Consider the following 46,794-nt stretch of genomic DNA (forward strand, 5'->3'; position numbering starts at 1 on the left):
CCGTCAGTGCCCTGCGCACGTTAGATGAAGTGCTTCTTCATCTTGGCACAGAGGGACGGGTCCATCCCATTTCCCACAAGAGTCTCCCAGCCACAAGAGTCTCCCAGCCACAAGAGTCTCCCAGCCACAAGAAGCTCCCAGCCACAAGAGGCTTCCACCCACAGCAGGACTTCTTGACCTGTGGGAGGCCAATTCATGGAGTGATGGCTTGGGTAGGCTCAATCTTCGCTTTTCACCAGGTAGGCTTCGTGTATGCTACGCGCCTCTTCATTGGAGTTCGCGGCATGCGGTCGTTTAACGTCTCTCATTTCTTATCTCCGTTTTCCAAGTCAGCGCGTGGTATGCCGCTTTGTGTAAGCCTTTTCGCCTTATTGCTGAGTGCCGGTGGTGCCCATGCGTCTGTGGCACGTTTGGAGGCAGACCTGCAAACCCTTTGGGGGAGCGGCGAACAGCTCATCGAGATTGGAGAGCTTCGCGAACAGGGCCAGCGCGTGATGGCCGAACACATCGTGATTCGCTTGGCGCAAGGCGATGTGGTGACCATTGAGGCTTACCACGTGCAGGGCGATTACGACCAACCCGACAGCGTCTCCTTTTACGGCATACGTATCATTGAGCCTGACGTCCGTGACCCGGTCTTGAGCCTGTCTGAAATGACGCTGGCTCGCCCGGGGGCTGCCGTGCCCCTGTTGTCCAGCGTGCTTGCCCATGACGCTCCGCTTCACGGTTTACAGCTGCGTGAGCTGTCTGTCTGGCTGGACGGCACCCTGGCCAAGCAGTGGACGGAAGAGTGGGGCAACGACGCGGCGCTGACGGGCTACCTCACCTTGCAAGCGTTGGTGCTGGAAGAGATGAGCGACGCCGCCCTTGGGCGCTTTGAGCTTCACGGGTTGAAGGCCGAATTCAATGATCTGGCGTCCGGCTTTAGCGCTTCGCTGGGGCTGGATGAGCTAAGTATGCGTGGGCTGGCAGGGCTCGACCGCCCAGGAGAGGAGCAGCTGGCGTGGGCCGAAGTGAACGGCTTCAGTCTGACCGGTGACCGCTGGAGCGTGCTGCTGGAGCGTGCCTGGGCCAGCGGCAACCTCTATGTCAGCGATATGGGCTTTCAGGGGGCCGCGCTGGATATCGGGCAACTGATTCGCTTGGCGCCTGCGCAAGAGCGCCAAGACCTTCAGGTAATGAACAATGTATTGACCGGTGGCAGCGGGCAGATGAATGCCGCAGGTCGCAGTGTCTCTGAGTGGGATGACGAGACCCAACCAGCGCAGCTGACGTCGGAAGGCTTCTTGCAGCTCAGCGAGGCGGGTGACGTGCGCTATCAGATGGAGCTTCCCGTGACCTTGCCAGCGCACGTTACCATCGAACAGGCCATGCAACACCCAGCCCTGTTCGAAACGGCCAGGCTTCACGGCGGTAATGTCACCCTGGCCTACAAGGATGCTGGCCTGCTGCCGCGCCTCGCCTCTGAACTCGCTGCCCAAGAGGGGATCAGTACCTCGCAAATGGTGGCGCAAGGCTGGGCACAGGCTCGCCAGTTCGAAAGGCTGGCAGGCCCGCAGGTCGCCAAGCTGATGGTAGCTCTGGTCGATATCATGGGGGGGTACGCCCAATCCTTGACCACGCACATCGCGCTGCCGGACCCCTTTACCCTCGAACAATTCATGATGGACCCGCTGGGCAGCAGTCAGCGCCTACGCGTCACTTTCGAATTGAAATAGCGCGGTTGTCCAGTTGGTCAGCCTGTAAAGGCTACCGCCAACATGAAACATGCTCATGTAACACCTGATACGGATGCGATGAAAGTCGCGTCCGAGTGGGTTATCATGGCTCCCTCGCTTCTCCATGATGACCGTTTCGTTACGAGGTTCCCGCCGATGTTCAGCCGCGACATGACAATTGCCGGATTCGATGATGTGCTGTTTGATGCCATGCAGAAGGAAGTGGCACGCCAGGAAGCCCACATCGAACTGATTGCTTCCGAAAACTACGCCAGCCCGCGTGTCCTGGAAGCACAAGGCAGCCAGCTGACCAATAAATACGCTGAAGGCTACCCCGGCAAGCGCTACTACGGCGGCTGTGAGTTTGTCGATATCGCCGAGAACCTGGCCATCGATTACGCCAAGGAGCTGTTTGGCGCCACCTACGTCAACGTGCAGCCGCACTCCGGCTCTCAGGCAAACAGTGCCGTATTCCAGGCGCTGGTCAGCCCCGGCGATACCATCCTCGGCATGAGCCTGGACGCGGGCGGTCACCTGACCCACGGTGCCAAGCCCAACTTCTCTGGCAAGCACTACAATGCTATCCAGTACGGTCTCGATGAGCAGGGCCTGATCGATTACGCTCAAGTGGCCCAACTGGCCCGTGAGCACCAGCCGAAAATGATCATTGCGGGCTTCTCGGCCTACTCCCAGATTGTCGATTGGGCCAAATTCCGCGAAATCGCCGATGAAGTAGGGGCTTACCTGCTGGTCGATATGGCCCACGTCTCGGGTCTGGTGGCGGCCGGTGTCTACCCCAGCCCGCTGCCCCACGCCCACGTGGTCACCTCCACCACCCACAAGACCCTGCGTGGCCCCCGTAGCGGCGTCATCCTCTCGGCGGAAAACAACCCCGAGATCGAGAAAAAGCTCCAGTCTGCCGTCTTCCCCGGCGGCCAGGGCGGCCCGCTGATGCACGTCATCGCGGCCAAGGCGATCTGCTTCAAGGAAGCCATGGCGCCCGAGTTCAAGACCTACCAGCAGCAGGTCGTCAAGAACGCACAGGCCATGGCAACCGTGTTCATCGAGCGTGGCTACGACATCGTCTCGGGCGGTACCGAAGACCACCTGTTCCTGCTTTCTCTGATCAAGCAGGGCGTGACCGGCAAGGATGCGGATGCTGCCCTGGGCCGTGCCCACATCACCGTCAACAAGAACGCCGTGCCCAACGACCCGCAAAGCCCATTCGTCACCTCCGGCCTGCGTATCGGCACCCCGGCAGTGACCACCCGCGGTTTCGGTGAGCAAGAGTGTACCCAACTGGCAGGCTGGATCTGCGATATCCTCGATGTGCTGGCCAAGGGTGAAGACACCAGCGGCATCGAAGCCCAGGTGTTGGATAAAGTGGCAGAGGTGTGTGGCCGCTTCCCGGTTTACAAGTAAGCGCTATAGCTATACTCAATAAACCTCCTGGTCAGGGAAGGCCCAAGAAGCGGGTGCCTCATAAGAGGCACCCGCTTCTTGTTGTTACCTACTGATACACAAAGGAAGAGGAGGGCTTAGTTCGTTAATTTGCGTAAAGCACTCAAGCACTGCTGCACCAGCATGGCCGCTTTTTCAGGCGAACCTGATTCGCAGTAACAGCGTAGCTCAGGCGCATTGCCAGAAGGGCGTAGATGAACGATATCTCCACTGGAAAGCGTTGCACGTAATCCATCCAGAGTATTCACACTATCTACTGGGGAGTGTAGCCCAAGTGCCTGCTCCATCAATTCCGGTGAAAGCTGCCACTTGGTCAATAAGGCCTGACTGCTTTCGGTTGGAAACGCTTTCAAGCGATCACTGGCAGTAAAGCGATCAGGCAGCTCATCGAACAGGTGAGATAAGGGGATGGCACGCTTGGCAGCAGCCACCATTAGCGTAAGTGCTGGCAGCAACGCATCACGAGTAGGTAAGGCGGCAAGTGAGCGTTGGTCGTTTTGGAGAGAGCTGCCGAGCAAAAAACCACCGTTTGCCTCGAACCCCGCCACCTTGGCGTAGCTGGCACGCAACTCCTCCATACCAGCCAGCACATAGGGTGATCCGATGCGCGTACGGACGACCTTGGTGAAAGCACCACATTGTTCGATCACTGTATTACAGCTTACTGGAACCACCAGCGCCTCGATATCCAGAGCCTGAGCGCAAAGCAGTCCGACAATGTCGCCACGCTGCCAAGTGCCGGTCTCATCACCTACCAAAGGTCTGTCACCGTCACCATCCGTGGACAACAGGGCATGCAAATTATGTTGCTTCGCCCATGAGCGCCCTTTGGCCTGATCTTCCTCGCTGACCGCCTCAGTATCGACAGGAACGAAGGCATCGCTGCGGCCCAGTACCACCACCTCGGCACCCAGCTCATCCAGAATATGAGCATTCAAGTCACGGCCCGCCGCTGAGTGTTGATAAAGACCCACTCGCCAACCCTTCAACGGTTCACCAGGGAACCACTCGGTGAACCGTGCGGCGTAGGTATTGTTAGCGACATCTGAAACGGGTTCACGCGCTACCGCATCGAGGGCTGGCATGGGAGTATTGGCTTTCAGGATGGCCTGTTCATCGGCTTTACTGATCTCACCATCCGGGCGATAAAACTTGATCCCGTTGCGATCAAAAGGAATATGGCTGCCGGTAATCATGATGCACGGAACACCATCGGCCATCGCCTTCAAGGCCAATGCTGGGGTGGGTAAAACGCCATAGTCATCCACGGCCACTCCCATGGCCTTGGCCGCGCTAGTGCACGCGGCAGCCATGGCCGGACTGCTAGGGCGTCTATCCAAGCCAATGGCAATACGCTCAAAATCAAAAGCGTCTTTCATGGCGGTAATGAAGGCAACCGTGAAAGCACCACAGACCTCATCGGTAAACTGTTCGACCAGGCCGCGAGCACCGCTGGTGCCAAAGGTGATGCCGCTTGTGTCGATAATGTCAGACGTCGAACGGGAAATACTCAATCCTAACTCCTTGGCTAACCCAGCAGTGAAAAGGGGAGGTGACGGTAAACGACGAGTCTAGCACCTCCTGAATTCTGCGTGATATGCATAACGCTTCCTTCATGTCAGGCAATGGTCAGCATCATAAAGTTCAGACCTGTTCGCGCGGAGTATTAAAAGCGTCACGCAGTTGTCACCGTTTGCTGAGTAATCTCCCCTGTGCCGACAACAGCTACCACTAAAAGGGGAACCATCATGAGTAACTTTCAGCTACAACTACTGCATGCAGCCGACATGGAAGGGGGCGGTGGCGACCTGCTCAATGCCCCGCGTTTCATTTCGCTGGTTGACTACCTGGAAGACCAGTATGCCAATACACTGTTCATCAGCTCTGGTGACCTGATTCTGCCTGGGCCTTATCTCAGTGCCGCGGCAGAGTCCAGCTTGCAGGCCGCTTTTCAGGCGGCAGTCGAAAAAATCTACGGGCTGGAAGCGGGCTCCATGAGTGGCATCATGGCGGCGTCTGGTCGTATCGAAACGCTGTTGATGGACCTGATCGACGCCGCAGCCGTCACTTTGGGTAATCACGAGTTCGATCTGGGCACCGCTCTGCTCGCCGGCATGATCTCAGCCGATGTCAACGGCGGTACCGCCGCTGATGTTGCCTGGCTGGGAGCCCAGTTCCCGTATATTTCAGCCAACCTCGACTTCTCGGGGGATTCCGCACTCAGTGGCTTGGCCACCAGCGAGATTTTCACTCAAGACGCGTTTCAATCCACCCTGGAAGAGCTGCTGGCAGGGGCCAACACGCCCAAGCTTGCGCCAGCGGTAATCGCAGAGCGCGGTGGCGAGCAAATCGGGATCATTGGTTTGACGACCCAGATTCTCGAAAGCATCTCCTCGCCCGGCGGCGTGGAAGTACTGGGGGGTGGCAGCAACGACATGCAGGCGCTGGCAGCGATCATTCAACCCGTGATCGATGACCTGGAATCCCGTGGCGTCAACAAGATCATTCTCAGCTCTCACCTGCAGCAAATTCAATTTGAAGAAGAGCTGGCCACGTTGCTGAATGGTGTAGACATCATTATTGCAGGAGGCTCCAATGCCCTGCTGGCCGACCAGGAAGACCAGGAACGGGGCCTGTTCCCTGGTGCCGGAGAGCCCTACGACACCTACCCGATTCTGACCCAGGATGCCGGTGGCAACGACGTCGTGATCGTCAACACAGATGGTGGCTGGCGCTACGTGGCCCAGCTCGTCATCGAGTTCGATGCCGAAGGCCGCATCATCGCCGACTCCATTGACGACATGATCTCCGGTATTTTCGCCTCGACCGACGAACAGGTAGCAGCACTGTGGGGAGACCTGGAAAGCGCCTTTGCGGAAGGCACCAAGGGGCAGATTGCCAATGACCTGGTCGGCGCAGTTGCCGAGTTCGTCGCCGAGCAGGATGGCAATATTCTCGGCCTGACCGATGTTTACCTGGTCGGAGAGCGCGAAGCCGTGCGTACCGAAGAGACCAATCTGGGTAACCTCACCGCCGATGCCAACCTCTGGTATGCCCGCCAGCTCGACCAGGAAGTACTGGTTTCCTTCAAAAACGGCGGCGGTATTCGCGAGCCGATTGGCGATGTCGTTGTTCAGGGGGGCGACAGTGCCCCCAGCTTCCAGGCACCCGGAGCCAATCCGGCCATTGGTAAGCCCGAAGGGGCGATATCACAGCTGGATGCGGCCTCATCGCTGCGCTTCAACAACGACCTGACGATCATTAGCGTGACGCGGAGCACACTGCTGGACATCCTCGAGCACGCCGTCGCGGCCGCAGCGCCCGGTGTCACCTCCGGCCAGTTCGCCCAGGTAGGCGGCATCCAGTACAGCTTCGACTGGAACCAGCCCGCAGGGGCGCGTATTCAGAATGCCGTGATCCTGAACGAAGACGGCACGGTCAATGACGTATTGGTGGCCAACGGCCGTCTCGTGGGCAGCGCAGAAGAAACGCTCAAGGTGGTTACACTGGGCTTTTTGGCCGACGGGGGCGATGGTTATCCATTGGGTGAAGGCTGCTATACCAGTCGAGTAGACCTGATGGATGCCTTCACCGACGACGGCGTGTTCACGTTCGCTGCCAATGGTACCGAGCAGGATGCCTTCGCCGAATACATGGCGGCCATGTTCAGTGAAACGCCGTTCAGCCAGGCTGAAACCCCTGCCAGTGAAGACCTACGCATTCAAAATCTGAGCGTTCGTCAGGATGCCGTGTTCAATGAACCGGTCGAGCCACTGCTGCGTCTTTACGACGCTGCCTTCAAGCGTGACGCAGACGGTGCTGGTGCAGGTTACTGGCTCAACCTGAGCGAGCAGCTAGGGGCTGTGGGGATTGCCAACAACCTGATTGGCTCTCAAGAGTTCGTAGAGCAGTATGGTGAGCTTGATCAGAGCACTTTCGTAGATCTCATGTACAGCAATGTACTGGATCGCGCTGCGGATGCTGCGGGCAAAGCCTATTGGTTAAGTCAGCTAGAAGAAGGTGCAGACCAAGGCATGATCATGGTTGGTATTGCCGAATCACAAGAAAGCCTGGCCCTGATTGACTAAATAAGGCGGGTCTAGGGCGCGGTACCAGGCCGCGCCACCTCTATTGTTGCCCCTACCCCTGGTAGGGGCACTTCTGTTATGCTGCTGCGACTTTTTTAGCGCTTGACGCCTCTTCGATTCAACGGTGAACCTTCCATGGCTAAGCAACAGGAAGCAACGGATCTGCAGCGTGCCCTAAAGGCCTGCAAAGGTTCGTTCATGTCCGTAGGTTTTTTCAGTATGTTCGTCAACCTGCTGATGCTTGTTCCCCCTATGTACATGCTGCAAGTGTACGATCGCGTCATCACGACTCAAAGTGCAGACACTCTCTTGATGCTGACCCTGGTCGTCATTTTTTTATTCATGATCATGGGCGGGCTGGAACTGGTACGTTCACGCATTCTGGTCAGGGTAGGGAATCGGCTCGATACCACGATTAACGAGCGCCTTTATAGCGCCATGTTCCGCCGTAGCCTGGTGGCTCAAGGTGGCTCAAGTGCCCAGCCGCTCAGCGACCTCACTAGCCTCAGGCAATTCCTGACAGGCAACAGCCTATTCGCTTTCTTCGACGCCCCTTGGGTGCCCATTTATATCGGTGTCATGTTCCTTTTTCACCCTTGGCTAGGTGTGTTCGCCATTGCGGCAGGTATTATTCTGGTGGCTCTGGCCATCGCCAATGAAAAAGCAACCAAAGGGCTTCTGGCCGAAGCCAACAGCGAACATATCCAGGCGCAAAATTTGGCCAACTCCAACCTGCGCAATGCTGAAGTCCTGCATGCCATGGGCATGTTGCCAGGTATCATGGGGCGCTGGTCAGCCCGCCACCACGAATTCCTGTCCAAGCAGTCTCAGGCAAGTGACCGCGCGGGGGCACTGACAAACACATCCAAAGTGCTTCGGTTGCTGTTTCAGTCACTGATACTTGGGTTGGGTGCACTGCTCGTATTACAAGGTGAAATGTCTCCTGGCATGATGATTGCCGGGTCAATTTTGATGGGGCGCGCCCTAGCCCCCATCGACCAGATGATTGGTGGTTGGAAAGGCTTTGTGGGGGCAAGGGGTGCCTATGGGCGACTCAACGAGCTACTGTCCCAAATACCGGAAGAGCAGCGCAAGATGTCGCTGCCAGCCCCCCAGGGCCATGTCTCCCTTGAAGGGGTAGCGGCTGCGCCCCCCGGCGCCCGAATGGCGACCATACGCGGCATCAATTTCAACGTAGCAAAAGGCGAGCATATCGGCATCATTGGCCCAAGCGCGGCAGGCAAATCCACCCTTGCGCGAGTGCTATTGGGGATCTGGCCCTCCCAAGTAGGGGATGTTCGCCTGGATGGTGGAGTCATCACTCAGTATAACCGAGACGAGATAGGCCCCTATATTGGCTACCTGCCCCAGGATATTGAACTGTTCGATGGCACCGTCAGTGAAAACATTGCCCGTTTTCGCGACATCGATCCCAGAAAAGTAGTGGCTGCTGCCAAAAAGGCAGGGGTGCACGAAATGATACTGGAGCTACCCAACGGCTACGACACCGTGATCTCCTCCACCAGTGGCGCACTATCCGGTGGCCAGCGCCAGCGCGTAGGGCTGGCGCGAGCGCTTTATGGAAACCCGGTACTGGTTGTACTCGACGAACCCAATGCCAACCTTGATGAGGCAGGTGAAAAAGCCCTTGCCCATGCGATAGCGCAGCTCAAGCAGGAAGGCTCCACACTGTTCGTCATCAGCCATCGTACCAGCGTGCTGAAAAGCATGGACAAGCTACTGGTCATGAAAGAAGGGCAGGTCAGCATGTTTGGCCCCCGCGATCAGGTGCTTGCACAATTTGCCAAAAAACCGCCACAGCAAGTAACTCAGCAAGGTGCTGGAAAGCTGTCTGCCATCTCTGGCAGGCGCGGTAGTGAGGAGTCCTGACATGAGCGATGAAAAACACAACCTCACACGGGCCAATGAAATAGATGTCACCCCAGAAGGCCCTGTAACGCTTGACGGTGAAGCGACCGAAAAACTGCCTACTGGCGACAAGGGGTATCGCAGGCTGGGTTACGGCATTTTACTCTTCGCTCTCGGAGGGTTTACGCTCTGGTCGGTGACCGCCTCCCTGGCCGTGGCCGTGGTGGCTCCCGGCAGCGTATCTATCGAATCGTTCAAACGCACGGTACAACATTTGGAAGGGGGGATTGTCCGAGAGCTGCTGGTAGAGGATGGCGACAAAGTAGAAGCAGGGGACACGCTTGTCGTATTGAGCGACACACAATCTCGTTCCCAACTGGAAATAGCACGCTCTCAATACCTGATCAATCGCGCCATGGAAGCACGCCTGCTGGCTGAGCAGGAAGGTGCCGACATGATGGAGATTCCTGAAGATATTCAGGATATCGACAATCCCCGCCTGCAACAGATTGTTGCTGTTCAGCAAAGCCTGTTCACGGCTCGGCGGCAGTCGTTGATCAGCACGCTGGAATCGCTGGATGAGCAGATCATTCAAATGCAAGAGCAGATCGAAGGCCTGGAGCAGCGTGTTGCCGTCAACACCCAGCGCATTTCATCGTTGCGAGCCGAAGCCAACGATTTCCGCTCCCTTTACCGTGAAGGCCTGGGGGACAATCAACGTCTGCGCGAGCTCGAACGCCAAGTGCTGCAATACGAAGGTGACAACGCAGAGTTTCGTGCCAATGTCGCCCAACTGCGTTCACAGATCAGTGAAAACCGCATGCAGCGAGAAATACAGCAGCAGGAATTCCAGAAAGAAGTAGGCGAGCAGTTGCGCAATGCCCAGTCGCAGATTGCCGAAGCGTCGGAACAAATCGTCTCGTTGAGTGATCAAGTGTCGCGCACGGTGATCACGGCACCCGTGGCAGGTACCGTCGTTGGACGCCAGATACATACCGTAGGGGCTGTCATAAGAGGAGGCGATGTCATCATGGATATCGTACCTTCCAATGATGGTTTCGTCGTTGAAGCGAGGATTCCCACCCGGGACATCGATAACATTTTTATCGGACAGTTCGCCGAAATACGCTTCAGTGCCTTCAACCAACGCCTGACAGACGTCATCGACGGTGAGGTAATTCACGTCAGCGCCGACAGCTTCGAAGACGAGGCCACAGGGCAGCAGTACTATCGGGCACGCGTACGCGTGACCGAAGAGGGCTATAGCCAGATGAACGAACACATGCAACTACTCTCCGGTATGCCGGCAGAGGTGATGCTCAGAACGGGTGAACGTACGTTTGCCAGCTACATCGCCAAACCCATCAACGACATGCTGGCCCGTGCCATTAGGGAGGACTGATGAGACGTTCTTCAGTCAATCTGGTTGTGGCCTGCTCATGGAGTGCTCTTATGTCACTCGGCATGAGCAGCACGCTCATGGCACAGGATAACCCCCCAGCCGGAGAGGCGGCCATGGCCGAGTTAGCCGCCCTGGAACAAGGCAATGCCAGCCTGCCTCGTGAGCTTCCGTCGCTGCCTGAGCTGTTTGCTCGTGCCTTGGAGTACGATGCAGAACTGTCGCGCCAGCGTTACGAATACGAAGCCACCCAAGAAGAAATTCCCATGGCGCGCTCGCGGCTACGTCCGCAAGTATCGGCTTCTGGGTCTTATCTCTGGCAAGACTCCACCAATATTCAGACCTCACCCGACGACTTCGGCCTGGACCAGCCCGCCCAGCGCCCCGGCGAGATCGACGAAACCGTCTGGCAAGTACAGTTGCAGCAGCCATTGTTCAGCCTGGAGCGTTGGCGTGGCGTCAATGTGGCCACCGCACAGGTTAGTGCGGCTGAGCTGCAAGTGGCCGTCGTGGAGCGTGATTTGGCCTTGCAGGTCAGCGAAGCCTACGTCGAAGCCTATCTGGCCGCCCAGCGGTTGGGGCTTCTTGAAACCCAGCAAGACGCACTCGAGCTGCAGTCGCGTCAAGCCCAGCGAGCCTTTGACCTGGGGATTGGTGACCGCATCAACCTGTTGGAGGCTCAATCGCGGCTGGACCGTGCCATTTCGGATGCCGTGCTGGCAGAAAACGAACTCGACAACGCCATCAGCACGCTGGAGCGGCTCACGGGCATGACCCCCGAGTTTCGTGGGCTGGCGGTGGGCGAGCTGACCGATGTTGCCCTTGAGCGCGACTGGGGGGCTCCTGAGCAGTGGTTGGCGCAAACAGACCAGAATCTCAACGTATTGCTGGCACTGTCACAGCAGGAAATTTCCGTCGCTGATGCAGGCACTCGGCAAGCGGGATATTTCCCTGAAGTCAATCTCAATCTCAGCTATTCGGACCGCAAAAGCGACGATCAGCTGCGTGAAAGTGAAGACTACCGAGCCAGCGTCGAAGTCACCATGCCCATCTACCGTGGCGGCTATACCACCGCCAACGTACGGCAAGGCCAGCGGCGTATCGAGGCCGGTCGTGCCGCCGTGGACAACGAGCGTAACCTGGCGGTACAGGAAGTACGCCAGCGCTTGCGTTCGCTCAATGGCAGTGTGCGCCAGCTAGATGCACTGCGCCAATCCATTCAATCCAGTGAGCTTTTTCTGGAAGCCGCCGAGCGCGGCGAACAATTGGGTCTGCGTGACCTGGTCGATGTACTGGACGCCCGAGCCAGCCTTTACGACCAGCGCATTCAGTACGTCGATACCATCGGCAACTACGCGCTGGACCTGCTCGCATTACAATCAGCGGTAGGGGGGCTGGGCACCAACGACTTGGCTACCATCATGGCCCTGCTGGCCTCGATGACCGACCTGTCTACCCTTACTTCCGCTTCATCAGGATAAGTACCGTGCATGGTAGCGATGAAAAGACCGCAAAGTAATGATTGGCTAAGGAGAGCCATGCGCTGTTTCGATGCAGCCATTGCCATGCTGGTGGCGCTGATCACACTTGGTCTGATGCCTCAGATCTCCGAAATCAGCGACGATTACTTCTTTCTTATCGTCATAGGTAGCCTGCTGCTGCCAGCGGTAGGCGAATTGATAGGCCTCTACCAACCCTGGCGTGGGCGTAGCCTGTACACCATGCTCGGCACCTACGCCCTGAGTTGGATCGCGGCCATTGGGCTCATCAGCCTGCTGCTGGTGGCCACCCAGACCACTCAAAGCTTCTCGCGGCTATGGATGGGCATTGCCGCCCTGACCGTACTGGTGACCGGCAGCCTGGTACGTACCGCCCTTTACAGTTATCTGCGCCGCGTTCGCTCCTCTGGCAGGAACCTCAAGCGCGTCCTGATCATTGGCCTTGAAAACAACATGGCGCTGTTGGAAAAACGCGTTATCGAGCAGCCCCAGGCAGGTTATCTGATCGTTGGGCACCACATCGACAGTGGAGACGATGCGTTTCTCGACACAATGGAAGCGTTCGCCAACGCGAACATCTTCGAACGGCAATTCGACGAAATATGGCTGGGCTACCCCTTGGTGGATGGAGACCGAGTGCGTCACCTCATGTCCCTATTGGCGGGCATACCGACCACGATTCGCTTTTTCCCAGACCTGCCGGACATCCGCCTGCTCAATCACCGAATTGCCCAAGTAGCAGGGCTGTACTCACTCGAGCTTAATTACACGCCGCTAAACGGCCCCATGAGGATGGTCAAGGCTCTCGAAGACAGGCTGTTGGGACTCATCCTGTTCATCCTGTTTCTACCTCTCATGCTGGCCGTAGCCGCCGCCATCAAGTGGAAGATGGGCGGCCCCGTACTGTTCAAGCAAGAGCGTCACGGGCTGGATGGAAAATGCTTCAAGATCTACAAATTTCGCACCATGAAGCCTCACAAGAGCGACACCACCCAGCAAGCCACCCATGCCGACCAGCGCATCACCCGCCTGGGCAGCCTGTTACGGCGCACGAGCCTCGATGAACTGCCGCAACTTTACAACGTCCTTCAGGGTCGTATGTCTCTGGTAGGTCCGCGACCACATGCCATGGATCATAACGACCACTATAAAGACCGTATCGACATCTACATGCAGCGCCACCGTGTCAAGCCCGGCATGACCGGCTGGGCCCAGGTCAATGGTCTGCGTGGCATCACCAACGATGTGGAAATGATGCAGAAGCGAGTCGAATACGACCTCTACTACATCGAGCGCTGGTCGCTGGGGTTCGATTTGAAGATCCTCGCCATGACGCTGACCCGAGGCTTCATCAATACCCAGCCTTAACTTCATAACGAAAGTCCGTGACGGCTTGTCAAAGATTATAAGTGTTCAAGGAGGAAGTATGATTTTTCCCATTATCCTATCCGGCGGTTCTGGCTCAAGGCTTTGGCCTGTCTCACGGGAGCATTATCCCAAGCAGTTTCTCAACCTGCACAAAGACGACCGTAGCCTGCTGCAAGAAGCCGCAGAGCGGCTCAAAAACGTAGACGATACCAGCGCACCACTTGTGGTATGCAATGAAGAGCACCGTTTCCTGGTGGCCGAGCAAATGCACCAGATCGGCCACCAGCAAGCCCAGATCGTGCTCGAACCAGTAGGCCGTAACACCGCCCCTGCACTGGCCCTGGCGGCGTTGGTGGCTCGCCACGCAGATGCCGAAGCAGAAATGCTCGTCATGCCCGCCGACCACGTCATCAAAGACGAGCAAGTCTTTGCGGATGCCGTCGCCAAAGGGCGCTCGCTGCTGCAAGAGGGCAAGCTGGTCACCTTTGGGATTACCCCCAGCTCACCCCAAACAGGCTATGGCTACATCAAACGAGGCCAGCCGCTGCAAGACGGCTACGCCGTCGAAGCCTTCGTCGAAAAGCCCGACCTTGCCCGAGCGGAGCAATACCTGGCCAGCGGTGAGTACCTGTGGAACAGCGGCATCTTCCTGTTCAAGGCCACCGACTACCTCGCTGCGCTGGCCCAATACGCCCCGGATATCCTCGACGTCTGTGAGCGAGCCTTCGAAGCGCGCAGCGAAGACCTCGACTTCGTACGCGTCGACTCAGCCATTTTCGAACAGTGCCGCAGTGAATCCATCGACTACGCCGTGATGGAACACACCCAGCAGGCAGCCGTAGTGCCCATGGACCCCACCTGGAGCGACATCGGCGCCTGGGATGCGCTGCACACATTGAAAGCGGACGCCGACAAGCAAAATGGCAACGCCACACACGGCGATGTCATGTTGCACAATACCCACAACAGTCTGATTCACAGCGAATCCAGGCTCGTAGCCGCGGTGGGCGTCAAGGACCTGGTGATCGTTGAAACCGACGACGCCGTCCTGGTAGCCGACCGTCACCACGCCCAGGACACCAAGCTCATCGTCAATGCGCTGAACGCAGCAGGGCGTAAAGAATCCCAGTCGCACCAGCGCGTCTACCGCCCCTGGGGTAACTACCGCACCATGGTGCTGACCGACAGCTTCCAGGTGAAGGAAATCGTCGTCAATCCGGGCGCCAAGCTGTCATTGCAAATGCACCACCACCGGGCGGAACACTGGGTCGTGGTCAAGGGCACCGCCAAAGTGACACAGGGCGAAGGGCACGGCGACTTGAGCAAGCTCAAAAGTTTCCTGCTGTCGGAAGATCAGTCTACCTATATCCCGCTGGGTACTGTGCACCGGCTCGAAAACCCCGGTGTCATCCCCCTGCACCTGATCGAAGTGCAAACCGGCTCCTACCTCGGGGAAGACGATATCGTCCGTTACAATGACGAATACGGCCGCGAATAGGAGAACCCCTGTTACATGAAAGTCGCCATCGTTCACGACTGGCTGACCACCTGGGCCGGTGCTGAAAAAGCACTGGCCGAGTTGCTTGCCTGTTTCCCCCAGGCCGAGATCTTCACCATGGTCAATTTTCTCGACGTGGAAAAGATCCCTTGTCTGGCGGGACGAAAAATTCATACCAGCTTCATTCAGCGCCTGCCTGCTGCGCGCAAGCACTATCGGCGCTACCTGCCACTCATGCCCCTGGCCGTTGAACAGTTCGATCTCAAAGGATTCGACCTGATTCTCAGCAGCAGCCATGCGGTGGCCAAGGGCATCATTTCAGACCCAGGAGCCCTGCACCTGTGCTATTGCTACAGCCCCATGCGCTACGCCTGGGACATGCAGCACCAATACCTGCGTCAGTCCGGTAACCACAAAGGCCTGATGAGTGGCATCATGCGCTGGCAGCTCCATCGTTTGCGCCAGTGGGACTACGTCAGCGCCCAGCGTGTCGACCACTTCATCGCCATTTCCCACTACATCAAGCGGCGTATAGAAACCTTCTATCGGCGTGAATCCAGCGTCATCTACCCCCCGGTAGAAGTCGAAAAATTCCGTGCTGACCGGCCGCGAGAAGCGTTCTACCTCACCGCCTCGCGGATGGTGCCTTACAAACGCATTGACCTGGTCATCGACGCCTTCAACCGCACCCCGCAACGCCAGCTCATCGTGATTGGCGACGGACCCGACTTTGCCAAGCTGAAAGCCAAGGCAGGCCCCAACGTCACGCTACTGGGCTACCAGCCAGACAGCGTGCTGATCGACCACCTGGAACGTGCCCGCGCCTTCGTGTTCATGGCAGAAGAAGACTTCGGTATTTTGCCAGTGGAAGCCCAGGCCGCAGGAGCGCCCGTCATTGGGTATGGGGTAGGGGGCATGCGAGAAACCATCATCGATCAAGTCACCGGGCTCTGGGTGCCCGAGCAAAGTGTCTCAGCGTTGCTCACCGCCCTGACACGCTTTGAAGAAGCGCGCCCGGAAGCGTCCGGCGAACGGCAGACTTCCCCGGAGCCGCCGTTCTCGCCCGCACTGTGCCGCAATAGTGCCCAGCGCTTCGCCAGTGCTCACTTTTGTCAGGCCATCGAGCACACCGTTCAGCAGCTCATGGCTGCTCGGCAAGCTCAGGGCGAGGCCTCGCACGAGCCCTGAGGGGGCTCATGTCAGCTCGGCCAGGGTATCGTGCAGTACCTGCGCCGAGTCTGCCCAGCAATACTTTGCCGCCATGGCAGGCCCCTCCAGGGTAAACCGCTCGCGTGCAGAAACATCATGGAGTGCCGACTCGAGCGCTGCATGAATGCTCTCCACGCTGAGCGGGTCGGCATAGAAAGCGCACTGTTCGGCCACCTCCTCCATGACCGTCCCCTGGCTGGTCAATACCGGCGTGCCACAGGCCATGGCCTCCACCACCGGCATGCCGAACCCCTCATAAATCGACAGATACGCCATCAACCCAGCAGCGGCGGTCAAGCAAGGCAAATCCTGCTGTGGGACATAGCCCAGCCGGATCAATTCTCCCCGCGCAGAAAGTCGCTCGATGTCCGCCGAAAGGGCGGCATCATTCCACCCCTTGGCACCCACACACACCAACGGCCAGTCCGCGCGCAGCGCATCGGGCAAGCGCTCATAGGCGCTCAGCAAGCGTGAAAGATTCTTGCGCGGCTCAAGGGTGCCCACCGAAAGAATGAACCGAGCCGGCAACTCATAGCGCTCGCGCAGCGCAGCCTGCTCGTGTTCCGAATAGGGGTGAAAGTCCGCTCCCGCCGCTGGAGGCACCAGTCGGACCTTCTCGCTGGCTACCCCCAGATGAGTCTCCAGTGCCTGCGCCGTAAACCGGGAAATGGTCACCACGCGGTCAGCCCGTGCCACCGAGGAAATGAGCGACTGCTTCAGCAACGCAATGCGCGAAGCGGGGTGCAGCTCGGGCAGCGCCAGCGGAGAAAGGTCATAAATGGTCACTGCCGCCGGGCAGGCTGCTGGTTTCAGGATGAAATTGGGTTCCCAGTAGACATCGGGCTGCCACTGACGGCTCACCGCAGCAAAGCGCTGTGCCTTCACGCGCTGCCAAGCCCAGCGAGCCATGGGAAGTTCACGCACCAGTGGTTTCAGACGCGTCAATAAACCAGCCGATGCCGCTGCTCCTGGCATCAACGCATGGTTCAGCAACGTTTCCACTCCCGCAGTGTCTACAAAGCGGCCATGAAACATCGCACGGACCTCGTGCACCGAATGCGCATGCATCAACCGTTGGGTCAATTCGCGAGTGTAATGGCCAATGCCCGTCAGCGGGGGGGCAAGACAATCCAGGTCGGTCAAAAGCTTCATCGAAGGCTCGATCATCAAAACGTAATAATCCGCCAGACTACCACACCCAGCCCCTGGGTGGTGCCCACACAGGTGTTCGCGTATCATTCGGCGGTCGTGTGCTGAGCGCCAAGGCACCGCAACACGTTCTTAAGGAAAAGGAGCGCCGATGCTCGGCTTACTGCGAGGAATCTGGTCTTATCGCCAGTTCATCATTGACTCGATACGCAACGACTTTGCCAACCGCTTCGCCAGAAGCCGCTTTGGTTTCATCTGGATGGTCGCCCAACCGTTGGCCATGGTGCTCGTCTACGCACTCATCCTTTCAGAAATACTGGCCGCTCGGCTACCCGGAATCGACAACCAGTACGCCTACGCCATCTATCTCTCGGCAGGGTTTCTGGCCTGGACCCTGTTTTTCGAGTTGCTCAATCGAACGCTCACGCTGTTCATCGACAACGCCAACCTCATCAAGAAAATGCGCTTTCCGCGCATAGCACTTCCCATCATCGTCATGGGGACCGGATTGATCAACAATGTCATCCTGTTCATTGCCATTCTGGGCGTCTTCGCGGTGCTGGGCCACCTAGGCGGCAGCGAGCTGCTCTGGATCGTCCCCATGATGCTGCTGACAGCCGCGCTGGCGCTTGGCTTCGGGCTGATTCTGGGCGTGCTCAACGTCTTCATTCGGGACGTGGGCCAGTTCGTCACCATCGTGCTGCAGTTCTGGTTCTGGCTCACACCCATCGTTTACCCACTGGTCATCGTGCCGGAAGAGTATCGGCACCTGTTCCACTACAACCCGCTGTTCCCGATCGTCAATGCCTACCAGAACATACTGGTCTACGGGCACTCCCCCAGCGTGGCCTCGTTACTGCCCACGGCGATACTCGCCCTCTGCCTGCTCATCGTTGGCCTGCTGCTGTTCCGCAAGGCCTCGCCGGAAATGTCAGATGCCCTCTAAGGTAGCGGCTCGTTAAGCCAAAGGTGAAAAAATGGACTCAAGTTACCTGATGGAAGTCAGCGACGTCGGCAAGGCCTACAGCCGCTATCGCTCGGAATGGCACCGCGTTGCCAGTTGGTTTCTCCCGGTGCAGGCCAGCCAGCAAACCTGGATTCTGCGCCACATCAACTTCACCGTGCGCCCCGGAGAAGCGCTCGGCATCGTAGGCCAGAACGGCGCGGGCAAAAGCACCCTGCTCAAAATGATCACCGGCACCCTGGCCCCCACCCAGGGCCACATCAACGTGCGCGGGCGCATTGCCGCCATTCTCGAACTGGGCATGGGCTTCAACCCCGAATTTTCCGGTCGGCACAACGCCCGCTACACCGCCAGCCTCATGGGGTTCGATGCCGAACAGATCGATGCCATGATGCCCCGGGTCGAAGCCTTTGCCGAAATAGGCGACTACTTCGACAAGCCCGTGCGTACCTACTCCAGCGGCATGCAAATGCGCGTCGCGTTCGCCGTCGCCACTGCCGAGCGCCCCGACATCCTCATTGTCGATGAAGCCCTGTCAGTGGGCGACAGCTACTTTCAGCACAAAAGCTACGACCGTATCCGCGAGTTTCAGGCCCAGGGAACCTCGCTACTGCTGGTCTCCCACGACCCCAGTCTGGTGCAAGGGCTCTGTGATCGCGCCGTACTGCTCGAAAAAGGGGCCATCATCAAAGATGGCCCCCCCGGCGATGTCATGGACTACTACAACGCCCTGATTGCAGAAAAAGAAAACAGCATGGTCGAAGTGCGCACCACCGAAGAAGGCAAGTCACAAACCATCTCCGGTACCGGCGAAGCGCGCATCACCGAAGTGGGCCTCTACAATCGTCAAGACCAACCCATCGAATACGTTCGCGTCGATGAAGAAGTAGAACTGCGTGTTCGCGTCGCTCTCAACAGTGACCTGCCCAGCCTCGTGTTTGGCTACCTCATCAAAGACCGGCTAGGCCAGCACGTCTACGGCACCAATACCTGGCACCAACACCAGATCATTCACGATGCCAAGCAAGGCGACGTCATCGAGTACTGCGTCAACTTCCCCGCGAAGCTGGGGCCAGGCAGCTACTCCATCTCGCTTTCGGTACACGCTGACGACAGCCATGTCAGCGCCAACTACCACTGGTGGGACCACGCGGTGGTATTCGACGTGGTCAACGAAGGCCACCCCTACTTTATCGGGGTCTGCCACTTGCCCACCACGATGACGGCCCAACGACACACCCCCTAAAGACCGGCCCGGCTGGCCGCCGCGTCAAGCGTTAAGGATACTGCCATGCAAGACGACTTTTACCTGAGATTCGAAGAGCGCTTTCGGGGAGCCCCGGAAGAGATTAAACAGCGCCTGCATGCCTACTTGCCCACCACTGCTCAGGTGCAAGCTTTCTACCCCGGCGGCTTGGCCATTGACGTAGGCTGTGGCCGAGGCGAATGGCTGGAGCTGATGCAAGAGCAGGGCTTCGAAGTGCTGGGCATCGACACCAATGTCGACATGATCGCCAGCTGCCACGCCAAAGGCCTGAACGCCGAATGCGCCGACGCCTTCGAAAAGCTCGCCACCTTCGAAACCGACAGCGTCGCATTGGTGTCCGGATTCCACATTGCCGAGCACCTGCCGTTCGATACCCTCATGGGCCTCATGCAGGAAGCCCATCGCGTGCTCAAGCCCGGTGGTTTACTGATCCTGGAAACCCCCAACCCCGAAAACCTCAATGTCGGCCTGTGGACCTTCTACATGGACCCCACCCACCGGCATCCCATCCCGCCACTGCTCATGCAGTTTCTGGGAGAAGAAGCCGGCTTTGCCGACAACCAGATTCTCAAGCTCAACGGCCCCGCAGCCCCCGAAGAGCACAGCTCGCCGCTGGCCCGAGTCGCCTGGTCGCTCAGCGCCCACCCCGACTACGGCCTCGTGGCCCAGAAACAGCGCACCGAACAGCAAGCCGCGCTGATTCACCACCTCACCCGTAACGACCTGGAGCGCCCGCTACAGCAGATCAATATCGAACTGGAACAGCTCCAGCGCGAATGGGAGCAGCTTCACGACGAAAATGGCCGCCTCAAGGCACAGCTCAAGCAAGACGTAGAGGCCGCCAAGGCACGCACCGCCGCCGTGGAAGAGCACTACCATGCCGCCCGTCGCGAGCTGCACGACACCCAGTCCAGACTGCACACCCTGGAAGACAAGGCCGACAAGGTCTACCAGCAGCTGCTGTCCACCCATGCCAGCCTCTCCTGGCGCATCACAGCACCGCTGCGTTTCACCAGCCGCGTGATTCGCAAAGGGCCGGGCAAGGCCAAGGCGGCCGTGCTCAAAGCCCTGCGGCTGATGTTGCGCCTCATCATACGCATTCCCGGCGTACAGCCCGCAGGCCAACGGCTGCTGGACCGAGCCCCCGGCCTGCGTCGCTTCAAACAGCGTTTGGAAGGCCAGCCAGTCGTCGCCCACGGCGGCCACGCCAGTGCCACCTACCAAAACGAACAGCGTCGGCGCATTACCAGCGACCTTGAACAGCGGCTGGGGCAGCACCCGGAAAAGCACCAGGAAGGAGATCAATGATGCGTTTGGTTCTGGAGCTGGGAAGCCACCACGCACGCTACCGTGAGCACGCCGCCGTGCTCATTGAAAGCCTGCAACGGCAGCACCCACACGCCACCCTGTACGTACACCTCCTCGACACCGAAAAAGGGCAGGGCAGTGACGCACTGGCCACCCGACAGCGGCTGGCCCAGCAGCTCGAACACGCGCACATTCGCGTCACGCCGCTGCCCCTGGCTGCCCCCGTGAGTGAAGATGCCCACACGCTCAACCAGCAGGTCAAGCGCCGGTTGCAGGCACGCATCAGTGAATTCGCCATCGAGCCCCTGCGACCCGACGCCATCCTGGTGCTGGCCCCTGACGTTGCCGCGCAGCACGACACCTTCACCGACGGCGCAACCCCCTGGAGCCGCTACCCGCATCTGGCCCTCGACCCGGAACAGCACGACCAGGATGCCACCCAGGCCACCCTGCATGCATGGCTCGAACGCCTGCCCCAGGCCAGCCCACAGCCCCCGCTCATGGCAGCCAGTGCCGCCCCACGGCTCGCGCTGGTGTCACCGCTGCCCCCGCTGCAAACCGGCATTGCCGACTACAGCGCCGAGCTACTGGAAGCCCTGGCCGCCCATTACACCCTCACCCTGATCGTCGAACAGGAGAGCGTCGAGCCCGCCGAGCTGGCCCAGCGGTTTGCCATCCGCGACAGCCAATGGTTCATGGAACACGGCCACACCTTCGACCGAGTGCTTTACCACTGGGGCAACTCCCAGCACCACACCCACATGCTGGCCATGCTCGACAAGCACCCCGGCTGCGTAGTGCTGCACGACTTCTTCAGCGGCGATGCCATCAAGCACATTGCCGACCAACAGCTCGATTTTGGCCGCGTGCTTTACAACGCCCACGGCTACGGCGCGGTAGCTCAATGGGCTCAGGACCTCACCCAGGCCGGTGTAGAACGCACGCTGCGTCACTGCCCCCTGAACCACCCCGTCGTATCGCGAGCCACCGGCGTACTCGTGCACTCCCAATATGCCATTGGGCTGGCCCGCCAATGGTACCCGCCGCAGCAACTGAACGACTGGCACTACGTGCCCTTCCTGCGGCTCATGAACGGCACCGATACTCCCCGCCAAGCGCGACAGCAAGCCGCCAGGGAGCAGCTTGGCATCGCCCCCGATGCCTTCGTGATCTGCACCTTCGGGCTGATCACCCCCAACAAGTGCACCCAGCAACTGTTCGATGCCTTCACCAGCAGCAGTCTGGTCAAGCAGCCCCACGTCCACCTCATTGCCGTAGGAGGCTACGGCCACGCCGCCTACCAGCGGCAAATGGAAACCTGGCTGAAAAACTACACCCAAGCCGCCACCGTCCACGTCACCGACTACGCCAGCGCCGCCACCTACCAGCACTACCTGCAGGCCGCCGACGTAGGCGTCCAGCTGCGAGCGCACTCACGGGGCGAAACCTCGGCCGCCGTTTTCGACTGCCTGGCCGCTGGCCTGCCACTGATCGCCAACGCCCATGGCTCGGTGGCCGAACTGCCCGCCGACGTAGCCCACCTGACCCCAGACGAGGTAGAAGAAAGCGCACTCACCCAAGCGCTGGAAACGCTCTACCACGACGCCGACTATCGTCACGCGCTCAGTGCCGCCGGGCAGCGCTACGTCAGTGAACGCCACGGCCCCGACGCCGTCGGCAGCGCCTATGCCAGCGCCATGGAAACACTGCACCACCAAAGCCGTCTGGGACGCTACCAAAGCCTGCTGGAAGACATCACCCGGCTGGGCCAGCAGGAAGGACTAAGGCTCGACACGCCCGACCTGGCAGCCCTGGCCGAAGCCATCGACATCGCCCAGCCCCCCATACACGGGCCGCGCCTGCTGATCGACGTATCGAACATTGCCAACCACGACCTGCGCACCGGCATCGAACGCGTCACCCGCAACCTCTGCGAGATACTGCTGCACACCCCGCCAGAAGGCTACCGAGTCGAGCTGATCCGCAGCCTGGGCGGCGAGTGGCACTACGCCCGCGCCTACGCTGCCGAACGCCTCGGGCTAGACCCCATCTTCGGTGACGACGAACCCTGTACCCCACGCCCTGGCGACATCTACCTCTCGCTGGAGTGGTCCCCGCCGGTGCTGGCCAACACCTACCCCCGCTTTCAAGCCATGCGAGCCCTGGGGGTCAAGCTCTACTTCACCGTCTTCGACGCGCTGCCCATGCAGTTTCCCCAGCACTTCCCCGACTTCGTCGAAGGCACCTACGAAGACTGGCTCTCGCGGGTACTCCGGCTGGCGGACGGGCTCTGCTGCATCTCCGCCGCCGTGGCCGACGACATCCGCGCCTGCGCCTACCAGCTCCCCGAACCGCTGCGTCCCCAAGGCGAGCTACCGCATCTCGGCCACTTCCACCTGGGGGCCGACTTCACCGCCCGCGCCGCCAGCCAAGGGTTGCGTCCCGAAGACACCGCCACGCTGCAGCAGCTCAGCGGCGACGCCCCCATCCTGCTCATGGTCGGCACCCTGGAACCGCGCAAGGGACACGCCCAGGTCATCAGCGCCATGGAAGCGCTATGGCAGCAAGGCCACCCCGCACGGCTGGTCATCGTCGGCAAACTGGGCTGGAAAATGGACGCCATGGCCAAGCGCCTCAACGAACACCCCGAACAGGGCAAACGGCTATTCTGGGTAGAAGGCGCCAGCGACGACATGCTCTCCGAGCTATACCGCACCAGCAGCGCGCTGGTGGCCGCCTCGGAAGGCGAAGGCTTTGGCCTGCCGCTGATCGAAGCCGCCCAGCGGGGCATTCCCATCATCGCGCGGGATATACCGGTATTCCGTGAAGTCGCCGGCCGTCACGCCAGCTTCTTCAGCGCCACCGACGGGGAAGGGCTCGCCAAGGAACTGGACGCCTGGTTCACCGCCTATCAGGCAGGCCAGACCCCCAGCGTGGCCGACATGCCCTGGCTCAGTTGGGAACAAAGCGCCCAGCAACTGCTCGCCCAGGTGCTGCCAGCGCCGCAACGCTGAGCAGCCGCCACTGCACGGCGCACGCCAAGCGTGCGCCGCCTACAGGGGGCTAGGCAATTTCCACCATGCTCCAGGGCGTGTAAGCAATTCCCTCGCTGATCACATCGGCCACGTTGGCACGGTTTTCAGCACTCTCGCTGAAGTTCACCAGCATGCGCCATGGCCTCCCGTGCCAAACGTTGCAGCACCGCATCCATGGGCTCAAAGCCCGGATAATCCTCCGGGCGATAGTTCACCTCATCGGCGGTGGGTGCGCGCTCCATGAAACGGTAGGAAATTTCCACCGGCGTGCCTGCATGGAGGCCCGCCGACAAAAACGACGCCGGGTACAGCAACGCATCGATACGAATATCGCCAGTGGTTCTATCGTTCACGGCAAACATGGCAGGTTCCTCAAGAGCAGTAGCGAACAGCAGTCACGGAAGCATGGGCGGGGAGTACCGCAGGCACGCGCCACCAACATGCAAAGACCCAGGTTTTTGGTGACAACAGGTTACCAGAAACGCCAAAACGGTATGAAATTCCTCCCCAAAAACAGCAGCGCTCGCAAATCGGGTTGACACCGCAAGCCATCCCGCCACAATACCCCCCTTTATCCACTGCTCACACAGAGCAGCTCGTTACCATGCAAACTGAAAGGAAAAGCGTCATGAACGCGATCGTGACAGGTATTACTGGCCAGGACGGCGCCTATCTCGCCGAGCTACTGCTGGAAAAGGGCTACACCGTTTACGGCACCTATCGCCGCACCAGCTCCGTCAACTTCTGGCGTATCGAAGAGCTGGGCATCGAGAACCACCCCAACCTGCACCTGGTGGAGTACGACCTGACCGATCTCTCTGCCAGCATTCGCCTGGTGCAGCAGTGCAAACCGCGTGAAATCTACAACCTCGCCGCGCAAAGCTTCGTGGGCGTCTCCTTCGACCAGCCGCTGACCACCGCCGAGATCACCGGCCTGGGCGCGGTCAACCTGCTGGAAGCCATTCGCATCGTCGACAGCTCCATCCGCTTCTATCAGGCCTCCACCTCCGAAATGTTCGGCAAGGTGCAGGAAGTACCGCAAACCGAAGCCACCCCGTTCTACCCGCGCAGCCCCTATGGCGTCGCCAAGCTCTACGCCCACTGGATGACCATCAACTACCGCGAGTCCTACGACATCTTCGCCACCAGCGGCATCCTGTTCAATCACGAATCGCCGCTGCGTGGCCGCGAGTTCGTGACCCGCAAGATCACCGATGGCGTCGCCCGCATCAAACTGGGCAAGCAAGAGCGCCTGGAGCTTGGCAACCTCGACGCCAAGCGCGACTGGGGCTTTGCCAAAGAGTACGTCGAAGGCATGTGGCGCATGCTGCAAGCCGACACCCCCGACACCTACGTGCTGGCCACCAACCGGACCGAAACCGTGCGTGACTTCGTCACCCTGGCGTTCAAGGCCGCCGACATCGAACTGCGCTGGGAAGGGCAGGGCGAAGACGAATTCGCCGTCGACACCGCTACGGGCAACAAGGTCGTGGTCATCAACCCGCGCTTCTACCGCCCGGCAGAAGTCGAGCTGCTCATCGGCAGCCCCGACAAAGCCACCCAGGAACTGGGCTGGAAGCCCACCACCAGCCTGGAAGAGCTGTGCCGCATGATGGTCGAAGCCGACCTCAAGCGTGTTGCCGCCGGCACCAGCGCATAACGTCACTGAAAAGGAACTTCCATGACCTCGTCATCGCCCAGTATTGCCGTACTCCTGCCGTGTCGTAACGAAGCCGCCGCCATCACCCAGGTGGTTCAGCAGTTTCAGGCGGCGCTGCCCAGCGCCACCATTCACGTGTTCGATAACGCCTCCACCGACGACACCGTCGCGTTGGCCACCCAGGCAGGCGCACGCGTGCACCACGTCGACAAGCCCGGCAAAGGCAATGTGGTACGCCGCATGTTTGCCGATATCGACGCCGACATCTACGTACTGGCCGATGGCGATGCCACCTACCATGCACCCAGCGCCCCCAAGCTGATCGAACAGCTCTGCGAAGGCGGCTACGACATGGTCGTAGGCACCCGCGTCCACGAAGACCAGAGTGCCTACCGCAGCGGCCACCAGTTCGGCAACAAAATGCTGACCGGAGTGGCCCAACGTATTTTCGGCGGCAGCTTCTCCGACATGCTCTCCGGCTATCGGATTTTCTCCCGCCGGTTCGTCAAATCCTTCCCCGCCCTGGCACAAGGGTTTGAAATCGAAACCGAACTCACCGTTCACGCCCTGGAACTGCGCATGCCCTGCGCCGAACAGTCCACCCCCTACGGCGCACGCCCCGAAGGCAGCGAAAGCAAGCTCAGCACCTACCGCGACGGTTTCCGCATTCTGCGAACCCTGGCCAAGCTCTACGCCAGCGAACGCCCGCTATGGTGCTACGCCGGGCTGGCGCTGGTACTCGCGCTGCTCTCCGCGATCCTCATCGTCCCCGTGCTGGCCACCTACCTGGACACCGGGCTAGTGCCGCGCTTTCCCTCCCTGATTGCCGGCATGGGGCTGGGCCTGCTGGCCGGACTGTCGCTCACCACCGGCGCCGTGCTGGACACCGTGACCCGTGGCCGCCATGAGCTGAAGCGCCTGCACTACCTGGCCGTACCGCCGCCCCCGCGCCACCCCTGGGGCAGCACACAAGGCACGGGCCAGCCCGCCAGCCCCCAGGCCGCCACGCCCGAAGCCCCCGGCCACAGCGCCCCCCTGCACAGCGCCCCCCAGGGGCAGCCCAATGCGGCAGGGGAAACCTCCGCATGAGCATCTGGCGTGAAAGCGCCGGGTTTGCGGTAGTAGGCACCATCGGGTTCGTGGTAGATGCAGGCGTGGTGACCGTATTGGCCGCCGCGGGCGCAGGCCCGTGGCTGGCCCGGCTGGTCTCGTTTGCCGCCGCCGTGGCCACCACCTGGCAGCTCAACCGGCGCTACACCTTCAAGCACCGCGAACTGCGCCACACCGAAAAACGCAGCCTCGGCAGCTACGTGGCCGCCTGCCTGGTCGGCGGTGGGCTCAATCTGGGCACCTACGCCCTGCTGGTCGCCCAGATCCCGCTGTTCGAACGCTTCCTGTTTCTCGCCGTGGCCGCAGGCTCCCTCGCCGGGATGGGCGCCAACTTCCTGCTGGCCCGCTACTGGGTATTCGGAGGCAAGTCATGACCTCACCGGCGACCCCCACCGCCCGGCAACGGCTGAACGCCCCCCTGCAAGCGCTGTTTCACCACCCCCTCAAGGGCTACCACCACCTGATGCTGCTGGCGCTGCTCATGGCCGTGGCCGCCGCGGGCAGCCTGGCAATGGGGGCCGATGCCAACTGGGATTTGCGCAACTACCACCTCTACAACCCCTGGGCGCTGCTCAACGCCCGCTGGCAGGCCGACATGGGCTGGAACGTCCAGTGGTTCCTCAACCCACTGCCCCAGCTACCGTACTACGCCCTGGTCAGCCTCTGGCCCGACGACCTGCGGCCGGTCACCGCGCTGATGGGCATTCCCGGCGCACTGGTCGCCTGGGCCATGCTGCTGCTCTACCGCGAACTGGGCCGCCAACTGCCGCTGCCCGCCGCGCTGCTGGCGCTGGGCTGGCTGGTCTCCTGCACGGGCGCCGTCACGCTGGGCCAGTTGGGCACCACCTTCAACGACCTGGCGGTCACGTTTCTGGTCCTGCTGGGCTGCCTCTGCCTGCTGCGTGGCCTGCGCCTCACCGACGACCAGCGCTGGCCCGCCCTCGGCTTCTTCGCCCTGGGCGCCGCCATGGGCCTGAAAATCACCTTTGGCCTGTTCGTGCTCGGCCCGGCGCTGGCCTGGTTCTTCACCCGGCCACGCGTTCACGCCCTGTGGCCCGGCGCCCTGGCCGCCACGCTCGGGCTGCTGGTGGCCGGGGGCTGGTGGTTCGGCCTGCTGCAACTGCGCTACGAAAGCCCGCTCTACCCATTCTTCAACAGCCTCTTCCAATCCCCCTGGTGGGCACCCATTACCGAACGCGACCCCCGCTTAGACCCCCAGGGGCTGGCCCAGTGGCTGTTCTACCCCTTCTACTGGTGGCAGGCCAACGTACTGGTCAGTGAAGTCCCGTTTGCCGATGGCCGCCTCTCGCTGGGGCTGCTGGCGGCACTGGGGGCGCTATGGCCCTGGCGCGGCCTCTCGCTCACCCAGCGCCGCTCGCTGCGCTTCATGGCGCTGCTGATGCTGTTCACCTACGCCATCTGGCTCAAGCAGTTCGCCATATACCGCTACATGCTGCCGCTGGAGCTGCTCGCCCCCTGGCTACTGCTGGCGCTGGTGGGCGTGGCCTGCCAACGGCGGGCAGGGCAGGGCGCCCCGCGCGGGCTGGCCCTGGCCAGCCTGGCGGTCGCCGCCTTGCTGATGGCCACCACCCAACTGCCCAACTGGGGCCGCGTGCCCGCCAGCCAGCCCTCGCTGATGGCGCTGAACAGCCCGGTAGACACCCGTGATGCGCTGGTGGCCGTGGCCCAGGGCGACCCCCCGCTCAACTACCTGGCCGTCGCGCTGCCCGGGCCGCGCCACTTCGTCAGCGTCAACGCCACCCTGCACGCCGACACCCTGACCGGCCAGCACGCCCGGGCGCTGCTGGCCAACAGCGAAACGCGCTACTGGGTCACCCCCGCCCCGGCAGAGGCCAACGGCCCCCACGGCCTGGCCGCCTGCTTCGGGCTACAGCTACAAGTAGACCAGTGCCAGCCGCTGGCCACCCACGACCCCGGCGTGCCGCAGCCCGTCATCTGCCCGCTGGTCGACCACCCCCAACCACCGCCCCAGGCCGAGGTATGCCCATGACCACCACACTGGTAACCGGCGCGGCAGGCTTTACTGGCCGCTGGATGATCGACACCCTGCAACGTCGAGGCCACCGCGTGGTGGCCGCCGTACGCAGCCCGCACACCGCCACCGCCGCCGAACACACCCTGGCCGCCGAACTGGACGACCCCCAGGCCGTACAGGCACTGGTGGCCCAGGCCCGGCCCGACTACGTGGTACACCTGGCCGCGCTGGCGTTCGTCGGCCACGACGACCCCGCCGCCTTCTACCGAGTGAACGTACTGGGCACCGAGCACCTGCTGGCCGCCCTGGCCGCCTTGCCCACCCCGCCCAGGCGCGTGCTGGTGGCCAGCAGCGCCAACGTCTACGGCGACACCGACCAGCCCGTGCTCAGCGAACAGCAGCCCCCCGCGCCGGTCAACCACTACGCCTGCTCCAAGCTGGCCATGGAACACATGGCCCGCACCTTTCGCCAGCGCCTGCCGCTGGTCATCGCCCGGCCCTTCAACTACACCGGCCCGGGGCAGGACACCCGCTTTCTGATCCCCAAGATCGTCGACCACTTCGCCCGCGGCTGCCGCGACATCGAGCTGGGCAACACCCACGTCAGCCGCGACTTTTCCGATGTGCGCGACGTGGTCAGCGCCTACCTGGGCCTGCTCGAAGCCCCGTTTGCCGCCGAACACAGCGGTCAAGTGGTCAACGTCTGCTCCGGCACGGCCACCCCGCTCGATGAATTGATTGCCCACATGAACCGGCTGGCGGGCTACGAGATCACCGTCAAGGTCAACCCCGCCTTCGTGCGCGCCAACGAAATCAACAGCCTGCGCGGCAGCGCCGAGCGGCTGGCGCAGCGTCTGGGGCAGCCGCATCACACGACCCCCCTGGCCACCACCCTGGCCGACATGCTCGCCGCTGCCCAGGCCAGCCCGCCCCCGGCATGATTTAACGTGCAGCCACGGGCCAGCTTGGCTACACTGAGAGCTGGCACGGCGGGCAGGCTCGGGCCACCCCGGCGGGGTGAAAAGCCACTAACCTTGCACAATGGGTAGTTGACAAACGCTGTTCGAAAATCAATGATGCAAGGCAAGCGTTGATCGTTAGTGGCCAGGGTGGCTCGGCAGCAGGCGGGCAACCGCTGCAGTAAATGTTGAAAGTTGAGCTAAATAGTGGGTTTTAAAGGTGCTTTTCACGGCTTTTAAAACATGCGGCAAACATTGACTTTTACAGCACCGCCGCCATAAAGTGTCACCTGTTTTTGTTTGGGATTCATGGAGCGTGGCTCAGCCAAAAAGCTGAGCAGCATTGGAAATCGCCATTCATTAACCAGTAACCTTGAGCGCTCAAGGTAATTCAAGGGAATCGGGCGTAAAAAAATGCCGGTTGTCCTAATCTGCAAGGAGACTATAGTCCCATGGCAACACAAGCTGAACTGAACCAAGCACAACTCCTCTACGTTGCATACTAGGGCCGTCCGGCTGACCCGGCGGGTCTGGAATTCTGGGCTGAGCAAATCGCTGAAGTTGGCGTTGCCGGCATCGCTGCTGACTTCGGCAACTCTGCTGAATTCGAAGCTGAATTTGGCGACCTGGGCAGCGTAGCCCTGATCAACAACCTGTACCAGCAGCTGTTCGGCCGTGACGCCGAAGCCGAAGGCCTGCAGTACTGGCTGGACGTGCTGGCTGAAGGCACGCCGCTGGCTTCCATCGCTCTGGAAATCGCCAACGGTGCACAAGGTGGCGACGCCACTGGCCTGCAGAACAAGGTCACCCTGGCGAACCAGTTCACTGCCCTGGTCGCTTCTGGCGAAGTTGCTTATGACGGCGCCGACGCTGCTGCCTATGGCCGTGCGTTCCTGGCGACCATCAACGAAAACACCAACGTTGAAAACTACGACGTACAAGCTGTAGTTGACGCGATTGAGTCTGGCGTTCTGCCGGTTGACACTGCTGACCTGCGTTCTGCGTTGGAAGAGCTGCGTGAAGCAGAACAAGCCATCGAAGATTTCCTTGCTGCTGCCCTAGACAACGAAGACGTAGCTGCTGTTGTTAACAATGACACAGCAGAAGCGGCAACCCGTGCGGACATCGAAGGGGCTGTTACTGCAACTCAAAATGCATTAGTAGACGAGCTTGGCATCGATCAAACCGAATTTGCAAGTGCACGTGCAAATACTAAAGCAGGCCTGATTGCAGACGAGCGTGCTGAGCGTCAAAAAGCTATCGAAGACGCACAAGATGACCTGGATGCTGCTAACGCCGCAATCAATGCCATCTCTGGTCTGCGTGTGGCTCTGAACAACTACACCAATGCAGTAGCTGCTAGTGAAGCGGCCGACGCTGCCCTTGCCTCAGCCGCTGCCGATGCAGACGGTGCTGAAGTTGCGTTCGCAAACCGTAACGATGCTTATGACGTCGCAGGCATCAGCTATGAAGATGCAGAGGGCCCTGTAGCAACCCGTGCTGATGCTACTTTAGTAGTAGTCAATAATGAAACTGTGCTTCAGCTGAACGCTCAAGGTCAGTACGTTATTCCTCAGGGTCTGCCTGTAGCCGACTACCCAGGTCTGTCTGCTCTGCAGGCTGCTCTGCAGGCGGAAAAAGCAGCTAGCACCACGGCCGCAACTGCGCTGCAAACACAACAAGCTCGCGAAACTACTTTCAACAACATCGAGCTGACCACTGCACAAGAAGAAGCTTTGATTGCTGCAGGATTTACCGGTGATCTGGATGCCGCAGGCATCGCTGGTACAATCTCTGGTTTGGAAGGCGCTGTTGAAGCTGCTCAAAACACCTTGACAGATCTCAACGAGGCAGTCGCTGCTTGGGAAGCCGTAGTAGCACTTGAAGCTGAACTTACTTCTCTTGAAGAAGCACGTGAAGCTGCTTTTGACGCAATTAACGACTCCGTTGAAGATGGTGGCCTCGGCTTCACACTTCTGACACTGGCTGATGATGCGACCGATGCAAACGACGTATTCCTGTTTGCTGACGACGTTGCCAACCCGGCCAGCATCGACAACTTCGGCGACGCAGGCGTTGATCGCATCTTCTTTGGTCCTGACTACAAGCTGGTTCAACTGGCTGAAGGCGAGACCATCAACGATCGCGTTGGCTCTGCTTCTGACCTGGAAATCTTCTGGAGCCAGGGCGACACAGGCCTACAGCTGTTCGTTGAAGCAGGCGCTGAAGCTGGCCGTGATCTGAATGATGACAACATCACCACGATCACCCTGACTGGCGTTAATGCTGAAGACATCAGCTTCACCAGCGGCTTCCTGGCGGCAGGTTCCATCGCCTAAGGACCCCTGGCGCTCGCCTTCGGGCGAGCCTCCGAAACCCCCGGCCTGTGCCGGGGGTTTTTTTATGGGTGCCGTTGGGCATGGCTTGCCGGGGGCGTTTCGGTGCCCCCTGGGCAGCGCCTGCCCGATGCCCACCCAGCCCCAACACGCAGGCAAAAAAAAGCCCCCAGGTGGGGGCGAGCGTGTGGCCATCAATGGCGCGAGCATTCATCCGTGAATGCGATACCCGTATCCGAGAGCAACACCGTGTCGCAATACCTTCAACTTATACTACCTGTGTACATTGCGCCACTAAGGTAAGTGGTTTGTTCGATTTTTTTGACCCTCGGCCGCCACCGCTGGGCGCTGGCCCCGTGGGCGGCGGGGTGGGCTGTACTTTGCAAGGGGCTGGCCGTATGTTGGCGAGGTCGACCACGCTACTCAGGAGCCTCCATGCCTTCTCATGCTTTGCCACCGGCCGCGCTGCCCGTGGCCGGGCTGCTGCCCAACCAGCCCGCGCTGGCCGTGGGGCGGCAGCAAACCCTTACCCGGCAGCACCTGTTGCCCGCGCTGCCCGCCCTGGAGGCTTACCTGCTGGCCCTGCGCGAGCAAATCGACCCGCCGTTGCGCCAGCACAAGCCCATCAAACTGGGCAAACCCTACCCACTGGGCCAGTGCCTGGAAATCTGCAAGGCCATGCAGGCGGCCTTCGGGTTTATTCTGATGGAGGCGGTTACCGTCGTGTTGATTTTCTCTTTTACCTGGATAGCGCCTTTTCTACCTAACACCATGTGATGCTATCCAATGGCGCACGGCATACGTAGGTGGCCAAGGGGCAACTTGCTGCGGATGTAGATGCCATTGCCCTGGTGGGGTTTTTATTCCTTCATGGAAGCGCTACGCTTATGGGCTGTATCTTTTGAGTTTTGGAGGCGTTATGCCTAACCCGTTGATTGTCAGCCCTAAAACCTGCCAGGGGTTATCCTGGTTTCCGCCCACGGATGTCGCGTTTGCGGCGCGGGAGCCGTTGATTCCGCTGCATGCAGGGGAGCTGGCCAATGCGGCGGCGACCATGCCGCTGGCTGTGGTCCAGGTCGATAAGCGCTGGCGTTTGGTAGGCGTGTGCGGCACGGCAGAGGGGCATAACCTGTTCGTGCGTGATGGTAAGTGGCTGGGCGTTTACACGCCTCAATGGGTCAAGACCTGGCCGATGGACATCATCGAAATCGGTGACAAAGGGGTGATGGCCCTGGACCGTGACAGTGGCGTGTTGGGCAGTGGCGATGATAGCGGCGCGCCATTTTTCACGGAAGATGGTCAGCCCGCTGCTGCCCTGGCGGAGCGCTTGGCGCGCTTGAAAGCCAACTTCCCCAAGCAGCGTACCACCGAGAAGGCGTTGGCTGCCCTGGCCAGCGCCGAGGTGTTCACGCCGTGGCCCGACAGCGTGACACAGCCTTTGGGGCTGGCGTTGAAGGGCCTGCATATGGTGGATGAAAAAGCGTTGGCGGCGGTGTCGGACGAGACATTTCTTGCTTTGCGGCGCAGTCAGGCGTTGCCCATTGCTTATGCGTTGAACCTTTCACTGGCGCAGACGCATTTGTTGACGCGTCTGGCACGGGTAAATGCGCCGGTAGGGGAAACCCCGGAGAGCCTCGATCACGTCTTTGGGGATGACGACGAGCTGTCATTTGACTTCGACAGTTGAGGCGATGTGCGGCCTTTCTTGATAAAGGCTTAAGCTCGATAAGGGCTTGAGCTTGATAAGGGCCTAGAAGTATCAAGGGCAAGCCATTGGCTTGCCCTTGCGTTTTTCAGTGTTGCCGGTGCGTGTCACGGAGGGAAGGTCATCCACAGGGGAGGCGCTACTTCATCCAGCCAGGCGACCCCTTCCTGCACCAGTGTAATCTTGAGACGGTGCCCTGCTACCCGTTGTCTGGAAATTTCCAGGGGTAGTTCGAGCTGCTCGCCAGGAAGCAGGTCATTGAGCGATAGTCTGATGAAGTCAGGGGTGATCTGGTTGCCTTCGGCGTCGTAAAGTTGCACGCCCAGGTTGATGGGGTGAGGTTGTCGGGCAGCCAGCGGTGTAGCACCGATATTTTCGATGGCGACACTGAATCGCCATGTCTCCGGGTCAGCCAGATGCACGGGGCTGCGTGTCAGGTCTAGGTCCAGTTGCTCTGTGGGCGGAAGGGGTTGTGTTTTCAATGTTGCCAGCGCGGCGAGGGTATGTTCCGCGAAGGGGGCTGTGTCCCAGGTGAGAGAGGCAAGGTCGAAGGCGCATGCGCCGTCGCTGAGCCCATGGTGTACCAGGTAATCGCGCACCCTGAATCGATAGCTTGTTTCGGGCAGGTAGGCAAAATTCCAGGTGGGGGGGTTGAATGTCGAGAACCCGTTGATGGTGCGTACGCCCCACCACTCAGCAAAAAGCATGGCAGCCACGTTGTGCGGGTACAGGTCGCCAAACAGCGTTGTGGTGGTGATGTGTTGATCGGCCTGCCGCCTGCCCGTCACAAAGAAGGTGTCGCACTGCTCGGGGGGCGTTTCTGCTGAAGTCAGGTCTTGCAGGTAGGCGTGCCTGGGTACCTCGGCATTGCTCTCTGAGCTGAGCTGTTCACTGCTAAGCAGTATTACGAGCAGCAGGCAGAGGCCTGGGGAATAGCGTTTACCAATGGCTGTTAAGACAAAACTCCATAACAGGCATAGGGGTAGTACGGTAAAAATAGCGTAACGGGCAACGGCCCGCAGGCCACTGGCACCGGGTACGCCGTGCCAGATCAGCCACCATAAGCTGAGGTCTCCTGTGCGGACGACCAGCAGGAGGCTGATGAAGCTGGTGACCGCCAGGGTTGCCCACAGGGGGTGTTGCCGGCGCTTGAAAAGCACTAGCCAGCCTGTGGCCAGGGCGGCGCCGATCAGGAAGAAAGGGGGTAGCCCGACCAGCAGTTCGTAGTTGTTGTCGGGGTTGAGATTTAGCCATGCCTTGTAGTGGCTGAACAGCCAGCCCCAGAGCAGATTGTGCTCGCCTACGTTGAATAGGTCTCCTGGGGTGAGCATGAAGGTCAGTGCCGAATGGTAGGCGTGCCCACCTGTTTCGCGCACTTTGGGTAGGTAAACCCACAAGAAGGGTAGGGCAGCAAGCGCGCTGAAGAGCGCCATCCAGAGCAGGCGGCCTCGCCACGGGGCGGCGATGGCGTGTTGCAGCGCTGTCTTCACCGTTGCCCATGTCATGACACACGCGACCAGCAGCATCAGCAGAGCAAATAGCGCGAAAAACCATGCCATATAAAAGGCAGTAAGCAGCCATGAGGCATACAGCAGGATACTGGCGATTGAAAATCCGATGGCGCTAATCCGCTGCTGCCTTTGAAAGCAGCGCCACGTGCCCAGCATCCACCAGGCCATCAGGGGCGCCAGATTGATGGTCAGGAGCTGTACATGCTGCGACTGCAGGTAGGCGCTAGAGGAGAGCGAGAAAAGTATGGCCCCTGCCAGCGAAGACCAGTAGGGCAGACCCAGGCAGCGGTGTGCCAGCCCCCAAAAGGCCACTAGCCCTATTGCTCTGAATATCCACAGCGAGAGTTCTGCGGCTAGAAAGGGGTCTGCCCCTAGCGCTCTGAACACGGAGTGAATCAGGCCGAATAGCAGGTAGCCGTCGTTGTATCCCAGCGTGGTGGTATAGGGGGCAAAATAATTGACCGTTTGCCAGTGCGCGTTGCCTTGAAGCACGTTCCACCAGTGCTCGATGAGGCTGGTGGCGATCACGCCATCGAGTTCATGGCCCGTGGTATGGGTGAACCCCGACAATACGGGATGTCGGTAAACGATCAGGACGGTTGCAATGGTAACGAGCAAGAGGATGCCGAGCCTTGCCAGCGGTACAGGTGGGGGCTCAGGCAAGTAAGGTTGGGCTGTATGTGACATAAATGAAAGTATCGACTCGTAGCAGTGAAGGCACCATCCGTTGTGCAAGATACGCTGAACAAGTGGGTGCTTGGTGAGGTGTTGATGGATTGAGGGGAGCAGAGTAGGGGAGGCACGGCACGTTGACAAGTCAATAGATTTTAACTATTGCTTAAAGGTGGGGGGAACACGCACGGTCACTCTGTCGATTTGGCAAGAACTGACCAGTGGCAGTGCCACAGGGGCTACACCTTTGGCAGTCTGCGTCATGAGGGCGTGTTAGCAAATGACAGGGAGCTTTACCGATAAATAGCCAGGAGGGCATGTTTATGTCCCTGCTTTCTACTCAACATACGCTGCAAGCTTATTATCTGGGTCTCTTTGGTCGTGCTGCAGACCCTGATGGGTTGAACTATTGGCTTTCTCAACTGGAGAGCGGTACGTTGGCATTGGACGATGCGCTGATGTTGATGGCCAACTCTGATGAATTCTCCGAACGTCTCCAACTACCTGCAGATGATGACTGGTTGGCCCAGGTATACCCAGCCTATTTTGGCCGACCTGTGGATGCGGAGGGCGGTGGTTATTGGAGTTCTTTGGCGGCTCAGGGCGTATCTGCACCGGTCTTGTTGCAATCTATTATGGCATCCGCCACGGGTGCTGACCGCGAAGCGCTCGACGCTACCACGTCTATTGCTCGTTTTTACAGTCAACAGGTCTCTCCGGAACGCTATGATCCGGCACAGACGTTGATCCAGGAGGGTTTGCGTAGTAATGAGGCGTTGTATGCCGAGCTGGCCGCGATGGACGAGCAGTTCGACGCGCTGACGGTGATGGAGGTAGGTGAATCTCTTGAGGGGCGGCCACTGTATAGCGCCTCTGTAGGTAGTGGTCCACGCAAGCTGATGATCGTTACTCAGCAACATGGCGATGAACCTACTGGCACAGAAGCGGCCATGTTGCTTCTGGAATGGTTGAGTGGCGATAGTCCGGAAGCGCAGTGGCTGCGCAGTGAAATATCGCTGACCGTGATGCCCCGAGTCAATCCCGACGGCTTCGAGCGTTGGGTTCAGTTAGCGTCGGGTGAGGCATCTCCCGATACCACGATTGATCCACGTCGCAACTCTGCCGACATTGACCTGAACCGTACCTGGGATTCTAGCGAGACTCTGGACTTGGCGCTGATTCCTGAAGCGTTGGCTGTTCGCCAGGAAATTGCGCGCTTTCAACCAGATTTGATTCTGGATTACCACAATCAGAATAACTACATCAATGCGGCGGGTGAGCTGGAAACGATCTCTATCTTGTGGCCAACCAATGATCTGATCGATGACCAGGTGACGGCCACCGCTCAGCAGGCTGCCGTTGCTTTGGCTCAGGGTGTTGCTGAGTTTGATTATGGCTTTCTTTCTCTGTTTCCCGGTGGCGATACGCCGCAGATTGCACGCAATGGTTTGGCGATTGATGGTGTCCCGACCCTATTGATCGAGCAACGCGGGCTGGAGGAAATGGAGCTGATCGCTTATGAAGGGCTGGCGGTGAATTATAATGCGCTGTCCAGTGCGTTGATACTGGAGGGGTTGATGAGCATGATTGGCGTGATTACCGAACTGGGAAGTGGCGGTTTGACTGATATTGATCCTGCGCTGGCCTTACAGATCCCTGATCGCGGTGAGCGCATTCAGTATCAAGACATTTACACCTTGAGTGATGAGCGTATCGATAAGGAGGGTATGCCCACAGAGACAGAGCTACAGCCTGAAGTAGTAGGGGTTTCCGCAGCGGTGTTGGATGATGCGTTGGCTGCTTGATCTATAGGAGGCCTTCAACCTGTGGTCGTGAGCAATGGATAAACGGCGCATGCATTGGGCTTCAGAGTATTGGTGCATCATGTTGGGTGGAAAGGGGCGAGCCATCGCCCCTTTTTTTGATTCAACGGCAAGCCAGATTCAGTTACCGGTAAGGCCGCCCAACGATTGAGTGCGGGTCAGATATGGTAGGGCTGTGCTAACATCGGCGGCTTTATCGGGTGGTCAGGGTCGTTGTTTATGTTGAGTCGTGTCGAGTCTCAGTGGGATGTGATGCACCGCTTCACCAGTGTGGCGGTGTTTTTGTTTGGTGCGGTGGCGCTGGTGGTACCTACCGGGTATTCCCTTGGTCCGGTGCTGTTGCTGTTGGCCAGCCTCATGCTGGTGGTCAGGCGTTCTTCGCGGGCCTTGACGGCGGCCGACCGTTGGGTGGTCGGCGTGCTGTTGTTGTACGGCAGCGTGGTGGGGGGGCTTTCGCTGTGGGATTTGGGTTCTAAGGGGTTTGATCGGCCGGTGCGCTTTTTGTTGGCGGTGCCGGTGCTGCTGTTGATCCTGCGCTACCCGCCGCGTTTGAGCTGGATGTGGAGCGGACTGGCCGTGGGGGCCATTGGGGCCGGTAGTTGGGCCATGTGGTTGAAGATGGCCGAAGGTATAGAGCGGGTGGGCGGCTTTTTGCATCCTATTCAGTTTGGCAACCTGAGCATGCTGATGGGCGTGCTGTGCTGTGCAGGCCTTGGCTGGGCGGCGACTCGCCAGCGGCGCACTGGCTGGGTGGCGCTATTGTTGCTGGGGGTGGCGATGGGCATGATCGGCTCGTTCATGTCGGGTAGCCGAGGGGGTTGGGTAGGGCTGCCGGTGGTGGGCTTCGTGCTGTATCGGGGCTATGGCCGCCAGTTGCCCTTGGGGGTCAAGGCGGGGGCGGTAGGGGCGGTGTTGCTGTTGGTGGCCATGGTGTATGGTTTGCCGCAAACAGGCGTACAGCAGCGCGTCGATGCGGCGGTGAATGATATTGGACTCTATGTTTCCGGTGGCGAACGCGATACTTCATTGGGTTTGCGCTTTGAGATGTGGCGTGGAGCCGCCCAGCTGATTCAGGAGCGCCCGCTGCTGGGTTGGGGGGAGTCTGGTTACCGGAATGCCATGGAGGCCTTGGGCGAGCAAGGGGTTATCTCGCCCATGGCGGCGGAGTTCGGTCATGCTCATAACGAGTTTATCGATGCTTTTGCCAAGCGGGGGTTGGTAGGGCTGGGCGTCTTGTTGTTGCTATACATGGTGCCCATTCGTTTGTTTGCCACTGGCTTGGCACATCAGGATTACGCACTACGCTCACTCGCCGTTGCCGGCACGCTGCTTCCAGTGGCGTTTATCGATTTTGGCTTGTCTCAGACCTTTCTGGCCCACAACAGCGGCGCCATGTTCTATGCTTTTTGGCTGGCCGTGCTGTGGGCGAGCTATAGTGCAAGAAGGCGGTACGTGGTTTAAACGGGCCACCGCTTTTCGTTTCCACCGTATGTTGAATACGTGCGTCAAGAGGCGTGTTGGGCATGCGGTGTGGTTGGCCTGATCACCCCTGCTCAGGTGGTGGTGGTGTCTTCTGGTACTTGTTCTTGCACCAGCACGGGAGCGACCACCGGAACCGTTTTTTGCTCGCGGGTCCATTTTCCCGCTTTTTTGTCGATATACTGAAAATGCTCATTGGTGAAGCTGCCCTGATTGCAGGCATGCCGATAGGAGACAGTGGGCACGGCCTGTTGATCGAGTAGCGCGATGAAAACTCCCGGCCCGGTCAACTCGAAGACGTTGGTCAGGGAGCTGTCCTGGATATTGTGCTGGACTCGCTCGATCAGCCTCAACAGGTTCGGATTGCCGGGGCGGCTGGCAATGAAATAATTGCTGAGCTCACCACGGCGCGTGGTGATGTAAAGCTCCTCATGCTTGCCTAACGTGTTGGCCAAGGGCCAGATCGCGTGGGCATCGATATCCAGATACACGCCACCATGCTGGTAGAGCACCAGCAGCCTCCAGAAGTCTGCTTGGGCAGCACCGATTTGCAGGCGATCATATTGTTGATTGATCTCTGCGGGGTAGTGGTCGGCAATGAACGCTTTTCTGGCCTCGGTAATCATGAACCGATACTCGAAACGCGGTGCCATCAACCGGTTGAACAGGTAGTTCAGGTAAACCGGTAATGTTACCCGGTTGGTAAAATTGGTTTGCCAGATGATGCGTGGAATGGTCGATTCGCCCTTGGGGGGCAGCCAAGGGGCGGAGCGCTCGGGGAGCGTAAAGCGTTTATCGGGAAACAGTGCGTGAAAGCCATAGCTCAGCAGTTTGGTGATGTTGGCCAGCAGTTTGATGATGCGGCTGGTGGCGACAATCACGGGCCTGCTTTTTTTAGTGTGACGTGACATGGGCGTGCGTTACTCATTTGATGAACGGTCTGGTGGGCATGCTTGCGCGCTAGGCCGGGGCCTATCCATAGGGGCTCCATGGGCCATCCATGGGGTAAGGTTATGCTACCAGCCCGTTTGGCCTTCCAGCAGGCTGCGCAGGTTGTTGTCCAACGGTAACTGGAAATCGGCACTGCCCAGTACCATGGCATCGCCTGCGCGGACTACGCGGGTGCTCACATAGAGGTAATCCTGCCCCTGGGCATAGGTGCCCATCAAGATAGAACGGGCGTTGTGCTGGGAGCTGAGCCTTTGTACCTGCCGGGATAGAATCAGTTCCCCTACGTTTTCTTCGATGAACATGCTATCACGCATTTTGACTTCACGAACCTGCATGCCTTGCTGTGCCAGCGCGGATGCCATGATTTCCGAGCTGATACGGCCAAAGGTGGAGGATTGGCTCAGATTGTCGATGCTGACGAACGTGGCGGCAATCATTGGGCTGTAGCGGGTCAGTTCGGGGTTATTGGTAACCATTTGCTGTGCGGCTTGATGCGCCAGGGCAGAGAGGTCGGGTTTGGGCGCTTCCGGCGGTGAGGTATTGCCGAACGTCGAGCAGCCAGCCAGCCCTAGCATGGCGAGCAGGGTGGCGGCGATAGCCAAGCGGCGATAGGGGCGCTGGGCCTTTGATCCAGGGGTAGCCATATACATTACCAGGTGTCGGTGATGGAAACGGTGGGCGTCGTGGGGGCTTGCGGAACCCTGTGCGGCGCATACTGGCGACGGTCACCAGCATTGATGTAATAGATATTGGAAGAGGAGTATAAAATACGCTCGCCATCGACGATCTGCGTGGTGATGATGATCTCTTCGTTACCGGTGTGGGTCCAACTACCGCTAGTAATATCGGCCAGTATGCCGCCAGGGATAAGTCCCAGGGCGGGCTCGCTCCACTGGTTATAGGGGATGGTGGCAACGGCAATGCCCGCCGTGAGTGCGGTAAAAGCACCCACAGGAGGACGGATGAAGCCTCGGTCACGGTGAGTGACGGTTTCTACGCCGATGCGTACCTCTGCGGTAGCATCGGTTGGCTCGGTCATGACCGAGGCGCCGCGGGTAACGAGTTCGCTGGTGAGTAAGGTACGAAACCCACGTTCAAATTCGCCGCCACTGTAGCCGTGCAGGCCGTGATCATGGGTAGGAGTAATATACAGGTCGCGAAACCGTACGCGTTCCCGCTGTAAGATATGGGTGGCTTCATGTTGGGCCAGCACGTTCCAATGGTGCGCGGCCTGCATGCGCTGCTGTTCACTGTAAGGGTAGGTAGTGGCGATTGGTGCCTGTGATGTATTGGCGTAAAAACAACCGCTTAGCGTCAGGCCAACCGCGCCTAGCCCAAGTGGGGCAAGGTAGCGGCGAGTGAGAGACAACAGAGGACGAATGCGCACCGAGTGTTCCTTATCGCTGGTAAACGGCTTTTTGACAGGGCATTTTGATAGACTAGTTTGCCATGCTCATAGTAGATCGGCCACGAGGTTTAAAACTTGAATGAGTAACCCCCATGCTTGAGGACCACCGTAGCGGCCCCCGTCACGATTCGTTGTTGTCATCATACCCGGAAGACGATAGCAATAATGGCTGGATGATTAGTTATATCGACATCATGACGCTGCTGGTGGCGCTGTTCGTGATCATCATTGCGGCGGCCGGGGTGACCGGCCCCGGTTGGAGCCCTGAAGCAGATGACACCGACGTCAGCGAAAGCAGTGTGCCTGCTCTTGAAGTGCCGCTGCCCGCATTGTTGGATGAGCGACGCCAAAAGCGCAACATCGCTTACCTGAATGAGCCCGGCACGCTTAGCCCGATGGCCATCAGTGCGGCTCTGGGGGTCGCAGGATTACCTGCTCCGATCATGCGCGTTCCCGAGCCTATGGGGGCGCCACCCTTGCTGGCATTGGCACCCGCCGAAAGCGACACATCGCCCGTCGCGCCGCTGCTGGAGCGCTACTTGCCCGCCTTGCCTACGCCGCTGCTCGTCGATGAGACGCAGCGCCTGGGCCAGCCGTTGGCCAGTTACATGGTACTGCTGACCGACCGACCGCCTGTCAACGTGCAACAGATTGACGATGAGGCCATCAGCAGCGCTTTGGCGCTGGACGAGCAGCTGTCCGAACGCGTCGAAACATCGCTGTATTTGCCGAACCTGGAAGGCGTCGAGGTCTCCAGGGTAGCGGAAGGTATCAGCCTGCGGGTGCAGGATCAGCTGCTGTTTCCTTCAGCCACCGCTGGGCTGACCGAGGGCGGTACATCGCTGGTGGGAAGCCTGCTGGAAACCATTCAGCGCTACGACGGTGAAGTCTGGGTCGAAGGGCACTCGGATAGTCAGTCGATCAATACCCCCGAGTTTTCGTCCAACTGGGCGCTTTCTAGCGCACGGGCCATTGCCATCGTCGAAGCACTGGAGGCTGCAGGTGTCGAACCTGAACGGCTGCGCGCCGTCGGGTTTGCCGATACCCGCCCGCTGGAGGATAACAGCAGCGCCGAAGGGCGCGCCCGCAACCGCCGTGTCGAAGTGGTGATTCACGTGGAGTAGGCACTCACGCGCTGGCTTGGGACTGCTCACTGTTGTAGGAGGAGGCTTCAGCCCGCGATGATTCCAGCATTTGGCTTGATATGGGTGGCTACTCAGGCAGTCGCCCAATGAAATTGGCCTCCCACAGGCAGGCTTGAGTAGCTGCTTTGGCTATAAGCCAATGAATGGGCCTCCCACTGTTCAAGAAGCCCTGCTGTTAGTGGGAGCTTTTTGTGGGAGGGAGCTTTAGCTCGCGATGATTCAAGCACAGGTGCCTGCCCAGGCAGTCGCCCAATGAAATTGGCCTCCCACAGGATGGCTTGGGTGACTGCTCTGGCTATAAGCCAATGAATGGGCTTCCCACAGGCAGGCTTGGGACTGCTTTGTTTTTGCTGAACAAAAAAAGCCCGCCAGGGGGGTGGCGGGCATCAAAGGGCTTGGCTCACTGCAGCCCACTGACATCAGGTGAGGGGGGTGTACGAGACAGTCAGTGGGTACAATTCGAGTATAGCTATTTTGAAATGTTTGCCAAGGGTTTGTGCAAATTTTTTGTTTTTTTTATGCTCGGTGTTTTGATTAGATAAGACTTGTACAATAATTCAGCACTATTTCCCCGACCTCCCTGCCTCTTTCTCATGCTCTATTTTGGTGCGTCATGGGTTGCCCTATTTTGGTGCTTCCTCTGGCATCGCTTGAATCGTGTTTTAATCTTTTGATTTTATTTAATTAAAGCATCTTGGCATGCATTTTGCTTTGGTGGTTGTCTACCTTGGGTATTGATCTCAAAAGATGGCTACGTTGGGCTTTTGGGTGACCTGATTTCAGTTTGCAGAAGGTGCTGCCATGACCGAGTTCGCTAGTCCTGAACTACTTGATCCCGCGTTACAGCCGCGTTTGGTGGTCACTGATCTCGACGGTTCCTTGCTGGACCACCATAGCTATGATTTTTCGCCTGCCGCTCCCTGGCTTGCTCGTCTCAAGCAGCTGGGTGTCCCGGTGATTCCCGTGACCAGCAAAACTCGGGCAGAACTACTGCCGCTGCGTGAAGCCCTGGGGCTGACAGCGACGCCCTTCATTGCTGAAAACGGTGCCGTGATTGGCCTGCCGCCAGGCTGGTGCCATGCCAGCCTTGATCGGCCAGGCAGCGGGCCAGACGGCGTGGTCATCAAGCACACGGGGGTCGATATCCGCTTTATCCGTGCGCGGTTGGCCATCTGGAAGCAGCGCCTCAACCTGCGGTTTACGCCCATGGGAGAGATGCAGGTGGCGGAAGTCATCGCCAGAACCGGCCTGGACGAGCCTCGGGCCAAGGCGGCCAAACGGCGTGAGGGCAGCGAGCCGCTGATCTGGGAAGACGACGAGCGTGCCCTGGAGACCCTGCGCGAGGCGCTGGAGGGCGATGGTTTGACCATGACCCAGGGCGGGCGTTTTTGGCACGTCATGGCGCAGGCATCAGGCAAGGGGAGTGCGGTGACCTGGTTGATCCAGCGCTTTGCGGCGCTGCGCGGGCGCCAGCCGCTGGCGTTGGGGCTCGGCGATGGCCCCAACGACGTTTCCATGCTGGAAGCCGTGGACCAGGCCGTGGTGATCAAGGGCTGCCATGACTTGATGGTGGCACCGCACAACCGGGCGTTGTATCGCACCCAGGCAACCGGGCCAGCCGGATGGGCCGAGGGGGTGGCTCACTGGTGGGGGCGAGACGACCGCCGATTAGCGGCGGAATCCCACCAGCAAGCGGCCACGGCTTAACCCAACGAGGAAGTGCCCATGAGTGATTTTCATCAGAATGGCGTCATCACCGATTTTCATAACCTGACCCGTCGCCCCGTGGAAGAGCTCGAGCGGGAGCTGTGCCAATTTGCCAAGCGCCGCCCCATGGGGCTGATTCTACCGTCGCTGTTTTCCGAGCTGGAAGGGCCTGCACTCTCGGCCATTGTGGACGAGCTGGCCAAAGTGCCGTATCTCAACGAAATCGTGATTGGACTGGACCGGGCCGATCGCGAACAATTTCTTTATGCCCGCGAGTTTTTCTCACGCCTGCCGCAGCACACCCGCATTCTATGGAACGATGGGCCCCGGCTGCGTGAGCTGGATGCCGAGCTCGAACACCACGGGCTGGGAGCGTTGGAACCTGGCAAGGGGCGCAACGTGTGGTATTGCGCGGGCTATGTGCTGGCCTCCGGGCGCTCGACCGTGGTTGGGCTACACGACTGCGACATTCTCACCTATGACCGTAGCCTGCTGGCGCGCTTGATGTACCCGGTGGCGCACCCACGCTTCAACTACAGCTTCTGCAAGGGCTACTACCCGCGCATCGCCGAAGGCAAGCTGAATGGCCGGGTGTCTCGCTTGATGGTGACGCCGCTGCTGCGAGCGTTGAAGACCGTGTGCGGCCCGCTACCGTATCTGGATTACCTGGACAGTTTCCGCTACCCGCTGTCGGGGGAGTTTGCCATGCGCAGCGACGTGCTGGAGGGCATTCGTATTCCCGCCGATTGGGGGCTGGAAATTGGCGTGCTCTCGGAGCTACAGCGCAACTACTCGCATCGCCAGCTATGCCAGGTAGATATTGCCGATGCCTATGACCACAAACACCAGCCAGTGAGCGAAGAGGATGCCAGCGGTGGTTTGAACCGCATGAGTCTGGATATCGCCAAGGCCCTTTACCGCAAGCTGGCGACCCACGGGGTGAGCTTCAGCAGCGAGGATTTCCGTACACTGAAGGCAACCTATTATCGGCTGGCGCTGGACTTGATCGAGGCCTACGACCACGACGCTACCATGAACGGTTTGAGCCTCGACCGTCACTGCGAAGAGCAGGCAGTAGAGCTGTTTGCCAGCAACCTGCTGGAAGCCGGTAACCTGTTTCTCGACAACCCGCGTGAGCGCCCGTTCATTCCCAGCTGGAACCGAGTGCAGGCTGCTGTACCCGACCTGCTGACCCGCATGCACGAAGCCGTTGCGCTGGATAACCAGGGCAAGGTGTAGCCGGTGTCGCCATGGCGGCCCTTTGCTGACAAGGGCTGCTGGCCTTGGCGCACACCCTACAAGGGTGTGCGCTGTCAAAGGCGTTCGCGATTACTGTGGTGAAACATCGGGGTTAACAGCGTTGCTGGATAGCGTTACTGGATAGCGCTGCCGGGGGACGTTTCTAGAAGTCGTCGTGGTGGGTAGATTGGCGTGGCGGCGTGAGCGACAGCTCAGTGGCCTGACGCCGCTGGGCATTGAGCTTGAAGTTGCTGACCATCTGACGCAGCTGAGTGCTCAAATGCGCCAATTGCTGGGTAGCGTGGTTGCTCTGCTGCACCAGCCCGGCATTTTGCTGAGTCATTTGATCCATCTGTGTCACGGCCTGGTTGACCTGCTCGATGCCGCTACTTTGTTCGATGGTGGCCGCAGAGATCTCCTGAACCAGCGTGCTGAGCTGCTGAATATCGCCCACCATGCCATTGATCACTTCGCCGGTACTGCGCACTCGGCGGCTGCCTTCCACCACCTGGGCATCGGCATTCTCGATCAGCCCCTTGATCTCCTGAGCGGCAGAAGCGGAGCGGCTGGCCAGTTGGCGTACCTCATTGGCCACCACGGCAAAACCGCGACCCTGTTCCCCGGCGCGGGCGGCTTCCACGGAGGCATTCAGCGCCAGGATATTGGTCTGGAAGGCAATCGCATTGATCGTCTCGACGATGCTGCTCATGCGAGTGGCGCTTTCATTGATGGTGGCCATGGTGTCGATGACGGACGACATGGCGTCACTACCGCGTTGAGCGCTCTCAGTGGTTCGCGAGGCCAGGTTGCGGGCATGGTCGGCATGCTCAGCGTTCTGTTTTACCGTTGCGGTTAGCTGCTCCATGCTGGAGGCCGTTTCCGCCAGCGACGCAGCCTGCTCTTCGGTGCGCGTCGAGAGTTCTTCGTTGACGCCCACGATCTGCTCGACGCCGTTATTGACCTGGTCCGCGCCGTGATGGATATCGCTGATGGTGTCCGCCAGGGTTTCACGCATGCGGTTGATCAAATTGCGCGTCAAACCTCGGCCTTCCAGGCCGGGGAAGGATAGCGCGAGGCGTGCAGCGCCTCTTGGTTGACAGGCTATATTTACCGCGCTAGATTCAAATCATGATGACCGTACACCGCGCCTACCGTTATCGTTTTTATCCTACGCCTGAGCAAGCCGATCAGCTTGCCCGGACGTTTGGCTGTGTGCGGTACGTCTACAACCACTTCCTGCGCCAGCGCACCGATGCCTGGT

The 46,794-nt window shown here is 59.5% G+C and carries 34 protein-coding genes and 2 pseudogenes; 28 read left to right on the plus strand and 8 right to left on the minus strand.

Going from position 1 to position 46,794, the window contains the following annotated elements:
- Nucleotides 1-401 precede the first annotated feature (401 nt).
- Both CWI66_RS11395 and glyA read left to right on the plus strand, forming a co-directional pair.
- A complete protein-coding gene (locus CWI66_RS11395; protein ID WP_157808967.1) occupies nucleotides 402-1,718 on the plus strand; it encodes a hypothetical protein in 1,317 nt (438 codons plus the stop codon).
- Between the two features lie 156 nt (nucleotides 1,719-1,874).
- A complete protein-coding gene (gene glyA / locus CWI66_RS11400) occupies nucleotides 1,875-3,140 on the plus strand; it encodes a serine hydroxymethyltransferase (RefSeq protein ID WP_016913272.1) in 1,266 nt (421 codons plus the stop codon).
- Nucleotides 3,141-3,256: 116 nt separating this feature from the next.
- On the opposite strand, the gene CWI66_RS11405 is transcribed toward glyA, so the two are convergent.
- Nucleotides 3,257-4,693 carry a phosphomannomutase gene (locus CWI66_RS11405; protein ID WP_100731712.1) on the minus strand — a complete coding sequence of 479 codons (1,437 nt, stop codon included), beginning with the start codon at nucleotides 4,691-4,693 and terminating at the stop codon, nucleotides 3,257-3,259.
- A gap of 234 nt (nucleotides 4,694-4,927) precedes the next feature.
- Between CWI66_RS11405 and CWI66_RS11410 the strand changes: the two genes are divergently transcribed.
- The 7 genes from CWI66_RS11410 to CWI66_RS11440 all read left to right on the plus strand — a co-directional run bounded on the left by CWI66_RS11410 (nucleotide 4,928) and on the right by CWI66_RS11440 (nucleotide 16,088).
- On the plus strand, nucleotides 4,928-7,267 hold the full coding sequence (locus CWI66_RS11410) for a DUF4214 domain-containing protein (protein ID WP_100731713.1): 2,340 nt from the start codon (nucleotides 4,928-4,930) through the stop codon (nucleotides 7,265-7,267).
- 135 nt (nucleotides 7,268-7,402) lie between these two features.
- Nucleotides 7,403-9,157: a type I secretion system permease/ATPase gene (locus CWI66_RS11415; protein WP_100731714.1), complete on the plus strand. Its 1,755-nt coding sequence runs from the start codon at nucleotides 7,403-7,405 to the stop codon at nucleotides 9,155-9,157.
- 1 nt (nucleotide 9,158) lies between these two features.
- A complete protein-coding gene (locus tag CWI66_RS11420) occupies nucleotides 9,159-10,538 on the plus strand; it encodes an HlyD family type I secretion periplasmic adaptor subunit (protein WP_100731715.1) in 1,380 nt (459 codons plus the stop codon).
- Between the two features lie 50 nt (nucleotides 10,539-10,588).
- On the plus strand, nucleotides 10,589-12,016 hold the full coding sequence (locus CWI66_RS11425) for a TolC family outer membrane protein (RefSeq protein WP_100731716.1): 1,428 nt from the start codon (nucleotides 10,589-10,591) through the stop codon (nucleotides 12,014-12,016).
- A 57-nt stretch (nucleotides 12,017-12,073) separates the two neighbouring features.
- Complete coding sequence (locus CWI66_RS11430; RefSeq protein ID WP_100731717.1) at nucleotides 12,074-13,402, plus strand: undecaprenyl-phosphate glucose phosphotransferase; 1,329 nt, start codon at nucleotides 12,074-12,076, stop codon at nucleotides 13,400-13,402.
- 58 nt (nucleotides 13,403-13,460) lie between these two features.
- A complete protein-coding gene (locus CWI66_RS11435) occupies nucleotides 13,461-14,900 on the plus strand; it encodes a mannose-1-phosphate guanylyltransferase/mannose-6-phosphate isomerase (protein WP_100731718.1) in 1,440 nt (479 codons plus the stop codon).
- A gap of 15 nt (nucleotides 14,901-14,915) precedes the next feature.
- A complete protein-coding gene (locus CWI66_RS11440) occupies nucleotides 14,916-16,088 on the plus strand; it encodes a glycosyltransferase (protein ID WP_100731719.1) in 1,173 nt (390 codons plus the stop codon).
- Between the two features lie 6 nt (nucleotides 16,089-16,094).
- Here the strand turns inward: CWI66_RS11440 and CWI66_RS11445 are convergent, their stop codons facing one another.
- A complete protein-coding gene (locus CWI66_RS11445) occupies nucleotides 16,095-17,261 on the minus strand; it encodes a glycosyltransferase family 4 protein (protein ID WP_198517547.1) in 1,167 nt (388 codons plus the stop codon).
- Between the two features lie 148 nt (nucleotides 17,262-17,409).
- Between CWI66_RS11445 and CWI66_RS11450 the strand changes: the two genes are divergently transcribed.
- From CWI66_RS11450 to CWI66_RS11465, 4 genes are read left to right on the plus strand one after another with little or no spacing between them, the layout of a single operon-like run.
- Entirely contained in the window at nucleotides 17,410-18,204 is a 795-nt protein-coding gene (locus CWI66_RS11450; protein ID WP_100731721.1) for an ABC transporter permease, read from the plus strand.
- Between the two features lie 31 nt (nucleotides 18,205-18,235).
- Nucleotides 18,236-19,468, plus strand: coding sequence for an ABC transporter ATP-binding protein (locus CWI66_RS11455; RefSeq protein WP_100731722.1), 1,233 nt, complete (start codon nucleotides 18,236-18,238; stop codon nucleotides 19,466-19,468).
- A gap of 45 nt (nucleotides 19,469-19,513) precedes the next feature.
- On the plus strand, nucleotides 19,514-20,797 hold the full coding sequence (locus tag CWI66_RS11460; RefSeq protein WP_100731723.1) for a class I SAM-dependent methyltransferase: 1,284 nt from the start codon (nucleotides 19,514-19,516) through the stop codon (nucleotides 20,795-20,797).
- Nucleotides 20,794-23,811 carry a glycosyltransferase gene (locus CWI66_RS11465; protein WP_100731724.1) on the plus strand — a complete coding sequence of 1,006 codons (3,018 nt, stop codon included), beginning with the start codon at nucleotides 20,794-20,796 and terminating at the stop codon, nucleotides 23,809-23,811. The genes CWI66_RS11460 and CWI66_RS11465 overlap by 4 nt, the downstream gene beginning before the upstream one ends.
- 125 nt (nucleotides 23,812-23,936) lie before the next feature.
- On the opposite strand, the gene CWI66_RS11470 is transcribed toward CWI66_RS11465, so the two are convergent.
- Nucleotides 23,937-24,194: a hypothetical protein gene (locus CWI66_RS11470; protein ID WP_100731725.1), complete on the minus strand. Its 258-nt coding sequence runs from the start codon at nucleotides 24,192-24,194 to the stop codon at nucleotides 23,937-23,939.
- A 266-nt stretch (nucleotides 24,195-24,460) separates the two neighbouring features.
- Between CWI66_RS11470 and gmd the strand changes: the two genes are divergently transcribed.
- The 9 genes and pseudogenes from gmd (at nucleotide 24,461) to CWI66_RS11510 (ending at nucleotide 33,580) form a co-directional block, all read left to right on the plus strand.
- Entirely contained in the window at nucleotides 24,461-25,492 is a 1,032-nt protein-coding gene (gene gmd, locus CWI66_RS11475) for a GDP-mannose 4,6-dehydratase (protein ID WP_100731726.1), read from the plus strand.
- A gap of 21 nt (nucleotides 25,493-25,513) precedes the next feature.
- Nucleotides 25,514-26,581 carry a glycosyltransferase family 2 protein gene (locus CWI66_RS11480; RefSeq protein ID WP_100731727.1) on the plus strand — a complete coding sequence of 356 codons (1,068 nt, stop codon included), beginning with the start codon at nucleotides 25,514-25,516 and terminating at the stop codon, nucleotides 26,579-26,581.
- The gene (locus CWI66_RS11485; RefSeq protein ID WP_100731728.1) at nucleotides 26,578-26,976 is read left to right on the plus strand and encodes a GtrA family protein; all 399 of its coding nucleotides are present in this window, start codon (nucleotides 26,578-26,580) and stop codon (nucleotides 26,974-26,976) included. Before CWI66_RS11480 ends, CWI66_RS11485 begins: the two co-directional genes overlap by 4 nt.
- The gene (locus CWI66_RS11490; protein WP_100731729.1) at nucleotides 26,973-28,613 is read left to right on the plus strand and encodes a hypothetical protein; all 1,641 of its coding nucleotides are present in this window, start codon (nucleotides 26,973-26,975) and stop codon (nucleotides 28,611-28,613) included. The genes CWI66_RS11485 and CWI66_RS11490 overlap by 4 nt, the downstream gene beginning before the upstream one ends.
- The gene (locus CWI66_RS11495; protein WP_100731730.1) at nucleotides 28,610-29,539 is read left to right on the plus strand and encodes an NAD-dependent epimerase/dehydratase family protein; all 930 of its coding nucleotides are present in this window, start codon (nucleotides 28,610-28,612) and stop codon (nucleotides 29,537-29,539) included. The genes CWI66_RS11490 and CWI66_RS11495 overlap by 4 nt, the downstream gene beginning before the upstream one ends.
- A 644-nt stretch (nucleotides 29,540-30,183) precedes the next feature.
- Nucleotides 30,184-30,258: pseudogene (locus CWI66_RS18700) on the plus strand (hypothetical protein); the annotation flags it as partial.
- 12 nt (nucleotides 30,259-30,270) lie between these two features.
- On the plus strand, nucleotides 30,271-31,896 hold the full coding sequence (locus CWI66_RS11500) for a hypothetical protein (RefSeq protein WP_232710869.1): 1,626 nt from the start codon (nucleotides 30,271-30,273) through the stop codon (nucleotides 31,894-31,896).
- A gap of 432 nt (nucleotides 31,897-32,328) precedes the next feature.
- Complete coding sequence (locus CWI66_RS11505) at nucleotides 32,329-32,670, plus strand: hypothetical protein (protein ID WP_100731732.1); 342 nt, start codon at nucleotides 32,329-32,331, stop codon at nucleotides 32,668-32,670.
- Between the two features lie 142 nt (nucleotides 32,671-32,812).
- Nucleotides 32,813-33,580, plus strand: coding sequence for a SapC family protein (locus tag CWI66_RS11510; protein WP_100731733.1), 768 nt, complete (start codon nucleotides 32,813-32,815; stop codon nucleotides 33,578-33,580).
- Between the two features lie 125 nt (nucleotides 33,581-33,705).
- Here CWI66_RS11510 and CWI66_RS11515 read toward each other — a convergent pair whose 3' ends face one another.
- Complete coding sequence (locus CWI66_RS11515; RefSeq protein WP_100731734.1) at nucleotides 33,706-35,727, minus strand: hypothetical protein; 2,022 nt, start codon at nucleotides 35,725-35,727, stop codon at nucleotides 33,706-33,708.
- 377 nt (nucleotides 35,728-36,104) lie between these two features.
- On the opposite strand from CWI66_RS11515, the gene CWI66_RS11520 reads away from it, so the two are divergent.
- Together CWI66_RS11520 and CWI66_RS11525 are read left to right on the plus strand one after the other, a co-directional pair.
- On the plus strand, nucleotides 36,105-37,586 hold the full coding sequence (locus CWI66_RS11520; protein ID WP_100731735.1) for a M14 family zinc carboxypeptidase: 1,482 nt from the start codon (nucleotides 36,105-36,107) through the stop codon (nucleotides 37,584-37,586).
- Nucleotides 37,587-37,823: 237 nt separating this feature from the next.
- The gene (locus CWI66_RS11525) at nucleotides 37,824-39,065 is read left to right on the plus strand and encodes an O-antigen ligase family protein (RefSeq protein WP_232710871.1); all 1,242 of its coding nucleotides are present in this window, start codon (nucleotides 37,824-37,826) and stop codon (nucleotides 39,063-39,065) included.
- Nucleotides 39,066-39,157: 92 nt separating this feature from the next.
- Here the strand turns inward: CWI66_RS11525 and CWI66_RS11530 are convergent, their stop codons facing one another.
- The 3 genes from CWI66_RS11530 to CWI66_RS11540 all read right to left on the minus strand — a co-directional run bounded on the left by CWI66_RS11530 (nucleotide 39,158) and on the right by CWI66_RS11540 (nucleotide 41,421).
- Complete coding sequence (locus CWI66_RS11530) at nucleotides 39,158-39,994, minus strand: glycosyltransferase family 32 protein (protein WP_100731736.1); 837 nt, start codon at nucleotides 39,992-39,994, stop codon at nucleotides 39,158-39,160.
- A gap of 105 nt (nucleotides 39,995-40,099) precedes the next feature.
- Complete coding sequence (locus tag CWI66_RS11535; protein WP_100731740.1) at nucleotides 40,100-40,678, minus strand: FlgO family outer membrane protein; 579 nt, start codon at nucleotides 40,676-40,678, stop codon at nucleotides 40,100-40,102.
- Between the two features lie 5 nt (nucleotides 40,679-40,683).
- On the minus strand, nucleotides 40,684-41,421 hold the full coding sequence (locus CWI66_RS11540; protein ID WP_232710873.1) for a hypothetical protein: 738 nt from the start codon (nucleotides 41,419-41,421) through the stop codon (nucleotides 40,684-40,686).
- A gap of 113 nt (nucleotides 41,422-41,534) precedes the next feature.
- On the opposite strand from CWI66_RS11540, the gene CWI66_RS11545 reads away from it, so the two are divergent.
- The 3 genes from CWI66_RS11545 (at nucleotide 41,535) to CWI66_RS11555 (ending at nucleotide 45,533) form a co-directional block, all read left to right on the plus strand.
- Nucleotides 41,535-42,566 (plus strand): OmpA family protein, encoded by a 1,032-nt coding sequence (locus tag CWI66_RS11545; protein WP_100731737.1) that lies wholly within the window; start codon nucleotides 41,535-41,537, stop codon nucleotides 42,564-42,566.
- 822 nt (nucleotides 42,567-43,388) lie between these two features.
- Entirely contained in the window at nucleotides 43,389-44,294 is a 906-nt protein-coding gene (locus CWI66_RS11550) for an HAD-IIB family hydrolase (protein ID WP_081193613.1), read from the plus strand.
- A gap of 18 nt (nucleotides 44,295-44,312) precedes the next feature.
- Complete coding sequence (locus CWI66_RS11555; protein WP_100731738.1) at nucleotides 44,313-45,533, plus strand: glycosyl transferase; 1,221 nt, start codon at nucleotides 44,313-44,315, stop codon at nucleotides 45,531-45,533.
- Between the two features lie 249 nt (nucleotides 45,534-45,782).
- Here the strand turns inward: CWI66_RS11555 and CWI66_RS11560 are convergent.
- Nucleotides 45,783-46,557, minus strand: a pseudogene (locus CWI66_RS11560) (methyl-accepting chemotaxis protein); the annotation flags it as partial.
- A 104-nt stretch (nucleotides 46,558-46,661) separates the two neighbouring features.
- Here CWI66_RS11560 and CWI66_RS11565 point away from each other — a divergent pair.
- Nucleotides 46,662-46,794, plus strand: a 133-nt coding sequence (locus tag CWI66_RS11565; RefSeq protein ID WP_157808968.1) for a helix-turn-helix domain-containing protein, incomplete at its 3' end; no start/stop codon positions are given.

The sequence above is a fragment of the Halomonas sp. 141 genome, assembly GCF_002810305.1.
GTDB classification, from domain to species: domain Bacteria; phylum Pseudomonadota; class Gammaproteobacteria; order Pseudomonadales; family Halomonadaceae; genus Vreelandella; species Vreelandella stevensii.

Excerpts from the sequence above, each read along its gene's own strand:
- glyA (WP_016913272.1), top strand. The coding sequence starts at position 1,875 with ATGTTCAGCCGCGACATGACAATTGCCGGATTCGATGATGTGCTGTTT.
- CWI66_RS11410 (WP_100731713.1), top strand. The coding sequence starts at position 4,928 with ATGAGTAACTTTCAGCTACAACTACTGCATGCAGCCGACATGGAAGGG.
- CWI66_RS11415 (WP_100731714.1), top strand. The coding sequence starts at position 7,403 with ATGGCTAAGCAACAGGAAGCAACGGATCTGCAGCGTGCCCTAAAGGCC.
- CWI66_RS11420 (WP_100731715.1), top strand. The coding sequence starts at position 9,159 with ATGAGCGATGAAAAACACAACCTCACACGGGCCAATGAAATAGATGTC.
- CWI66_RS11425 (WP_100731716.1), top strand. The coding sequence starts at position 10,589 with ATGTCACTCGGCATGAGCAGCACGCTCATGGCACAGGATAACCCCCCA.
- CWI66_RS11430 (WP_100731717.1), top strand. The coding sequence starts at position 12,074 with ATGCGCTGTTTCGATGCAGCCATTGCCATGCTGGTGGCGCTGATCACA.
- CWI66_RS11435 (WP_100731718.1), top strand. The coding sequence starts at position 13,461 with ATGATTTTTCCCATTATCCTATCCGGCGGTTCTGGCTCAAGGCTTTGG.
- CWI66_RS11440 (WP_100731719.1), top strand. The coding sequence starts at position 14,916 with ATGAAAGTCGCCATCGTTCACGACTGGCTGACCACCTGGGCCGGTGCT.
- CWI66_RS11445 (WP_198517547.1), bottom strand. The coding sequence starts at position 17,261 with ATGAAGCTTTTGACCGACCTGGATTGTCTTGCCCCCCCGCTGACGGGC.
- CWI66_RS11450 (WP_100731721.1), top strand. The coding sequence starts at position 17,410 with ATGCTCGGCTTACTGCGAGGAATCTGGTCTTATCGCCAGTTCATCATT.
- CWI66_RS11455 (WP_100731722.1), top strand. The coding sequence starts at position 18,236 with ATGGACTCAAGTTACCTGATGGAAGTCAGCGACGTCGGCAAGGCCTAC.
- CWI66_RS11460 (WP_100731723.1), top strand. The coding sequence starts at position 19,514 with ATGCAAGACGACTTTTACCTGAGATTCGAAGAGCGCTTTCGGGGAGCC.
- CWI66_RS11465 (WP_100731724.1), top strand. The coding sequence starts at position 20,794 with ATGATGCGTTTGGTTCTGGAGCTGGGAAGCCACCACGCACGCTACCGT.
- CWI66_RS11470 (WP_100731725.1), bottom strand. The coding sequence starts at position 24,194 with ATGTTTGCCGTGAACGATAGAACCACTGGCGATATTCGTATCGATGCG.
- gmd (WP_100731726.1), top strand. The coding sequence starts at position 24,461 with ATGAACGCGATCGTGACAGGTATTACTGGCCAGGACGGCGCCTATCTC.
- CWI66_RS11480 (WP_100731727.1), top strand. The coding sequence starts at position 25,514 with ATGACCTCGTCATCGCCCAGTATTGCCGTACTCCTGCCGTGTCGTAAC.
- CWI66_RS11485 (WP_100731728.1), top strand. The coding sequence starts at position 26,578 with ATGAGCATCTGGCGTGAAAGCGCCGGGTTTGCGGTAGTAGGCACCATC.
- CWI66_RS11490 (WP_100731729.1), top strand. The coding sequence starts at position 26,973 with ATGACCTCACCGGCGACCCCCACCGCCCGGCAACGGCTGAACGCCCCC.
- CWI66_RS11495 (WP_100731730.1), top strand. The coding sequence starts at position 28,610 with ATGACCACCACACTGGTAACCGGCGCGGCAGGCTTTACTGGCCGCTGG.
- CWI66_RS11505 (WP_100731732.1), top strand. The coding sequence starts at position 32,329 with ATGCCTTCTCATGCTTTGCCACCGGCCGCGCTGCCCGTGGCCGGGCTG.
- CWI66_RS11510 (WP_100731733.1), top strand. The coding sequence starts at position 32,813 with ATGCCTAACCCGTTGATTGTCAGCCCTAAAACCTGCCAGGGGTTATCC.
- CWI66_RS11520 (WP_100731735.1), top strand. The coding sequence starts at position 36,105 with ATGTCCCTGCTTTCTACTCAACATACGCTGCAAGCTTATTATCTGGGT.
- CWI66_RS11525 (WP_232710871.1), top strand. The coding sequence starts at position 37,824 with ATGTTGAGTCGTGTCGAGTCTCAGTGGGATGTGATGCACCGCTTCACC.
- CWI66_RS11530 (WP_100731736.1), bottom strand. The coding sequence starts at position 39,994 with ATGTCACGTCACACTAAAAAAAGCAGGCCCGTGATTGTCGCCACCAGC.
- CWI66_RS11535 (WP_100731740.1), bottom strand. The coding sequence starts at position 40,678 with ATGGCTACCCCTGGATCAAAGGCCCAGCGCCCCTATCGCCGCTTGGCT.
- CWI66_RS11545 (WP_100731737.1), top strand. The coding sequence starts at position 41,535 with ATGCTTGAGGACCACCGTAGCGGCCCCCGTCACGATTCGTTGTTGTCA.
- CWI66_RS11550 (WP_081193613.1), top strand. The coding sequence starts at position 43,389 with ATGACCGAGTTCGCTAGTCCTGAACTACTTGATCCCGCGTTACAGCCG.
- CWI66_RS11555 (WP_100731738.1), top strand. The coding sequence starts at position 44,313 with ATGAGTGATTTTCATCAGAATGGCGTCATCACCGATTTTCATAACCTG.